This window comes from Granulibacter bethesdensis (assembly GCF_001889545.1).
Taxonomy (GTDB): Bacteria; Pseudomonadota; Alphaproteobacteria; order Acetobacterales; family Acetobacteraceae; genus Granulibacter; species Granulibacter bethesdensis_B.
In genome coordinates this window covers 1937884-1995554 of sequence record NZ_CP018194.1, presented here as the reverse complement: position 1 = coordinate 1995554, position 57671 = coordinate 1937884, and the positions used below count along the sequence as shown (strand labels likewise).

Sequence of the window (57671 nt, the reverse complement as noted above, 5' to 3'; positions counted from 1 at the left end):
AAATGCTGGCTCATCTTCTTCCTCGATACCCGGGATTGGTAGCGGCCCGAGTACGTCCCAGATTATTGCCTCTGTTGCTGGTGGGAATGCTCTGTTCATTCCCAATCCGGCTCCGCAAGCGCATTATCTGATAGAGACGAACCCGAATTACACGACGTTCAAGGGTTTCTACGGGTCTCAGTATCTTCTTGATCGCCTGGGAGCGAATTCGCAGACGACACCACCCTTTCTTGGGGATGCGTATTTCGACACGCGTTATGTGGCGCAGCAGATTTCGGATGCCACAGGCCATGCGACGCTCAGCGCAGCGTATAGCACGGAGCAGGCGCAGATGGTGGCTCTGCTGAACAATGCAGCGAGCCAGTCCCAGGCGCTTGGTCTGCAAATCGGTGTGGATCTGACATCGGAGCAGGTGGCTGGTCTGGACAAAGATATCGTCTGGTATGTGCCGAGGATCGTGAACGGTCAAACGGTTCTGGTACCACAGCTCTATCTGGCGGCCGGTAGCCGGGATAAGGTGCTGAGCGATGGTGCGGTTCTGTCTGGCAAGGATGTCACGCTGAAAGCGGCGGGGCTTTACAATTCCGGGACGGTCTCTGCATCGAATGATCTGTCGATCTCGGTTACCGGCGACATCGTGAATAATGGCGGGACGCTGAAAGCAGGCAATGATCTTCTGCTTCAGGCTGGAGGCTCGATCATTAGCAGTAGTACGAAGCAAGGCTGGCAGACGATGGGGGGTTCGGTAGAGTCCGTCAGCCGAGTTGCTTCTATTGTCGCGGGTGATGACCTGACGATGAAGGCCAGTCAGGATATCGTGTCGGCAGGAAGCGTGTTTGGAGCAGGGAACTCTCTCGAAATTGAGGCTGGACGAAATGTTTCTCTGGGCAGTCTCGCGCTTTCGACGAAGGATGACTCTTCCTTTGGTGGTGTCAGCCGTTATTTTAATCTGACACAAAATCTTGGTACCACACTTACCGCAGGCAAGAACGCAATTGTGTCTGCGAAAGATAAGCTGAGCTTGCAGGGCATCACGCTGTCTTCTGGTGGAGATACCACGCTTGTCGGCGGCCAATCGCTTTCCCTTGATTCCTCGACGAACAGCTTGTCGAGCACGATCTCTGGCAGCAAAAGCGGTTTTGGTAACAGCAGCAGCTTCAGCGGGTTGCATGATGTCACGCTTCAGATTGGTTCATCGGTCAATGCCGGCGGTAATGTGACCCTGGCGGCTGGTAATGGCGGGATCACGCTGAACGGCAGTAGCGTAAAAGCGGGCGGGACTCTGGATGCTTTCACGACAGGCAGCATCACGCTGAACACTGTGACCAGCAGCGAAACGCGGGAGGCATCGAGTAGCCATACGGGCTTGATGGATGGTCGTTCGCAAACGATCGGCACGTATGACGAGCACGTTCAGGGCAGCACTCTCTCCGGGAGTAACGGTCTGTCACTGTTTGCGAGTGGCTCGATCACCGGAACAGCTGCGAACCTTCTGAGCGATCATGGCGCCGTCAGCCTTGAGACGAAGAACGGTGATATTTCCTTGCTTTCGGCGTCGGAGCGCCATGACAGCTGGGCCTCGTATGGTGAAAGCGGTGTTTCGTTTGGTGGGTCCGGGACAGATTTCCACCACAACACGGTATCGACGCAGACGGAAGCTGTTCTGTCGATTGGCAGCACAGTATCGGGCGATACTGTTTCGATTGTGTCAGGCAAGGACATCAATATTGTCGGGTCTGGCGTTGTCGGCACGGGGAACGTGGTGCTGGACGCTGCCGGTGACATCTCGATCCGGAGCGCGCAGCAGACGCTGAGCCTCACGGATTATCAGAATGACAAGAAAGCCGGTGTTTTCAGCATGGGGAGCAGTGCGATCCCTGTCGCTGTTGGCGCGGGATTGCAGCAGAACAGCAGCACGACGACGACAACGCAGGTGACGAATGTCGCCAGCGCGGTGGGCTCTCTGTCGGGTGATCTGACCGTGCATGCCGGTGGTGCGGTGACGTTGAAGGATGCTCATCTGTCTTCTGGCGGTGATATGGCGATCATCGGCAAAAGCGTTACTTTCGATGTGTCTCACGACACGACGACGCAGACACAGTCACAGAAGACGAATTTCTCTGGCGTGACGGCGTCGCTGAGCGGTGTTGTGGGGAATGCCTACACCTCTGCGGCGGTTGCGGCGTCGGATCGCCAAACTGATCCGCGTCTGCAGGCTCTGGACGGGGGGCAGGCGGCCTATGCCGGGTATCAGGCCTACAAGGCGGTTGATGCGGCGACGTCTTCTGGCAAGAACGGGCAGTTGTTGCAGGTTGATGTGATGGCTGGAACCTCCAGCAGCGAGAACCGTGCGGGTTATTTCAGCAGCACGGCGCAGGGGAGCAGCGCGGTTGCTGGCGGTAACCTGTCTGTCGTGGCGACGTCTGGTGACATCACGGCCCGTGGGGCGACGCTGAGCGGTGGCCGGAATGTTGCGCTGGTCTCGACGGGAAACATCGTTCTGCAGTCAGCGGAGAACAGCACGCAGTTCAGCAACGACAATGTTTCGAAGTCTGCTGCTGTGGGCGTGTATGCCGGTATTGGCACGCAAAGCACAGGCTATGGTGTTGAGGGGAGCGCCAGCTGGGCTCAGGGTGGCACGGTTGCCAGCAGCAGCACGCCTGTGAACACGGTGGTGGCGGCCGGGAACACGCTGACGCTGATCAGCGGCAAGGACACGCGTCTTGAAGGCGCAGATGTGGCCGGGAACCGCGTTGTTGCGAGTATAGGCGGCGATCTGATCCTGAAGAGCACACAGGCGACAGCGAGCGGCAGCAGCAGCCAGAGCGGTGGTTCGGTGAATGTGCAGATCGGCATCACGGGAACCAGTGGCGGCTCTGTCTCTGCTGCGACGGACCATATCGGGAATGGCTATGCCTCTGTGGTGTCGCAGACCGGAATTTTTGCCGGGAATGGTGGTCTGAACATCACTGTCGGTGGCAATACCTCGCTGACCGGCGCTGTGATCTCGAGCACCGCGCCTGCGAATGACAATGTGCTGAACACCGGTTCTCTGACGGTCAGCAATGTGGAGAATCATTCGAACTCCTCTGCGGTTTCTGTGATTGCCAGCGCGTCGAGCAGCGGTGTCGGCAGCGGCGGCGGTGTATCTCAGACGAACGACAATGCCCACAGCACGACGCTGTCTGCGATCACGAACAATGTTGGTGTGACGGTGCGTGACGGCACTGTTCCGTCGACCCTGCTGCGTCCTGAGCAACTGACGGCGAATACGGCGCTCGGGACGGTGACGGGCGGCGTTGCTGGCAGCGGCGGGACTGCGCTGCAGACGACGAACGGTGTGCAGAACAGGTTCGATCCGCAGCAGACGCGGAATGATCTGGCTTTCAGTCAGGGCGCTGCAAATCTGTTTGGACAGGTTGCGAATGAATTTGCAGGCAATCTGATTACATCACGCGGCTGGAGCGAGAATGATCCACGCTCCCTTTTGCTGCATAGTATGATTGGTGCTCTGCAGGGATATATAGCAGGGAATACGGCCTGGAGTGCTGCGAGCGGTGGATTGGGAGCCGCCGGTGGTACGGCATTAACTCAATGGATGGGTAACTATCTGATTGAGCATGGGGTGCAGCCAGACAGTGCGGAAGGCCGTATTATATTACAGCTTGCCAGTGGAGCAGTTGGAGCTGGAATCGGGGCACTTGTTAATGGTCAACAGGGGGCACTGGTTGGAGCATCTGCTGCGCAGAGCGCGACATTATTTAACTATTTAACTCATTATCAGGCTGTTCAGAAAATCAATGCTGAAAAAGCGCTTGCTGCATGTAAAAGCAATGGTAGTTGCAGCGAGGATGAGATCAAGACCTATACAGACACCATTAAAACACTTGAGGATATTGATAATCAGACAAATCTGGCGGTCGTGCAGGCGTGCCTGACGGGTGGATCGCTCGCTTGTTTGAGTCAGAGCCAACGCTTGAGCAATGCTGCAGCGACATGGAGAGCAGCAGATACCGCAGGAGTAGACCTTAATAACGCTGATGTAGCGGCTTTAAAGGAAGAGTATCAAAAACTTTGGGCGGTAGACCATCTGACCCAGAAAATCATTGATTCTCGTGATGCTCAATACCTTGGCTCTATTCTTAAAGGGTTTGATCTTGGTGCTGCAGGTGGTGTCGTTACAGCGGTCTCTGCCATTGCGGCGTATGAAGGTATTGAAGCAGCAGCAACAATCCATGCGATGTGCGGAGCAAGTGCTGCCTGCTATGCAAACTATTTTGGCCTTATTGTTCACGACATTATTGCGACTGCACCTGAACTGGGCGGCTCCCCTACTGCTCCCACTTTGCTGGCGTCAGCTATTGCCGCCGCGAAAACGTCATTGGTTGCCAGCCGTGTTGGAAGCGCCCTGCCTGAAATTTATACAAGTGCAGAACCGATGGAGTCAGAATTTCCGCAACTGATTGGCGTCAATCCACATTATAGTGTTGGTGGCAGGAATAATAACTGCACATCCTGTGCCAATGCGGTTTATGAGCGCCTGACTGGCAAAAATTCTGCAGCAGTCGCTGATAATCTTGGTCGGGGTAGTGAATTGGATCTTGACGCCGCAAATTTTAGTAAGCCTGCTACTGTGAGTGAAGTTTCTCATTATATGAGAGGGTTGAAGTCTGGGCAGAGCCGTTTGATTATTATTCTTCAGCCTGGAGACACTCATCATGCAATTGTTGCAACAAACCTTAATGGAAAAGTGTATTTCATTGATGGACAAAGTGGGTTAGTTGTTAATCTTAATTCTGAAGTAAAGCTTAGGGTTGGTTATCCTAATTTTGAAACCCCCCTAGTGCCATGGGATGTTAAGAAATGAAAAAATTAAACTTTGAAGAAGCAAAAGAAAAAGCAATAAAAGATCTCAGATTGCATTTTGAAAATGTTTATATTCCTGATGGAATTGATTTATTAGATGATAATTTTATACGTGGTAAATATTTTTGGATATTTTTCCCTAATAAAAATATAATTTTTTCTGAGAAAAATTGGTTTGAAAAACAATTTTGTTGTTGTGTAATAGGTGAATATGGAGGCACGCGGTACATGCGAGATTTAAGGAATAAGCCAACAGAGTTGCAAAAGGCTTTGGATGGTTTAGCTATTTCCCATCACCCTGACAATTTCAAATAATTTTATCCAAATAATTTGAAAATAAAGCTGATTCCTTTGTTGGTCTTGGTAAAGCATTAGGTTGTTCGTCCAGATTATGCCCCCAAAAATGCCATGGGATATTGAGAAATGAAAAAGAGAAATTTTGAGGAGGCAAAAACTAGAGCAGAATTAATGCTAAGAGATAGAGTGAAATTTATCGAAATTCCGGATGATATAAATATATTGGATGATCAATTTATTCAAGGAGATGGCTTTTGGATATTTTTTATGAATAAAAATATTACTCTCCATCCAGAGGATTGGTTTTTAAAACAATTTTCTGCTTATATTGTAGGAGAAACAGGGGGAGGGGGCTACATGAGAGACTTAAGGAAGAACCCGATCGAGTTGCAAAAAGCTTTGGACGGATTAGCTATTGCTTATCGTTCCAATACCGATAAATAGTTTTAAATAGAAAACATTTAAAAATAAAATGCCCTTTCCTTCGTCCAGTCGGGGATAGATTACCACCACAACACGGTATCGACGCGGACGGAGGCTGTGTTTTCGGTTGGCAGCACAGTATCGGGTGATACTGTTTCGATTGTGTCAGGCAAGGACATCAATATTGTCGGGTCTGGCGTTGTCGGCACGGGGAACGTGGTGCTGGACGCTGCCGGTGACATCTCGATCCGGAGCGCGCAGCAGACGCTGAGCCTCACGGATTATCAGAATGACAAGAAAGCCGGTGTTTTCAGCATGGGGAGCAGTGCGATCCCTGTCGCTGTTGGCGCGGGATTGCAGCAGAACAGCAGCACGACGACGACAACGCAGGTGACGAATGTCGCCAGCGCGGTGGGCTCTCTGTCGGGTGATCTGACCGTGCATGCCGGTGGTGCGGTGACGTTGAAGGATGCTCATCTGTCTTCTGGCGGTGATATGGCGATCATCGGCAAAAGCGTTACTTTCGATGTGTCTCACGACACGACGACGCAGACACAGTCACAGAAGACGAATTTCTCTGGCGTGACGGCGTCGCTGAGCGGTGTTGTGGGGAATGCCTACACCTCTGCGGCGGTTGCGGCGTCGGATCGCCAAACTGATCCGCGTCTGCAGGCTCTGGACGGGGGGCAGGCGGCCTATGCCGGGTATCAGGCCTACAAGGCGGTTGATGCGGCGACGTCTTCTGGCAAGAACGGGCAGTTGTTGCAGGTTGATGTGATGGCTGGAACCTCCAGCAGCGAGAACCGTGCGGGTTATTTCAGCAGCACGGCGCAGGGGAGCAGCGCGGTTGCTGGCGGTAACCTGTCTGTCGTGGCGACGTCTGGTGACATCACGGCCCGTGGGGCGACGCTGAGCGGTGGCCGGAATGTTGCGCTGGTCTCGACGGGAAACATCGTTCTGCAGTCAGCGGAGAACAGCACGCAGTTCAGCAACGACAATGTTTCGAAGTCTGCTGCTGTGGGCGTGTATGCCGGTATTGGCACGCAAAGCACAGGCTATGGTGTTGAGGGGAGCGCCAGCTGGGCTCAGGGTGGCACGGTTGCCAGCAGCAGCACGCCTGTGAACACGGTGGTGGCGGCCGGGAACACGCTGACGCTGATCAGCGGCAAGGACACGCGTCTTGAAGGCGCAGATGTGGCCGGGAACCGCGTTGTTGCGAGTATAGGCGGCGATCTGATCCTGAAGAGCACACAGGCGACAGCGAGCGGCAGCAGCAGCCAGAGCGGTGGTTCGGTGAATGTGCAGATCGGCATCACGGGAACCAGTGGCGGCTCTGTCTCTGCTGCGACGGACCATATCGGGAATGGCTATGCCTCTGTGGTGTCGCAGACCGGAATTTTTGCCGGGAATGGTGGTCTGAACATCACTGTCGGTGGCAATACCTCGCTGACCGGCGCTGTGATCTCGAGCACCGCGCCTGCGAATGACAATGTGCTGAACACCGGTTCTCTGACGGTCAGCAATGTGGAGAATCATTCGAACTCCTCTGCGGTTTCTGTGATTGCCAGCGCGTCGAGCAGCGGTGTCGGCAGCGGCGGCGGTGTATCTCAGACGAACGACAATGCCCACAGCACGACGCTGTCTGCGATCACGAACAATGTTGGTGTGACGGTGCGTGACGGCACTGTTCCGTCGACCCTGCTGCGTCCTGAGCAACTGACGGCGAATACGGCGCTCGGGACGGTGACGGGCGGCGTTGCTGGCAGCGGCGGGACTGCGCTGCAGACGACGAACGGTGTGCAGAACAAGTTCGATCCGCAGCAGACGCGGAATGATCTGGCGTTCAGTCAGGGCGCTGTACAGCTGTTCGGTCAGGTTGCGAATGAGGTTGCCGGCGCACAGATCCGCAAGGCAGGCTGGAAGGAAGACAGTGCGGCGGCTCTGGCACTGCATGCGGTTATCGGTGCAGCGCAAGGTGCGATCGCAGGGAATGGCAGCGCCGGCAGCATGCTGGCTGGAGGACTTGGCGCTGCTGCTGGCACGTATTCAGCGGCGCAATTGCAGCAATATCTGTGGCAGGACTATCTGCATGGCGGCTCGATCCGTCCTGACAGCGCCATTGGCCGTGTTGTTATTCTCATGGCGAGTGCGGCTGTAGGTTCTGGCGTGGGCGCGCTGACAGGGGTTGGGAGTGGAAGTGCTGGTATCAGCGCCATTCTGGGTGGCTCTGCCGCCGCCAGTTCCACACTCTACAATCAGGAAGAGCCTCTTGATGAAGAGGTTGCACGCCCTGTTGGCCCGGATGGGAGGCCACTGACAGATGAGGAAATTTTCAACGCGCATAACTACGGTGTAGCCTACCGCGAGCTTGCGGAAATTGATCCGGAGAATCTGGCGCTTCAGACGATCGCGCCGAAAAATTATGTGCCGACGCGTGAAGATGTGGGGAGGCTGGAGCAGGCGCTGGCAGAGGCGCGGGCGATGCAGGCAGAAGCGCGGGAGATCAAGAATCTCAATACCACACCTGAAGGGTGGCAGACACTTATCAAGAATGCCCCGGTGGGTACAGAAACTGTTGCTGAGGCCGATCAGGCAACATTGAATGCCCAGAAGACACTGTTGAATGTTCTCTCTAATCGGAGCAACAATTTATCAAATTTATACAAGCTGAACGGAGATTTTGTTGGTACGCCTATCGGTGGTCCTGGCACCCCGCGTGAAATGCCTGCGAGTGCTAACCCTGATGAAACCGCTGAACAGTTCGCTTTCAAGGCATTCAATGGTAGAAAAGCAGAAAGTATAGGTTCAATTGCCGATAAACCTGGAGCATGGATTGCGGAATTCAGTGATGGTAGTTGGATAACCTTCCGTCCAGCTGGACAGGCTGGTAGGGAGACGTTGCCGACGACCGCAACGGTTGAGATCAATGATCCTATAGTAAAAAAAATAAATAGAAATAATATCCTAAAGCTAAAATTTCCCCGGGAATAGAACGATGTATAATCAATTAATTATTCAATCCTATCAGAATAGTATTTATCTCCTGAGTATCACAGAGATGTGTCCTAGTGCTATTCTTCCTGAAATAGAAGACTACGAGAAAATTTCAGGTGGATCGACATGGAAGAACAGAGTGATTGGTTTTATTGAAGCTTGCTGCAACACGGGGATCGCAGAAATTGATACTGGAAGAGAAATATCTGCACAGGAAGCCATCGACAATCTAAAAAATACTGTTCGAAAGATCGAAAATGGCGCGCCTTGGTATGGCTATCAATTATATTCTACTGCATATGGTAAAGAATTAATAAAAACATTTAATATAGATGAAGTTAATGCTCCTCTTTCTTGGTCATTTTTAGAATGGGCGAAGTTACATCTGTTAAAGTAAACTGGCGATATCACGACTTATAGTGCGACACTGATCGGCGTTGCTGGCAGCGGCGGGACTGCGCTGCAGACGACGAACGGTGTGCAGAACAAGTTCGATCCGCAGCAGACGCGGAATGATCTGGCGTTCAGTCAGGGCGCTGCACAGCTGTTCGGTCAGGTTGCGAATGAGGTTGCCGGCGCACAGATCCGCAAGGCAGGCTGGAAGGAAGACAGTGCGGCGGCTCTGGCACTGCATGCGGTTATCGGTGCAGCGCAAGGTGCGATCGCAGGGAATGGCAGCGCCGGCAGCATGCTGGCTGGAGGACTTGGCGCTGCGGCTGGCACGTATTCAGCGGCGCAATTGCAGCAATATCTGTGGCAGGACTATCTGCATGGCGGCTCGATCCGTCCTGACAGCGCCATTGGCCGTGTTGTTATTCTCATGGCGAGTGCGGCTGTAGGTTCTGGCGTGGGCGCGCTGACAGGGGTTGGGAGTGGAAGTGCTGGTATCAGCGCCATTCTGGGTGGCTCTGCCGCCGCCAGTTCCACACTCTACAATCAGGAAGAGCCTCTTGATGAAGAGGTTGCACGCCCTGTTGGCCCGGATGGGAGGCCACTGACAGATGAGGAAATTTTCAACGCGCATAACTACGGTGTAGCCTACCGCGAGCTTGCGGAAATTGATCCGGAGAATCTGGCGCTTCAGACGATCGCGCCGAAAAATTATGTGCCGACGCGTGAAGATGTGGGGAGGCTGGAGCAGGCGCTGGCAGAGGCGCGGGCGATGCTGGCAGAAGCGCGGGAGATCAAGAATCTCAATACCACACCTGAAGGGTGGCAGACACTTATCAAGAATGCTCCTGTAGGCACGGAAACTGTTGCTGAGGCCGATCAGGCAACGTTGAATGCCCAGAAGACACTGTTGAATGTTCTCTCTAATCGGAGCAACAATTTATCAAATTTATACAAGCTGAACGGAGATTTTGTTGGCACGCCTATCGGTGGTCCTGGCACACCGCGTGAAATGCCTGCCAGTGCCAACCCTGATGAAACCGCTGAACAGTTCGCTTTCAAGGCATTCAATGGTAGAAAAGCAGAAAGTATAGGTTCAATTGCCGATAAACCTGGAGCATGGGTTGCGAAATTCAGTGATGGTAGTAGCATAACCTTCCGTCCAGCTGGGCAGGCAAGTGAGAGAACGTTGCCGACGACCGCAACGGTTGAGATCAATGATCCGCTTACAAAATCAATAAACAATGGTAATATCCTAAAGCTAAAATTTCCTCACGAGTAGAATGATGTGTAACGAATTAATTCTTCAATCTTATCAAAGTAGTATTTATCTTCTGAGTATTACAGAGATGAGTCCTTATGCTATTCTTCCTGAAATAGAATCCTATGAAAAAATTTCAGGTGAATCGACATGGAAGCACAGAGTGATTGGTTTTGTTGAAGCTTGCTGCGACACGGGAATCGCAGAAATTGATACTGGAAGAGAAATATCTGCACAGGAAGCCATCGACAATCTAAAAAATACTGATCCAGAAAGCGATGATTTGCTTTGGTATGGCTATCAATTATATTCTACTATATATGGGAAAGAATTAATAAAAACATTTAATATAGCCGGTGTTAAAGCTCCTCTTTCTCCATCTTTTTTAGAATGGGCGAAGTTACATCTGTTAAAGTAAACTGGCGATATCACGACTTATAGTGCGACACTGATCGGCGTTGCTGGCAGCGGCAGCACGTCGCTGCAGACGACGAACGGTGTGCAGAACAGGTTCGATCCGCAGCAGACGCGGAATGATCTGGCGTTCAGTCAGGGCGCTGCACAGCTGTTCGGTCAGGTTGCGAATGAGGTTGCCGGCGCACAGATCCGCAAGGCAGGCTGGAAGGAAGACAGTGCGGCGGCTCTGGCACTGCATGCGGTTATCGGTGCAGCCGCAGGATACGACGACGCAGACGCAGTCGCAGAAGACGAATTTCTCTGGCGTGACGGCGTCGCTGAGCGGTGTTGTGTGTGGGGGGGGGCACCTGCACGTCTGTGGTGATTGGGACCATTTCAGTCCGGCCTCCACCAAGTCCAGAGCGGAGCCTGTGGCACAAAAAGAAGGCATCTGTGCGCTTATAAAACAAGCAGCAAGATGCCTACTGTGAGCCGTAATCGTATTGATGTCTTAAAATTCTGCTGATCACGTGATTGGCATGCATCGTGCTAGGTAATGTGTGCGACTAGGGTTCCGGCTGTCTGTGCAGTGACTGGTCCGAGAGTCGCAATCCGGTACCTCCTTTTGGGAAAGGGCTGGACACACGGCGGGATAAAAGCCCGGGAGGTTCAAGCCGAGGGGAACGGTTTCCGTTCCTGTCGGGCAGGCCTCTTTCTCGCCTTCCCGCAGAGCCATCGCTCCCCCCGGAGACACGAAACGTAGATCCGGAGTTCCGAAGATGGCCTTTTCCTTCAAGAACATGACGATTGCCGCCACGGCTCTGGCTTGTGCCGTGACCTTTACCGCCCCCGCACAGGCGGCCGAAAAGACTGATTTCAGGATTGCATGGACCATTTATGCCGGCTGGATGCCGTGGCCCTATGCGCAAGAGGTTGGGATCGTCAAGAAATGGGCCGATAAATACGGTATCAAGATCACGTTGGTGCAGGTCAATGACTATGTTGAGTCGGTCAATCAGTACACGGCCGGCAAGTTCGATGGCGTGACTGTCGCCAATATGGATGCCCTGACCATTCCTGCGGCTGGCGGTGTCGATACAACCGCCCTGCTGATAGGGGACTATTCCAACGGCAATGACGGGGTGGTTCTGAAAAAGGCCAAATCACTGAAGGACATCAAAGGCCAGAAAATCAATCTGGTGGAGTTGTCCGTTTCTCATTACCTGCTGGCCCGCGCACTGGATTCAGTCAATCTGTCGGAAAAGGACGTTAAAACCGTCAACACATCCGATGCTGATATTGTTGGTGCAGCGGCCAGCCCGAATGTCACCGCCGTGGTCACCTGGAACCCGCAACTTTCGGAAGTGCTGAAGAACCCCGAGATGACCGAGGTCTTCGATTCCAGCAAGATCCCTGGCGAGATCATGGATCTGACCGTGGTTAACAGCCAGACTCTGAAAGACAATCCGAAGCTGGGCAAGGCTTTGGCGGGTGCCTGGTATGAAACCATGGCCCTGATGACCCGGAATGATGAGGCCGGCAAGGCCGCCCGCGCCGAGATGGCCAAATTGTCGGGGACCGATCTGCGTGGTTTCGAATCCCAGTTGAAGACCACTTTCCTCTATGCCGATCCCAAAGCCGCCGCGGCCTTCACGCGCAGCCCGGAGGCTTTCAAGGCCATGGATCTGGTGCGGAGCTTCTCGTTCGAACACCACCTGCTGGGCGATGGCGCCAAAAGCAAGGATGTGGTCGGCATCAGCTTCCCCGGCGGGAAGGTTCTGGGCGACACAAAAAACGTCAAGCTGCGCTTTGACGATACCTATGAGCAACTGGCGGCTGACGGCAAGCTGTAAGCATCGCCCGCCCCTGACGGAGAATGCTCATGGCGCGACGATTGATCAACCGGGATCCCGGAAAAATAGAACGGCTCTATCTGGGATTACTGCCCTTTATTGTCCTGATTGTGTTGTATGCCACCGCGTCAGCGATGCGGCTGGCCGATAATCCTGCCGACAAGCTTCTGCCCAGCTTTACCGCGCTGGGGGAAGGAATTGCGCGAGTGGCCTTCCAGGCTGATCCCCGCACCGGTTCCGTGCTTCTGTGGACCGATACGGCCGCCAGCCTGATGCGTATCGGCATCGGTCTGACGGTTGCGACAATTCTGGCATTGCTGGTGGGTATCGCCAATGGCATCCTTCCCTATGTCAGGTCCGGGTTGTCGCCGTTGGTGGCGGTTATTTCCATGATCCCGCCGATGGCGGTGCTCCCCATCCTGTTCATCATCTTCGGTCTGGATGAATTGTCGAAGGTGGTGCTGATCGTCATCGGTGTTGCTCCATGTCTGATGCGCAACCTTCAGGCCCGCGTGCAGGAAATGCCGGGGGAGCAACTGGTCAAGGCCCAGACCCTCGGGGCATCAAGCTGGCAGATCATTGTACGGGTGGTGTTACCACAGATGCTGCCACGCCTGATCGAGTCCGTGCGGCTGTCGCTGGGACCGGCCTGGCTGTTCCTGATCTCGGCCGAGGCGATCGCGGCGGATGTGGGGTTGGGCTATCGCATCTTTCTGGTCCGGCGTTACCTCGCCATGGACGTGATCCTGCCTTATGTCGCCTGGATCACCTTTCTGGCTCTGCTGTGTGACCTTGGCCTGCGTCTGCTGAACCGCACTTTGTTTCCGTGGCTGGATGCCGGGCGGAGGAGCGCATGACCCAGGTTTCCGTCTCCAATGTCTGGAAAGAGTATGATGGCCAGGTGATCCTGGAAAAGGTCAATCTGGAAGTCGCCCCTCACTCCTTCGTGTCCATTGTCGGGCCGTCCGGCTGCGGCAAATCGACCTTTCTGCGCATGCTGTTGAGTCAGGAAATCCCCAGCCGGGGTGAAATCCGCATTGATGGCGCCCCTCTGCCCCCTGAGCCGACCGAGGAACGTGGCGTGGTGTTCCAGCGCTATTCGGTGTTCCCGCATCTGACGGTATTGCAGAACGTCGCCTTCGGGCTGGAGATGAAGGCTGCCCCCATTCTGGGCCGCCTGTTCGGCGCCAGACGTCGTGCTCTGTTTGACCAGTGCCGCGAGATCATCACAGCGGTAGGGCTGGATCATGCGCGGGACAAATACCCCGCCCAGTTATCCGGTGGCATGCAGCAGCGTCTGGCGATTGCCCAGGCCTTGATCAAAAAACCTAAGGTGCTGCTTCTCGACGAACCCTTCGGAGCGCTGGACCCAGGCATTCGTGCCGACATGCACGAATTGATGCTGACCCTGTTCGAGGAAACCGGTCTCACTGTTTTCATGGTCACCCATGATCTGAAGGAAGCCTTTCATCTGGGTACCCGGTTGATCGCTTTTGATCACTACCGTACCCGCCCCGAAGAAAGAGGAGTCTACGGGGCGACGATCACTTTCGATCTGCCGCTGGAGCGAACCAGTTCGAAGCAGAAGACCGAAGCCATGAGCGTGTTGAAGGACAGGCTCGGCACCAGCGGTGAAAGCGACTTTCACTAACTGATTTCACTCTGGCCTGCCGGGACGACCCGGCCAGAAGCAAAAGGCCCTGTTCGGCGGGACGACCTGCCGGGGAGACAGAGGATTATGAGTCAGGACGTTCTCTATCGGGATGTAATTCCCGGCGGCAAACACTGGTCTTTCACGCTCAAGCGCGGCACCTTGCTGCGCCTGACCGATCTGGAGGGTGGGGCCAATGTCGGCATGCTGTTTTACAACCCCACCAACCTGCTGGAGCGCTATAATGCGCCCGACAGCCTGAAGTGCCAGCACAGTTTCAAGCTGACCCGTGGCAATTGTCTTTATTCCGATATGGGGCGGATTTTCTGTTCGATCATCGAGGATAGTCTGGGTTGGCACGACACTGTCTGCGGCAACAGCACCAAAACCAGCATTGCCCATAAATGGCAGCATGTGGATTACCAGACCGGTTACAATGACTGGACACAGAACGGCCATGACAGCTTTCTGGTGGAAGGCGCGAAATATGGTCTGGGGCGGCGCGATCTGGCCTCCAACGTGAACTGGTTCAGCAAGGTGGCCGTTGCCGCCGATGGAACTCTTCTTTTCGACGCCACGCATTCCCGACCGGGTGCGCATGTGACGCTGCGCTTCGAGATGGATACGCTGGTCCTGCTGCATACCTGTCCGCATCCCCTCAATTCGTCCGCCAGCTATCCGCGCCGCCCGGTTGCCTATGAGCTTCTGAAAGCGGAGCCGGTCGCCGAGGATGATGTCTGCAAACATTTCCGGCCTGAAAATGAACGCGGTTTTGAAAACAACCGTATCTATCACCTGTGTTCTTGCGGATCGGAGGGCTGAGCCATGATCAGGGAAAGCAATCTCGCGCCTGAAAACGCCAGCTATCGCAGCACGGTCAAGGCCGGTGATTACTGGATGCATGTGGTCAAGGCCGGTCAGACGCTCCGTATCGTCGATCTGGAGGGCAACCAGTCTGCCGACACCCTGTTCTTTTCGGCCAAAGATTCGTCAGAGCGCTATTCGGCTGAGGATACCATCCGTGAGCAGGGAAATGTCTATCTGACCACCGGCAGCAAGCTCTATTCCCAGGACGGCAATGTGATGCTGGAAATCACCGCCGATACAGTGGGCCGCCACGATACTCTGGGCGGGGCCTGTGCCGCTGAATCCAACACGGTCCGCTATGCTCTGGAAAAAAAGACCATGCATGCATGCCGTGATTCCTGGCTGCTGGCCGTGGCCGAAAACGATCATCTGGGCCTGACCAAACGGGACATCGCCCACAACATCAATTTCTTCATGAATGTGCCCGTAACGCCCGAAGGCGGCCTGACCTTCGAGGATGGGCTGTCGGCACCCGGCAAATATGTCGAGATGATCGCGGCGATGGATGTGATCGTGCTGATCTCGAACTGTCCGCAGCTCAACAACCCCTGCAATGCCTACAACCCCACGCCCATCGAAGTGGTGGTGTGGGACGCGGCCTGACGAAAAGGGGTTCTGCCATGTTCGATCATGTTCTGGTGGCCAACCGGGGTGCCATCGCCTGCCGTATTTTCCGCACGCTGAAAAAAATGGGCGTGGGCACAGTGGCCGTCTATTCCGAGGCCGATCGCCATTCCCGTCATCGCCTGATGGCTGATCAGTCGGTCTGCGTCGGTCCTGCACAGGTTTCCGGAAGCTATCTGGATATCGAGGCCATCATCGCCGCCTGCAAACAGACCGGCGCGCAGGCGGTGCATCCCGGCTACGGTTTCCTGTCGGAGAATGCCACTTTTGCCCGTCGTCTGGCCGAGGAAGGTATTCGCTTCATCGGCCCTTCTCCTGAGCATATGCGCATCTTCGGGCTGAAGCATACTGCCCGAGAGGCCGCTCAGGCCTGCGGCGTGCCGCTGTTGCCCGGTACCGGTCTGCTGCCCGATTTGCAGGCCGCCCATGAAGCCGCCGGGCAGATCGGCTATCCGGTCATGATCAAGAGCACCGCAGGCGGCGGCGGTATCGGTTTGCAACTCTGCCGCAGCGCTGATGAACTGGGGCCTTTGTTTGAAACGGTGCGCCGTCTGTCGGAAAGCAATTTCAAAGATGGCGGCATCTATCTTGAAAAATATGTCGCCCGGGCCCGACATATCGAGGTGCAGATTTTCGGTGACGGTCAGGGCCATGTTGTGGCGCTGGGCGAACGTGACTGCTCATTGCAACGGCGCAATCAGAAAGTTGTCGAGGAAACACCGGCCCCCAATCTGCCCACTGCTACCCGTGCCGCCATGATGGATGCAGCAATCAGGCTGGGCCGTCATGTCGCTTATGAATCCGCCGGAACGGTGGAATTCATTTATGATGATGAAGCCGACCAGTTTTATTTTCTGGAAGTGAATACCCGCCTTCAGGTCGAGCATGGCGTGACCGAGCAGGTCACCGGCGTGGATCTGGTGGAATGGATGGTGCGTCAGGCTGCGGGCGAACTGTCCGGTCTGGAAGCCCCCACGTCCCGGGGGGCCTCGATTCAGGTCAGGCTGTACGCTGAAGATCCTGGCAAGGGGTTTCTGCCCAGTTCGGGCCGTCTGACCCATGTCGCCTTTCCCGACGGCGATGTCCGCGTGGATAGCTGGATCGAAAGCGACACCGAGGTGACGCCTTATTACGATCCCATGCTGGCCAAGATCATCGTGACCGGTCAGGACCGTGCCGAAGCCCTGAGCAAATTACAGGACGCTCTGGCCCATACCAGTGTTTACGGTATCGAGACCAATCTCGATTATCTGGCGACCATCGCCGGGTCCGAAATGCTGTCCTCCGGCAAAGTCAGCACGCGGGCGCTGGGGGATTTTCCCTATCAGCCCTCGACTATCGATGTGCTGACCCCCGGCGCGCAAAGCAGCCTTCAGGATTGGCCGGGACGTCTTGGTTACTGGGATGTCGGCGTGCCACCCAGCGGCCCGATGGATGCATTGTCCCACCGGCTGGCCAATCGCCTGCTGGGGAACCCGTCAGAGGCCGCAACTCTGGAAATCACCCTGACTGGCCCCACCCTGCGCTTCAACGCCCCCACGGAGATTGCTCTGGGCGGGGCCGAGATGGACGCGACGCTGGACGGGCAGCCCGTGCCCTTCTGGCAGGCGATCAGGATCGAGGCCGGTCAGGTGTTGACCATCGGGGCCGCCAGACAGGCGGGCAACCGTGCCTATCTGGCAGTCCGTCATGGTTTCGATGCTCCGGTCTATATGGGAAGCCGCGCGACTTTTGCTCTGGGTCGTTTCGGCGGTCACGGCGTTGGCTGTCTTCGCACCGGCGATGTGCTGCGTCTGAACAGAAGCGGTGCCGGTCCCGTCCATGAAGCACCGCTCGACCCGACCCTGCGGCCAGCACTGACCCGCGACTGGCGGATCGGTGTGTTGATCGGTCCGCACGGTGCCCCTGATTTCTTCACAGAAACCGACATCGCCACCCTGTTCGAGGCCGAGTACGAGGTGCATTTCAACAGTGCGCGCACCGGCGTCCGACTGATCGGCCCCAAACCAGACTGGGCCCGCACCGATGGCGGTGAGGCCGGGCTGCATCCCTCGAACATCCACGACAATGCCTATGCGGTTGGGGCGCTGGACTTCACCGGGGATATGCCGATCATTCTGGGGCCAGACGGTCCGTCACTGGGTGGCTTCGTTTGCCCGGTCACCGTGGCCTGCGCCGAGTTATGGAAAATCGGCCAGTTGAAACCGGGCGACAAGCTGCGCTTCGTCCGGCTCGATATCGACCAGGCCGATGCCCTGCGCCACGCGCAGGATGCGGCCCTGAAGACCCTGCATGCTGTGACTGCGCCCGCCTTGGGCCCGCCCGCACCGGAAAGCCCGGTGCTGGCGCGTTTCCGCGAAGGCAACGAGGCCGTGCTGCTGCGTCAGTCGGGCGATGACAATCTGCTGGTGGAGTTCGGGCCGCTTGAACTGGATCTGAGTCTGCGTTTTCAGGCCCATGCCCTGATGGAGCGGCTGAAAGCGGAAAATCTGCCGGGATTGCTGGACCTGACACCGGGAATCCGTTCGCTTCAGGTTCATCTCGATCCCGACCGCCTGTCCATCGGCAGAATGCGTGGATTGCTGGCCGCGGCGATTGCCGATCTGCCTCCGGTCGATCAGATCAGCGTGCCGACCCGTACCATCCATATGCCGCTCTCCTGGGATGATGAATCGACCCGACTGGCGATCCGTAAATATCAGGAACTGGTACGCCCCGACGCGCCCTGGTGCCCGTCCAATATTGAGTTCATCCGCCGCATCAACGGGCTGGCCGATGAGCAGGCGGTCAAGGATGTGGTCTATAATGCCCGCTATCTGGTGCTGGGGCTGGGCGATGTCTATCTGGGAGCGCCGGTGGCGACGCCGCTGGACCCGCGTCACCGTCTGGTCACCACCAAATATAATCCGGCCCGCACCTGGACCCCCGAAAACGCTGTCGGGATCGGTGGGGCCTATATGTGCATCTATGGGATGGAAGGCCCCGGCGGCTATCAGTTCGTCGGACGCACGGTGCAGGTCTGGAACACCCATCGCCAGACCACCAATTTCAGGGATGGCAAACCCTGGCTGCTGCGTTTCTTCGACCAGATACGGTTCTTCCCCGTCTCGGCGCAGGAACTGGCCGAAGCCCGCGACGCCTTCCCCTATGGCGGTTATGAGCTGAAGACGGAAGAATCAGTGTTCAGACTGGCGGATTATCACCGCTTTCTGGCTCAGAACGCCGACAGCATTGCCGCCTTCAAATCCCGCCAGCAAGCCGCCTTCGAGGCCGAGCGTCAGCGTTGGAGGGAACTGGGACTGGCAGCCTATGTCTCCGAGGATGACGCGGCTGCTCCGCCTGAGGACGTTTCTGCCTTGCCGCCCGGTGTGATGGCAGTGGACTCCCCCATTCCCGGCAATGTCTGGAAAGTGCTGGTTGAAACTGGCCACAAGGTTCAGCCCGGACAGCCTGTGGCCATTCTGGAATCCATGAAAATGGAAATGGAGGTCAAAGCCTCCGTCTCCGGCGTGGTGCGGGAGGTGCTGTGCCAGACGGGTAAAACCGTACAGGCCGGGCAGCGTCTGCTGCTGATCGAGGAGGAAGCCTGACATGACACTGAGCATGACCCTCGCAGGAATTCAGGCATTTCTGGCTCAAGGCGGCACCGTCGAGCAGGTGGTCACCGAGGCTTATGACCGCATCACGCGCTATGGCGACAAGGCGGTATGGATTGCTCTGCGTCCTCGCGAGGAGGTATTGGCGGAAGCCCGGGCACTGGATGCTTCCCCCGCAGCCAAGCAACCACTTTACGGTGTTCCTTTCGCCGTCAAAGACAATATCGATGTGGCCGGTTTGCCATGCTCGGCTGCCTGTCCGGCTTTTACCTATTCTCCGGACCGCGATGCGACGGTCGTGGCGCGGCTGCGGGCAGCCGGAGCCATCGTTCTGGGCAAGACCAATCTGGATCAATTCGCTACCGGCCTCGTCGGCACACGGTCTCCGTTCGGGGCACCGCGCTGCGTGTTCGATCAGGAATATATCTCGGGCGGATCAAGCTCAGGCTCTGCTGTCGCTGTGGCGGCAGGGTTGGTGGCTTTCTCTCTGGGGACCGACACGGCTGGTTCCGGCCGGGTACCGGCAGCCTTCAACAATCTGGTCGGGGTGAAACCCACCAAAGGATTGCTCAGCACCAGCGGGGTCGTGCCGGCCTGCCGCTCCCTTGATTGCGTCACGGTCTTTGCTGCTTCGGTGGCAGAGGGAACGCAGATCCGCCGGGTCGCCGAGGGCTATGATGCAGCAGATCCGTATTCCCGCCCGTCGCAAAAGCGCAGGCTGCCACATGTTGGCATCAGATTAGGCGTTCCAGGACAGGATCAGAGGGAATTCTACGGCAATACCGCTTATGCCGCTCTTTATCAGCGGGCGCTGGATGAGATGATCTCTCTCGGTGCTGAGCTGGTGGAGATCGACTTCGCACCTTTCCGCGATGCAGCCAAACTGCTGTACGGTGGCCCATGGGTTGCGGAAAGGCTGGCAGCGGTCGGTGATCATCTGTCCCGCGCACCGGATTCTTTTGATCCGGTGGTACGGAGCATTGTCGAAAGTGCGAATACCCTCTCGGCAGTGGATGCCTTCCGTGGCCAATACGAACTGGCAGCGCTGACTCACCAGGCCAATACCCAATGGGCCAGGATGGATATGCTGCTGCTGCCCACGGCCCCGACCATTCACAAGGTCGAGGCGGTGATGGCTGATCCTGTGCGCCTGAACAGCCAGTTGGGGCATTATACCAATTTCGTGAACCTGCTGGATTGTGCCGCCATCGCAGTGCCGGCGGGTTTCACCGAAACGGGGTTGCCTTTCGGCGTTACTCTGGTGGGACCGGCTTTCAGCGATGATTCATTAGCCTTGATCGCCGATCGCCTTCATCGCCAACTGGAATCCAGCTATGGACAGCATCGTGCTTCGTTGCCCAATCCTGCGCTTCAGGAGGCTGACCCGGGACAGATCGCGCTGGCTGTGGTCGGGGCCCATCTGTCCGGGCAGCCCCTGCATTGGCAATTGACGGAACGCAATGCCACTTTGCTGGCACGGACCAGAACAGCGCCCGATTACCGGCTTTATGCTCTGGCTGATACCACCCCTCCCAAACCGGGCCTGGTCGCTGATCCGGAATTCACCGGGGATGGCATCGAAATCGAAGTATGGAGCATGGACGCGGAAGCGTTCGGCACGTTTACGGCTCTGGTTCCTGCGCCACTGGCCATCGGCACTTTGCGTCTGGCTGATGGAACCTCTGTCAAAGGCTTCGTCTGTGAACCGGCCGGTCTGGCCGGAGCACAGGACATTACCAAATTTGGAGGATGGCGCGCCTATTTAGCGCAGTGACCTGTTACCCGATACGGGCCACCAGACAGATCGGCCATCGCTCGAAGGCTGCTCATCAGGTGTGGTGGTATTTCTGTTGTCGAAACCCGCTATGGGAGAGAAAAACGCACGCCATATCGATGTGTGTTTTTCGTGCCATCCGGATCGCTTACTGAGGGGTGTCCGAGCGGTCTTCCAATGCTGCACGCCCTTCATCAAGGGCGGCTTTCTGTTCCTCATTCAGAGCAGGCAGTTGGGGATTGATCTCCTCCAGTGTTTCGATGATCGCTTCTTTTACCAGCAGCCGGGCCATTGGTTTATTATTGGCTGGAATGACGAACCATGGTGCGGCTGTTCTGGCCGTGCCGATAATCGCCTTTTCATAAGCGCGCTGGTAGGCGTTCCAGTATTGCCGTTCCTTTATGTCATCCACACTGAATTTCCAGTGTTTCGTCGGATCGTCCAACCGTGCGAGCAGTCGCTTGCGCTGCTCTTCTTTTGAGATATGCAGGAAAAACTTGCGTATCACGATGCCCTGACGGCCGAGATAGGATTCGAAATGGCGAATATCGCGCAGACGGTTTTTCCAGAATGGCTTGCCGCGCAGTTCCTCCGGAATACCGCTTTTGTCCAGCAGGTGAGGGTGTACGCGGGTGATCAGTACTTCTTCATAATGGCTGCGGTTGAAAATTCCGATCTCCCCGCGCTGGGGCAGGGAAAGGGAAACGCGCCAGAGGAAATCATGATGAATCGCTTCCGGGCCGGGTTGCTTGAATGCTCGGACCTGCACACCCTGCGGGTTCACGCCGGACATGACGTGGCGGATCGTGCCGTCCTTGCCGCCGGTATCCATCGCCTGAAACACACACAGCAACCCGTATGACTGGGATGAATACAGCCTTTGCTGAAGGTCTGACAGGCATGCTGTGCGCTCTGTCAGGTAATCAGTGATTTCCTGACGGGACAGATCGATCTCCGGCTTACGATCCGGATCGTGATCGGCAAGCCTGAATTCCCTGCCGTTATCAATCCGGCAGGTCATGAGGAACTGCCGGACTGTTTCACTGATCGCTTCGTTCATGCTGTGCGCCGGTGCATGGCAAGGGGGCCGGAAGCCTGATCCACAGACATGATCTCCATGCGATTGATGCTCACATGGGGCGGTAATGTCAGCAGCCAGGCTACCGTTTCCGCAATGTCTTCGGACATCAGAGGCCGCATGCCATCGTACACGGCCGCCGCCTTGTCAGCGTCCCCGTTGAAGCGGACCTGACTGAATTCTGAACCAGCTGCGGCCCCCGGTTCCAGATTGGTGACACGAATACCGGTTCCGATCAGGTCGGCACGAAGATTGAGGCTGAACTGTTTTACAAAGGCTTTGGTTGCGCCATAGACGTTGCCGCCGGGATAGGGATAGGTGCCGGCGATACTGCCGATATTGATTACCAGCCCGTCGTTCCGTGCCACCATCGCCGGCAGGATCGCGCGGGTAATGTGTATCAACCCGCTGACATTGGTGGCGACCATCGTATCCCATTGTGCCAGATCGGTCTGATGGGCAGGCTCCAGCCCCAGCGCCAGCCCGGCATTATTGACCAGCACGTCAATCTGCCGCCATTCCTCGGGCAGGGCATCAGGCAGGGAGGCGGTGGCAATGGGATCGGTCACATCCAACCGGTAGGGTAGAACGGCTTCTCCCAGGTCAGCTTCCAGTGTCTCCAACCGGTCAACGCGACGGCCTGCGGCAATGACGCGGTGACCGTCCCGGACGGCACGGCGGGTGATGGCCTCACCGAAGCCGGATGTGGCACCTGTCACGAGAAGCGTTTTGCTCATGGTCTTTTCTCTCCGTAGTCCGGTCGCTGTCTGTTTAGTGAGGCAGGGGAGGAGTCAGCCGGATTGATACCGGGCAGTGATCGGATAATCCATCACGGCTGTCCGGTTGAATCAATTTCCCCGGCGGCATGCGTGTCCAGGGAAGCTGATAACGCATCGCCTGCCCCTCAGGTTTGGACGTAGTGCCCGCACCATATGTCATGACACGCAGGCTTTCCGGGTTGATCCAGCTGCGTGCGGCGCCACCTGCCAGAATATGGTCGATAAAGGAGGCGCCATGGTGGCAGGGGTCGCGTCGGCCATCCGTCAGCAGCTTGAGCGGTGTCACCTGTTCCATCCGTTGCAGGACGTCATCGCCGGGACGAAGCCAGCGGTTGAAATCCCCCAGAATCAGAAAGGGAACCCCCTCCCGTTTTCGTTCTGCGATCCATCCGGTCAGCGGAATGGTCTGGGCCTGTAAGGTTGCACAGGCTGGCCGCAGACTTTTCGCAAAAGCGTCCCGCCTGCATCCGGCTTTCAGATGCACGGTCAGCAGCCGCAGCCTGCCGCCACCGGCGGATATTGGCAGGTCCACTGTAATATCTGCTCCGCTGCGCAGATGATGGGCAGCATGGGGGCCATAGACATCCAGCCCTGACAGATCGGGATTTGCCGTCACCGTCAATCCACGCCGGACCACAAAGCCGACGCGCTGTGCCACCTTGTCGCCGCTGAGATGAATCACATAGCGGTCGGACGGGAACAGGCGGCGCAGAATATCCGGCCCGGCTACTTCCTGCACGGCGATAATATCGGCATCCAGCAGGGCCGCATAATGGCTCAGGCGGCTGATGTCCTCCGTTGTGCGATGTGGCGCATCAGGAGGCAGCTTCGCCTCGCTGCCTGGCTCTGTCAGCCAGTCCAGATTCCATGTCGCGATCTTCAGTCCACCGGCAAAGGGCGTTGTTACTGGAGAAGTCAGCTCTGCCGCTTCTGCCCTTGAGATAAGGGAAACGGTCGTCCGATCGGAAGGTGCCTTAAAAACAGGCATTCCTTTGTAGAAAAGCCACGGGATCAGGAACAACGTTGCTATCAGAAGCGTTCGGAAACGGAATGAACTATTTTTCATCATTTTCTTATCAAAATGCTCAAGTCATGATCGTATTGAGCAAGGATGGCGCAGGCAGCCCGTTTTGTAACTTGAGGGTAATCTTATCCTGATCTTCTGGCTCTGGCATGGATGACGCTTGTTCTGCTTATTGAATGATACGGAGGCAGAGTAAGTTGTATTTTTGCAACATGCTCTGGCACGACATCTGCAATGGGAGGGATGCGACACGATTTCTCAAGGAGACTTCCTTCATGCGTCATGCTCTTGCATCCATTTTGCTGGCGTCGGCGAGCGTTCTGGCTTCTGGTGCGGCTCAGGCTGTCCAGGCGGCTCAGGCGGCAAAGTGGACCGACAGCATCAAACTGGATGCGCAGCTTGATGGCGGCTTTGTCATCAACGGGAACACGCCAGATAATGGCGTCAATTTCGGCCAGTTGTTCACCGATCGCTCCGATCAGGCCACGCTGAATCAGGCGGCCCTGACGCTGCATCGTGATATCGACAGCAACAGCAAAGGGTATGATTTCGGCTTCAACCTGCAACTTATCTATGGTTCGGACGTGCGTTACCTGCCGTTCCTGGGTGAGTTCAACAAGATGACCAGCGACCGTTACAAGCTGGTGCCCTTGCAGGCCAACGTTGCCGTGCATACGCCATGGCTGTTTGAAGGTGGTATCGATTGGAAAATCGGCCAGTACATCTCTCCAGTCGGTTTTGAAACGATCGACCCGGCGACCACACCTTTTTATACACACTCCTACACATTTAACTTTGCCGTGCCCTTCCAACACACCGGCTTCCTCAGCGTGTCGCATGTCTCGCCGATGATGGATGTGTATTTTGGCGTCAATACCGGTAACTTCACCACCTTTGCCGGTGGTGATAATAACAGCCGCCCCTCCGGCGTGTTCGGGTTCCAGTTCAATAACTTGATGAATGGCAAACTCAGCGTGCTGGCGTTGACCAATATCGGTCCGGAAACAGGGTCTCTGGCCGTTGGTCCTCAAATTGCCAATAGTGCGCTGCGTTTTTTCGATGATATCGTGATTGGCTACAAAGCTTCCGAGAAGACGACCCTGACGCTGGAACTCAACTATCTGCGTGATGAAGTGATCAATGCTGAATCCTTCAGCACCGTTGGTTATTATTCCCACGTCTTCAATGATCACTGGACCTTCAATGCACGGGTCGAAGTGTTCCGTGACATGGATAATTATTTCATCGCCGGTTTCAAGGAAGCCAATGGTGGTTGGAAATCCATCAAAGGTCTTTCCACACCTATTATCACCGCTCCCGGTCCGGGCACGTATGGCGACCTGACGCTGGGCGTGACCTGGAAGCCGAACCTGCCCAAGCCAATTGCCGGTTTGATGCTCCGTCCGGAAGTCCGCTATGATCGGTCCCTGAACGGTGCTCGCTCCTTTGTTTACAGCGATACCAACCCCATGGGTCACAATGGTCAGTTCCTGTTTGCTGCGGATGCTATCCTGCAGTTCTGATCATTCCGGTTGTTTCAGAAAAGGCGGGCACTCCGGTGCTTGCCTTTTTTATAAAACAGACTGATCAGTCCTGTGTTTTTCGAAAGGGAGACAGTATAGCAAGGGCCGCCATTTCTGCCTGCATGGCGGGTTTTTCAGCAGCCAGATAGGAAGCGACGGCCTCTGACAGGCCACGATGGGCAATCCAGTGTGCGGAGTAAGTGGGAACGGGCAGATAACCGCGCTGGATTTTATGTTCACCCTGCGCTCCGGCTTCGACACGGCCCAGCCCGTTGGCAATGGCGAAATCAAGTGCACGATAATAGCATAATTCAAAATGCAGAAACGGGTATGATCCCCGACAACCCCAGTTCCGCCCGTACAGCGCATCATCGCCCATCAGATTGAGCGCGGCTCCCGCCAGATCATGCTCGGACGACGCCGTCATCAGCACAACGGCGTCTCCCATACGTTCAGAGAGGGCGGTAAAGAAGTCCCGTGTCAGGTAGGCCCGTCCCCATTTACGATCCACCGTATCCAGATAAAATTCGTAAAATGCATCCCAGTGCCTTGGTTTGATGTCGTCACCGCGCAGCGTTTCGAACACCAGGCCGGCTTCATTGGCATCGCGCCTCTCCCGGCGGAGTTGTTTGCGTTTGCGGGATGACAGAGCTTCCAGAAAATCGTCGAAGCTGTGATAGCCGTTATTCTGCCAATGAAACTGGGTGCCGATCCGGGACATAAAGCCAAGCTGTTCCAGAGCCTGCGCTTCTTCCTGCTGGCAGAAGGTGACATGCACGGAAGACAGGTCCAGTGCCTGACATGTCCGGATCAGTGCTTCACCAAGCATGCCGGGTGATACACCGGGACGATGCAGCAGACGCGGGCCGGGGACGGGGCTGAAGGGAACGCAGCTTTGCAGTTTGGGATAATACTGGCCGCCCGCCTGCTGGAAGGCTTCGGCCCAGCCCTGATCGAAAACGTATTCGCCGCGGCTATGTGATTTGGCGTAAAGTGGCACGATCCCCACAATATCACCCGCAGGATCGGTCAGGCTCAGATGTTGGGGCAGCCAGCCATTGCGGGGCGTGACCGAACCGCTTTCCTCCAAAGCCATGAAAAAACCATGGCTGATGAAAGGATTCCGGCTCCCGGCGCAGGCATTCCATGCAGCGGCAGGGATAGAGGATGCGCTGCGATGCAGGTGGGCAGTCATATCCCGCGACGTTTCCGGCTCCATATGCTCATCCACTTGCGGAGCAGTTCATATGGTGTATCCACGCGCCGTGGAAAGTCTCTTTACCGGCGCGCGATACGAAAGAAAGCTGAACGCAGATCAGGCGATTTCGAACAGACCCTCGACCTCGACAATGGCATTCCCTGGCAGGGAGGGAACCCCGATCGTCGCACGTGCATGGCGGCCCAGATCGCCGAATACCTCGACCGCCATGTCAGAGGCACCGTTCATAACCAGCGCATGCTGGGTGAATTCGGGTGCGGCAGCGATAAAGCCACCCAGACGCACAACGCGGCGGACGCGGTCCAGATCGCCACCGGTGGCGGCTTTCAGATGTACCAGTACGTTGATAAAGCAGGTGCGGGCCGCTTCAATGGCGTATTCGACGCTCTGTTCAGGCAGGCGCCCGGTATAGGCGATCTTGCCGTCTTTCGCCGGTACCTGCCCCGAAATCACCGCCAGAGAGCCGGTGACGACCCATGGCACATAATTCGCGATGGGCGCCATCGGCTCGGGCAGTACGATGCCGAGATCGGCGAGACGGCGTTCGATGGAATGTGCCATTGGGGTCTCCTCTGACGATGCACTGTTTTCAGGTAGCCTAGCACACGACTTGTCTGCGTCTCTATGGCCCCCTTATGCCACTCGTCCAGTGGCGGGCTTGAACGCGGCCCTTCACCCATTGACCAGCCGAAGCCCACGCCTGCGGGATCGGGCAGAGATTTTGCTCATGTCATGTGGCAGATCCAGCGGCAGCAGGGGGGCGATGGTATCTTCATCCTCATTCCGCCCTTCGACCACCCGCCCTTCGACCACAGGGGCCGGGGTGACGGCCTGATGCGTATAGCTGGCGGCGAGATGACGTACGACATAATCCGGGATGGAGGTCGCGCGATCCACCGAGGGATCGCCCTCGACCGTACCAGCCGGTCCGAAATCGGTCAGGGCCAGTGCCTCCACGAAGCGATCCAGTCTGACACCATGTTGCAGACCGATGCTGATTGCCTGTGCCAGACATTCGGTCAGACCCCGTGCCGTGGGACTATCCTTGGGCAGAGAGATGGAAATCTCGCCCAGTCGTCCATCTGCATATTCTCCCGTGCGGAGAAACACGGTGTGGCCGCCGACCGTTGCCCGCTGTGTATAACCCCGTCGCCGTGCGGGCAGATCCTCGGCCTGAACGGACAGGACCGGAGTGGTGGAAGCATCCTTGTCCGGCTCTGCTGCCGGACGGGCTTCCATCATATGGATGAAGGGTGCAACCGCATCATGCATCGCGATGCGGGCGGCCGTGTCGGCGGAGGGGAACACGCTCTCGCCCCGGATCAGCGCTGCAATGGCATCCTCTGCACGCAGGCCGCGGGCCAGCAGCCAGTCCTGCGCAGATTCGGATAACGCGCCTTCGCTGGTCAGGGGGGAGAAGCCGGGGGCAATACCGCTGATGCGTACGCCCAGCAGGGACTCTACAATCTGCGGTGGCAAAATGGCGGTTGTGGCTCGGTGCCTCAGCCCGCCCAGTGGGGCGGACTCGCAGGCCTGTCTTGCGGCTTCCGCCAGACCCTGCAATGGGCAGGAGAGAGGCAGATTGCGGGAGACGACGCTGCTTGCGGCTTCTCCGCCACCCAGACTCCGCGCCGTGATGGCGGAGGCGTGATCGGCGCAGGCGCGGATGAAGGCGACCAGACAGCGGGCGGTATCGCGGGCTTCCTGACTGGCATAGGCCAGCCCGGCTTTGTCGAGCAGCGCCGCCAGCCCGGTCGGAGACACAGCAAGGCGGCGGGCGGAAGGAACCGCCAGCGTCAGCGCCAGGACGGCATCGGAGACTGCCTGCCCCAGTGCCGCGACATCCAGACCATCGGTCCGAGTGTAGAAAGCAGGCAGGTTGATCAGGAAGCTCGGTGGGGTCAGCGCATCTTCCTGCCCGGTCCAGAGCGAGACGCCAGCCGTGCCGCGCCGGTCGCGCAGCATGGTGTGCAGGGAGGCCCCCAGCGTTTCATGCAGTCCCGCCCGGCAGGCAGCTTCGTCCAACGGTGTGATCCAGCGATCAGCGGCCAGTACGGCGTCGATACGGTGTCCAAACGGGGTCGGGCGGGCAGCACGGCCACGTTTCGGTCGAGGCGGGGTCGCCATTTCCGTGCACAGCGCCGCCAGGGCCGCTGCGGCATCGTCAGACCATGACACCGGTATGCGGATGGCACGTGGATCATCATCCGGGCTTGGCGCGGCCAGTACATCGCGCATGCGGATGCCATGCCAGATGGACTGACCATGATCGGCGTGATCGGCAGCCGGGACAGGGGGAGAAGGACGCTTGTTCATAGCCGTTATAGTAGGTCCGGCTCCGCTCGATCGGGAGTCTATTTTGCGTTGGATAACGGGGATGAACACAAAATCCTGTGGGTAAGGGTGGGGACATCTTCGGGAATGTCGTGGGCAATCACCTATGCGGCAACAGGGCAGGAAAGCCCGGTAAAGTCAGTGGACCAGCGTCAAGGAGCAGATTATAAAGGCGGCATGAACTTCGACACATGGCTGTTCACAAAGCTCCGTGGCCGTCTGGTCGGCGAAGATTCCGCCGGGAATCGCTATTACGAGGATCGTAAGAAGCGCCCTGACCAGCCGCGCCGTCGTCGTTGGGTCGCCTACAAAGGTGCCCCTGAAGCAACCAAGGTGCCGCCGGAATGGCATGCCTGGCTGCATTTCATCACCGATGAGCCGTTGCCGATGACCCATAAACCGTGGGTCCGTCCGCATCGCCCCAATCTGACAGGCACGCCATTGAGCTACCGGCCGCCGGGCCATGACTATAGCGGCGGGCAAAGAGCACGCAGCAGCGGCGATTATGAGGCCTGGACGCCAGGTTCCTGATCCCTGTTGCCCGAATGAGGGCTGCAAGATGGGGCTGCCCAGGGCTGGCCGCCATGGTTGACGCGGCCTTCCTTCACGGCCATCACCACCTTAATCAGTACAGCAAAGCCGCACCATGGCCGTCGTGATGCGTTGTGATTGCAAAATGTCTGTCTGGCGTCGGGGAATGACTGCATGGCATCGCGTAACTCAGCCGAAATCATTGTCGGAGCTGCCATTCTGGCAGTGGCCGGAGGATTTTTGACTTATGCCATGGCCAACTCGGGACGCACTTCCGTCAGCGGTTATCCACTGACGGCACAGTTCGAGAATATCACCGGGCTGACAGCCGGATCGGATGTGCGTATGGCCGGAGTCAAGATCGGGACGGTGGAAAAGACCTCGCTTAATCCCAAAACCTTCCAGGCTGTCGTGACCTTGCGGATTCGTGACGACATCCATTTACCGAAAGACAGTGCAGCGCAGATTCTAAGCGATGGATTGCTGGGGTCTCAATATCTTGGCCTGTCTCCCGGCGGGGATGAGCAGGTGATTGCGCCCGGCGGACAGATCAGCATCACCACGCCCTCGGTCAGTCTGGAGCAGGAGCTCGGCAAATTCGTGTTCAGCGTGAGTGATCTGGTGGCCGAGATCAAAAAAAATCCGGCCATGCAGGGTCAGGGTAATCCGCCGCCTGCAAAACAGCCTCCGGCCCGAAAAGGCGGAGGCGTGATCAAGCCGCTGGAGTAACCATGGTACTGGTGATGCCAGATATGGCCCCGGAAGGGAGAGTGCCGGTGACTGTTGATTCTGTGTCTGATTCAGCCTCGCATGTGCTTCCTGACTGGACTGCGCCGGATGGAATGCCGATCGCCTGTAAGGAAAAGCGGCGTGTTCTGGCAGAAAATCATCGTGAACTGGCGCAGGTGATGCAGGATGCGTATGAGGATGCCATCCTGATGGGGGTCGACGCCGATATGTTCAGGCGCAGCCTGCTGGATATGGTCCAAGCGTTGAAAAGCCCTCTTCATGAGTCGTGAAAAACGGATGAGTGCAGGCCGGATTGCCGGCTGCATGGTGCTGGTATTCTGTATGGTGGCAGGGGCGCATGCCTATGCCCAGCCAACCTCGTTGCAGGATAGTCGACCCCTGCCAAAATCCCGCTCCGGCAGCGCGCCGGTCGATTCCATGCCGCGTTACGATGATCCGAATGATACGGGTTTCAACGCAGGCACAACCGCCAGACCGGTCTCGCCGCCGGTAACCTCCCCCCCCATTGCACCTTTGCCGGCGGATCCGGAGACGAGGCCTGACAGCCCCTCTTCCTCCGGTGAGGGAGATTTGCCCGATACGCCGGGTTCCCAGCCCGGCACCAAACCGGATAATCCCACTGATAAAACGCCTGATGGCAATGCGGCTGGGGATGCCCAGCCTCCGGCCGCGGCGGCAAATCCACTTTCGGCCTATCCCTGGCAGCCGGGCCATAGCGCACAGCTGCAGATTCTGGAAAAACTCAGTGATCGCGTATCGCGTGTCACCCTCAGGGATGGAGATCGTCATACGATCGGTCATCTGACAGTCGTGATGCGCAACTGCCTGAAACATGCGGCTGATGCGCCGCAGGATTTTGCCGCATGGCTCGACATCACCGCTGATACGGAGGGTGCGCCACGTTTTTCCGGCTGGATGCTGGCAAAGGAGCCATGGGTGGCAGTGTATGAAAGCCCCCTGTACGATGTGCGTGTCACGCACTGCGACTGACGGGAAGATGACCCGGGCCGGTGTTAATCGGGCTTTCTTCAGATGCTGATTTTCATTCGGTATCAGAGGAGACAGACGCAACCCGTGGCTTTTTAAAGGGTTTGTTCAAGTATGATGTCCTTTCCACCTCTGGACCGTTTTGCACCGTCCCTTCCTGTTTCTGACTTTGATCCACTTCCTCTTCTGTCGCGGGCTGCCTTGTTTCTGGATATGGATGGCACCCTGCTGGACATTGCCCCGACACCGGACTCCGTGCAGGTAGCGTCCGGCTTACCTGAGGTACTGAGCCGTCTGCATGATGATCTGGATGGTGCCATCGCCATCGTAACCGGTCGGCCGGTGGAGCAGGTGGAGGCCCTGTTTCCCGGCATTTTCACCGCCATTGCGGGGGAGCATGGAGGGGCACTGTATCACCGCACAATGCAGACCACAGAGCGTGTGGCACTGGCAGACCTGCCGGCTGAATGGTTGTGGCAGGGTGAAGCGCTGGCGGTTTCTTTGCCGGGGGTGCTGCTGGAACGTAAACAGCGCGGCTTTGTGCTGCATTTCCGTGCGGTACCGGAGGCTGGTCCACAGGTCGAGGCTGGCCTGCGCGCCATGATGGCTGGTCATGAGGACCGTTTCACCCTGATGGCCGCGCATATGGCGTGGGAAGTGAAGCCCAAAGGTGCTGATAAGGGCACCGCGGTTCAGCATTTGATGCAACACGCACCTTTTCGGGGCCGTGTGCCGGTTTTTATCGGTGATGACGTGACAGATGAGGATGGAATGGCAGTCTGTCGCGCCATGGGAGGAGCCGGCCTGCGGGTGCAGGAGGCCTTCGGCGATGCAGCAGGCGTACGCGCCTGGTTGACGGAGGCGGCGCGGTGAGTCGGCTGATTCTGGTTTCCAATCGTGTTCCTCAGCCGAAAGAGCGTGGACAACTGGCCGGTGGTCTGGCCGTCGCATTGAAAGAAGCCATTGCCGGGCATGAAACCCTCTGGTTCGGCTGGTCCGGCAAGACCGTGGATCAACCCGGTACTGACGTGCATCTGGAAGAAACCAAGGGGGTCACTTACGCCACACTTGATCTGCAGACTGATGCGTATGAGGGATATTATCGCGGTTTTTCCAATGGGATGCTCTGGCCGCTGTTACATAGCCGGATTGGGCTGGGGGTGTTCAGCCGCTCCGACCTCTCTGCCTATATGGCTGTGAATGATGCTTTTGCGGCAGCCCTGAAACCATTGTTACGCCAGGATGATATTATTTGGATTCATGATTATCATCTCATTCCCCTTGGTGCGGCGCTGCGTAGGCTGGGTGTGAAAGCCCGGATCGGTTTTTTCCTGCATGTACCATTTCCGCCGATGGCGGTGTATGCGGCTCTGCCGCAAGGGGATCTGCTGTTACAGGCTTTCGGCGCCTATGATGTGATCGGCCTGCAAACCATCGAGGATGCAGGTCATCTGAACGAATGTCTGGCCATGGCGGGGGTGGCGCGCCGGGCTGATTCTTATCCGATCGGTATTGATCCTGCTGCGTTTGCCGCCACCGCACGTCGCGCCCAGAAAAGTCCGGAAGCCAGACGATTGAGGGAATCCATGGGCGATCGTGCCCTGATTCTGGGGGTGGACCGGTTGGATTATTCCAAGGGCATCCCGCATCGCTTCCATGGCTATGCCCAGTTGCTGAAGCGGTTTCCCGAGCATCGCAACAATGTCACTTTTCTGCAGATCACGCCGGTTTCCCGCGGGGATGTGGCGGAGTACCGCTCCCTGCGGAAGGAAATGGATGAGCTGGTCGGCCGTATCAATGGCGAGCATGCGGAGTTCGACTGGGTGCCGGTGCGTTATCTGACCAGGGCGGTGGCGCGCAATGTGCTGGCCGGGTTTCACCGGGAAGCCAGGATCGGTCTGGTGACGCCGCTGCGCGATGGTATGAATCTGGTAGCGAAGGAATATGTTGCTGCGCAGGACGGTGACAATCCCGGTGCGCTGATCCTGTCGCGTTTTGCCGGCGCAGCATCGGAGATGGCCGGGGCCATTATCATCAATCCATATGATCCCGATGAGATTGCAGAGGCGTTGCATATGGCGCTTGGGCTGGACCGGGAATCACGGCAGGCACGCTGGAAAACGATGATGTCGGCGGTGCAGGCTTCCACCGCCGCGGCATGGGCACGCAGCTTTCTGCAGGATCTGGAAAACGTGCAGTCGTAAGGACGCACTTCTTTCGCTCTGGTCACGGGACAAGCCGCATTGCATATAAGGCGGCATGCAGAAGCCGAGCCTGTCCATTCTGGTCATTGACGAGGACCGTATCCGCGCCTCCATCATTGAGACAGGGCTGCGGGAAGGTGGCCATGATCGCGTAACCGTGCTGCATGACGTCGCTGCAGCGGCAGAAACGATTGCGGTTGCTGCGCCGGATGTCATCGTCATTGATCTCGGTAATCCCCAGCGTGACATGCTGGAGGAGATGTTTCGCCTGTCGCGCTCGGTGCGCAGGCCGGTGGCGATGTTCGTGGATAGCTCCGATCAGGCAGGGATTGAGGCCGCAGTGGAGGCCGGTGTTTCGGCTTATGTGGTGGATGGCTTGCGGCAGGAGCGCGTCAAGCCAATTCTGGATATGGCGATCAGTCGTTTCAACGCTTATTCCCGCTTGCAGCGGGAGCTGGATGAGGCGCGGGGGGCGCTTGAAAGCCGTCGTCTGGTGGATAGGGCCAAGGCATTGCTGATGAAAAACCGCGGATTGAGCGAAGATGCCGCTTATGCCCTGCTACGTCGGACTGCGATGAACCAGAATCGCAAGATCGCTGATATTGCACAAAGTCTGCTGACTGCGGTCGATCTGCTCGATCCACAGGCTGATGAACCGTCTGCCGTTTCGAAGAAAAGGGGGGCGGAGCAATGAGCGGCTTACCAGAAATGGATGTATGTTCCGGGCAGGATCCTAAACAGGGTCCATACCGGATTACCGCCGGCTTCATGCCATTGTTGGACAGCGCTATTCTGATCGCGGCGCTGGAATGTGGATTTGCAGATCAGGAAGGCGTCAACCTGACTCTGGTAAGGGAGAATTCCTGGGCGAATATCCGCGACAGGATGGCGGTCGGGCATTTTCAGGTGGCGCATATGCTCGCGCCCATGCCGATTGCCTGCAATCTGGGTCTGACACCATGGAGCCAGCAGATCATCGCCCCGATGGCGCTGGGACTGGGTGGGAATGCAGTGACTGTCAGCCTGGCACTGTGGCAGGCAATGCGGGATTGCGGCGCTCCATCCGATGGATGCCATGTGTTTGACCCTGCCATGCAGGGGCGGGCGCTGGCCGCTGTGGTTGCGGATCGGGCGAAGCGGGGACAGAAGAAGCTGCGTTTCGCGGTGGTGCATGCCTATTCCGGGCATAATATCGAGCTGCGTTACTGGCTGGCAGCCTGCGGGATTATGCCGGATCGCGATATTGAAATCGTGGTTCTGTCGCCTCCTTTGATGGCGGATGCGCTGATGGGCGGCGGGATCGACGGATATTGCGTCGGCGAGCCATGGAACACTGCTTCCGTGACCGGGGGGCATGGTCGTATCGTCACCGTCAAGGCAGCCATCTGGCGTTCAAGTCCTGAAAAGGTGCTTGGGGTCCATGCCGGCTGGGCGGAGAAAAACCCGGAGGCGCTGGCGGCCCTGTTACGTGCCATGACTCGTGCGGCACTGTGGTGTGCGAACAGTGATCATCATGCCGATCTGGCCCGGATCCTCTCGCGGGAAAGCTATGTTGGCCAGCCTGCCGGGTGGATGATGGCGGCGCTGGATGGCTCCATTGTGCCCGGCGGTCCGGGCAGTCGGGTTGGGGTGATGGTGCCGGATTTTCTCGTCCCCTTTGCCCGTGCCGCCACTTTCCCGTGGAAAAGCCATGCGATGTGGTTTTATGCACAACTGGCCCGCTGGAACTATCTGGAGCACAGCGCGGAGAATGCCTGTATCGCTGCCAACACCTATCGCCCGGATCTGTATCGCGCAGCCATCAGCGGGCTGGGCTATCCCTTGCCGGGGGCCAATGCGAAGGTGGAAGGGGCTTTGACCAGTCCAACCCCGGTTGGGGCCAATCTGGCCGGGCTGACGCTGGGGCCTGACGGATTCTTCACCGGAGAGTTGTTTGATCCGGATGATATGGACAATTACATCCTTCGGCAGAAGGCTGTAATTTAATCAATTGCTTATTATTTGAACATAAAAGATCAAAATAAAGGCAAATTTTGTCTCAAAACGCAAATTGACACGGCTTTTAGGCCAAAAAATGCACGACATCGCGGCATTTCATTTGTATATTAACCCTACGACCTGCGGTGGCCAATGAAGGCTTGAAACACGGTTAGCGTCTAAAGGCGGGCGCATCCAGGCAAAGACGCCGGAGAACGGAGAGGCTGTTCATCTGCTTGCAGGTGTTCCTACTCCTCCCTTGAGCGATTTTTTGTTTCATGGCGCAGCCGCCTGATGATTCCGGCACCCTCCTTGCCGGGCCAGCGGCTCCGTGATTGGAGAGCCCTATGACCGACGGAACTGCCTCCCCACTTCCGGTCGAGCCGCGTGACGGTGCTTCGCGCGCACTCTGGATGTCCACATTTGCCTTTACCATCTGTTTCGCCGTCTGGACCATTTTCGCCATTATTGGCGTCAGGATCAGGCAGGAACTGCATCTGAACGAAACGCAGTTCGGGCTGCTGCTTGGCACACCGATCCTGACCGGCTCGCTGTCCCGCCTGCTGCTGGGTATCTGGGCCAGCCGCTGGGGTGGACGGGCGGTTTATGTTGCCGTCATGCTGACTGCCGCTGTGGCGACGCTGCTGCTGTCTTTCGCGCATAGCTATGAAACCATGCTGCTGGCAGGGCTTGGCATTGGCATTGCCGGTGGTTCTTTCGCGGTAGGCGTGTCCTATGTTTCGCCATTCTTTTCGCAGATAAAGCAGGGCACAGCACTGGGCATTTTCGGAGCTGGCAATGTGGGTGCTGCCGTCACGAAACTGCTGGCGCCGCTGGTGGTGGCGGGTTGGGGCTGGCGCGCTGTGCCGCCGGTCTGGGCTGCTGCGCTGGTGCTGACGGCTGCGGCATTCTGGTTCCTCACCCCCGATGAGCCGCAAAGCGTGCAGCGCCGCGGCAGCTTCTGGAATGAATTCGCTCCGCTGCGCCATATGCAGGTCTGGCGGTTCAGCCTCTATTATTTCTTTGCTTTTGGCGGATTTGTTGCTCTGGCACTGTGGCTGCCGCGCTATCTGGTGGGCGTGTATGGGATGGATCTCGAAACAGCAGGTCTGGTGGCGGCATGCTATTCCATCCCCGGCAGTGTATTCCGTGCGTATGGTGGCATTCTGTCTGACCGGATCGGTGCACGTCGCGTGTTGTATGCGATGTTCGGTGTTGCAGCTCTGGCGACCCTGATCCTGTCTTTTCCCGCACATGCCGGGGGAGGTGTCGCTGGAATCGGTCCCGTTATCTTCGTGATCGTTGCTTTCGTGCTTGGTTTCGTCATGAGCCTGGGTAAGGCCGCTGTCTACAAGCATGTTCCGAGCTATTATCCGGATTCCGTCGGTGCTGTTGGAGGTATCGTCGGCCTGATCGGTGGTCTGGGTGGATTTGTCTTTCCGATCATCTTCGGTTTTCTGAAGGATCAGACAGGATTGTGGCAGAGCTGCTTCATGCTTCTGTTCGTGGTTATTCTTGCCTCGATGATATGGATGCATGTTGCGATCCGGGCCATGCGCCGTCAGTCGATGATTCTGCAAGCTGCACAATAAGAATTTTGACTGGATCAGAATCATGACTGAGAAACTTGTCATCATCGGCAATGGCATGGCGCCAGGCCGTATGCTGGAACATCTGTTCGAGCAGGCTCCGGATCGGTACGACGTTACGATCTTCAATGCCGAGCCGCGGGTGAACTATGATCGCATCATGCTTTCGCCTGTTTTGTCCGGCGAAAAAACCTATGAGCAGATCATCATCCATGGCGATGGATGGTATATTGATCACGGCATCACCCTCTATAAAGGCCATAAGATCGTTGAGATCGATCGGGCTGCGAAAACCGTTACCTCTGATCATGGTGTTGTGGAATCCTATGATCGTCTGGTGATTGCGACCGGCTCCGTGCCGTTCATTCCGCCGATCCCCGGTCGTGATCTTGCGGGTGTGCTGACCTATCGCGATCTGGACGATGTGCAGGCGATGATGCTGGCGGCACAGTCGAAAGCCGGTGTGCTGCCACGGGCGGTGGTGCTCGGCGGCGGTCTGCTGGGGCTGGAGGCCGCGGCCGGTCTGAATGCGCAGGGTATGGATGTCACGGTACTGCATCTTGCACCGACGCTGATGGAGCGGCAACTGGACAGTGCTTCCGCCTATCTGCTGCAAAAGGCGATTGAATCAAAGGGTATTCACGTCATCACCGGCGCGAATACGAAAATCTTCAATGGTGATGACAAGGGGCATGTCAGCTCTGTCACACTGGCAGATGGGACGGAGCTTCCGGCTGATCTGGTCGTTGTTGCGGCTGGTATCATCCCCAATACATGGCTGGCGAAGCAGGCTGGTCTGGAAGTCGGGCGCGGGATCAAGGTCGATGCCACAATGCTGACCTCTGATCCTGACATTCTTGCTCTGGGCGAATGTGTGGAGGTCGATGGCCGTACCTACGGTCTGGTGGCGCCGCTTTACGATATGGCGCGTGTCGCGGCTGCCGTTCTGGCCGGACAGACCACCAGCGGTTTTGTACACAGCGAAACGGCAACGAAGCTGAAAGTCACCGGCGTTGATCTATTCTCGGTCGGTGATTTCGCCGATGGAGACGACCGTGAGGAAATCGTCCTGCGTGATGCGGCGGCCGGTGTTTACAAGCGTGTCATTCTCCAGAACGAGCGTATCATCGGCACCGTGCTGTTCGGGGATACCTCCGATGGTGCATGGTTCAACGACCTGCGCAAGAAAGCTGCCAATATCAGCGAGATGCGTGACACGCTGATTTTTGGTCAGGCCTATCAGGGAGGCACCCCGCTGGACCCTACGGCGGCCGTTGCAGCCTTACCGGATGACGCAGAGATCTGCGGCTGCAACGGCGTATGCAAGGGCGCGATCGTCAGCGCCATCCAGACGAAAGGACTGACCACGCTCGACGATGTGCGGGCGCATACGAAAGCATCGGCATCCTGCGGTTCCTGCACCGGTCTGGTGGAGCAGGTGATGACGTTGACGCTGGGCGATGGGTATCAGCCGGCGGCGGTGCAGCCTGTCTGTAGCTGCACCACGCTGGGGCATGATGATGTGCGCCGCCTGATCCGCGCGAAGGGTCTGAAAACCATCCCGGCAGTCATGCAGGAGCTGGAGTGGAAAACCTCCTGTGGTTGCTCCAAATGTCGTCCGGCGCTGAATTATTATCTGGTCTGCGAATGGCCGGATGAATATGCCGATGATTACCAGTCACGCTTCGTCAATGAGCGTGTGCATGCCAATATCCAGAAAGACGGTACCTATTCCGTGGTGCCGCGCATGTGGGGTGGCATGACCAGCGCGGCGGAGCTGCGGGCAATTGCCGATGTGGTCGATAAATTTGCCATTCCGGCGGTGAAGGTCACGGGTGGTCAGCGCATCGACATGCTGGGCATCCGTAAGGAAGATCTGCCTGCCGTCTGGTCTGATCTCGGCAAGGCGGGGTTTGTCTCTGGCCATGCTTATGCAAAAGGTCTGCGCACGGTCAAAACCTGTGTCGGCTCTGATTGGTGCCGGTTCGGAACGCAGGATTCAACCGGTTTCGGCATCCGCATCGAAAAGTTCATGTGGGGATCATGGACACCTGCCAAAGTGAAGATGGCAGTCTCCGGTTGCCCGCGTAACTGTGCCGAGGCAACCTGCAAGGATGTCGGTGTGATCTGTGTGGATTCCGGATATGAAATCCATTTTGCCGGAGCCGCTGGCCTCGATATCCGTGGTACGGAAGTGCTCGGTCTGGTGCCGGATGAAGATGAGGCGCTGGAAGTCATTGTCGCACTGGTGCAGATGTACCGGGAGCAGGCGCGTTATCTGGAGCGTATCTATAAATGGACCAAGCGCGTCGGGATTCCTGAAATCCGCAAGCAGGTTCTGGAAGACAGGGAACGGCGTCGTCATTATTTCGACCGCTTCGTGTTCTCGCAGAAATTTGCCCAGGTCGATCCATGGTCGGAGCGTGTGTCCGGTAAGGACAAGCATGAATTTAAACCGATGGCCTCCATCGGCATGATGAACGCGGCGGAGTAAGCGGTCATGACATCACCTGAATGGATTGAAATCGGCGGTATCGAGGACATCCCGCTGCGGGGCGCACGCTGTGTGCAGACGCCAGTCGGAAAAATTGCCATTGTCCGCACCATGGATAATCGGGTGTTCGCTATTGGCGACACCTGTCCGCATCGCAACGGTCCGCTGAGTGAAGGGATCGTGCATGATCATTCCATCACCTGTCCTTTGCACAACTGGGTTTTTTCTCTGGAGACCGGGCAGGCGCAGGGCGCGGATGAAGGCAGCGTGCCGGTTTATAAGCTGCGTGAACAGGAAGGCCGCCTGTTTCTGTCGGCAGATGCGCTGTCCATGCAGGCGAGCAAAGCCGCATGACAATTGCGCAGCAGGGGAAGGTATCCTTGTCACAGGATTCTGTCAGCACGACCTGCCCTTATTGCGGGGTCGGGTGTGGCGTGATCGTGGAGCAGGCGGCGGATGGCGCACGCAGCGTGCAGGGCGATCCGAAGCATCCGGCTAATTTCGGCCGTCTCTGCTCCAAGGGGTCCGCCCTGATGGAGACGGTGGATCTGGAGGGACGTCTGCTGCATCCCATGATCAATGGGCAGCAGGTGGGCTGGAATGAGGCGCTGGACCATGTGGCGCAAGGTTTTTCCCGTGCCATTGCCGAGCATGGTCCGGACAGCGTGGCGTTTTATGTCTCCGGCCAGTTTCTGACGGAAGATTACTATGTCGCCAACAAGCTGATGAAAGGTTTCATCGGTTCGGCGAATATCGACACCAATTCGCGTCTGTGCATGGCGTCTTCCGTGGCCGGGCATCGCCGTGCCTTCGGGACGGATACCGTGCCTGGATTGTATGAGGATCTGGAATGCGCTGATCTGGTGGTGCTGACCGGCTCCAACCTCGCCTGGTGTCACCCGGTGCTTTACCAGCGTCTGGCGGCGGCAAAGGCGGCGCGGCCAGAGATGCGCGTGGTGCTGATTGATCCGCGCCGCACCATGACGGCGGATATTGCCGATCTGCATCTGCCAATCCGCCCTGATGGTGATACCGCGCTTTTCGCCGGTCTGCTGGCCTGGCTGGCGGCGGCAGGGCAGGTGAATGAGGGCTATGTCACGCGCCACACCACCGGCTTTGCCGAGGCGCTGGCAGCGGCCTCCGCACTGGATCGCGATATGCTTGATCAGATGACGGGGCTGGATGCTGCAGAGAGGGAGGCATTCTACACCCTGTTCACCACGACTGTGAAAACGGTGACGGTTTACAGTCAGGGCGTCAACCAGTCCTCCTGCGGTACTGACAAGGTGAGTGCCATCATCAATTGTCACTTGGCGACAGGGCGCATTGGCCATCCCGGGATGGGGCCGTTCTCCGTCACTGGCCAGCCCAATGCGATGGGCGGGCGGGAGGTCGGCGGCCTTGCCAACATGCTGGCCGCGCATATGGAGATCGAGAATCCCGAGCATCGCGCTCTGGTCGGGCTGTTCTGGAATGCCCCTCGCATGCCGGAGAAAGCCGGGCTGAAAGCGGTCGATCTGTTCCGCGCCGTGGCGGATGGCCGCATCAAGGCGCTGTGGATCATGGCCACGAATCCGGTGGATTCCATGCCGGATGCGGATGCCGTGCAGAAAGCGATTGCGGCCTGCCCCTTCGTCGTGGTCTCCGACGTGCTGACGAACACAGATACGATGCGTCATGCGCATGTCGCGCTGCCTGCGCTGGCATGGGGGGAGAAGGACGGCACCGTCACCAATTCCGAGCGCCGCATCTCCCGCCAGCGCGCTTTTCTGTCCGCACCGGGGGAGGCGCGGGCGGATTGGCGTATCCTGTGTGACGTGGCGGCGCGGATGGGGTTTGCGGAGGCGTTCTCCTACCGCAATGCCGCCGAAATTTTCGCCGAACATGCCGCCCTGTCGGCGCTGGGCAATGAGGGGCGTCGGGATTTCGATATCGGTGCGCTGGCCACAATCAGCGATGCGGGCTTTGAGGCGCTGAAACCGGTTTTATGGCCTGCTCTGAAGGAAAAATCTTCCTCCAGAACGGTGGGACAGGATGGTCGCTTCTTCGCCGATGGCCGTTTCTTTACCGAGGATCGCAAGGCCCGTTTCATTGCCGTCATGCCCTCTCTTCCGGTGAAAACTGATACAGAGTGGCCACTGGTACTGAATACCGGTCGTATCCGCGATCACTGGCACACCATGACACGTACCGGCAAAAGCCCGCGCCTGTCCCAGCATCTGGCTGAGCCATTCGTCGAAATCCACCCTGATGATGCGGCTCCGCTCGGTATTGCGGCGGCTGATCTGGTCTCTGTCCGGACGGCGCTGGGCTGTATCGTGGTGAGGGCCTTGCTGTCACCACGGCAAAGAAAGGGGATGCTGTTCGTGCCGATGCACTGGACGGACCAGTTCGCTTCCTGCGCCCGTGTGGATGCTCTGGTGCCGGGCCTGACTGATCCGGTCTCCGGCCAGCCTGCCTCCAAGAATGTTGCGGCGCGGATCGCCCGCTATAAACCAGCCTGCTATGGTTTCGCGGTGCTTCAGCAGCCTCCGGACTGGCAACAGATCGGCCACACGCCCGATTATTGGGCTATCAGCCGCTGCATGGGCGGATGGAGGCTGGAATGTGCCTTTACTGAGGCTCCGACCGATATGGCAGGCTTTGCGGCTTCTCTTATCGGAAGAGGGTACGAAGACGGAGAAAACCTGTCCTATGTCGATGCCAGAACAGGTCAGGCCCGATATGCCGCGTTTGACGGGGCACGTCTCACCGGCGCGCTCTATGTGGATCAGCAGCCGGTGGGGGTGGCACGAGGCTGGGCGGCGGAGCAACTGAAGGCAGATTTTACCGATCCTCTGCGCCGCTTCATCGTCATTGCGGGCAGGCCCGGCAAAGGCAGTGTGGATCGTGGTGCCATTGTTTGCTCCTGCTTTGGTGTGGGTGCCACACAGATCAAGACGGCGATCGCCGGCGGATGCCACACGGTGGACTCTGTTGGTCAAGCGCTTCAGGCGGGCACCAATTGCGGTTCCTGCCGTGCGGAGATCCGCATCCTGATCGAGCGTCACGAAGCGGGTACGCCCGCAACTGCCGCCGCATAATCGCATTGCAGTCGTGCGAAGGGCCTGGATCAGTCTTCCGGCTTCATCGCTTGCTGACCGAACCGTTCAGTTCTATGTCTGACGAAGTTTTGTTCGATCAAGTGCGTAAGGATGGCAATCCATGCCCGATGACGTGAACACGGCGTCAGACAGCCCGGCCCGGCAGGGTGGTTCCAATGCGCAACCGCGGGGCCGCGCAACGAAAAAGCGGTCCCCCCTGGTGCGGGTGATTCTGATTCTGGCGTTGCTGGGGATTGTCGCCGGCAGTGTGTATTACTGGTACACGCATCGCAATCTGGAAAGCACGGACGATGCCTATACGTCAGGCCGGGCGGTGATGATCTCGCCGCAGGTGGCTGGTTATGTGGTCGATCTGAATGTCCGCGATAACCAGTTCGTTCATAAGGGCGACGTGCTCGTCAGGCTCGATCCCCGACCGTATCAGGCGGCGGTTGAGGTGGCGGAAGGCCAGTTGGCCATGGTTCGCGCCCAGCATGCAGCCGCTCAGTATCAGCTGGAGGTTGCGAAGAAGAATTTCCCGGCCCAGCTGGATGCCGCGAAGGCGCAGAAGCAGCAGGCCGAGGCGCAGCTTTTTCGGGCGCAGACCGATTACCGGCGTCAGCACAGCGTGGCCCGTGCTGCAACCACACAGGAGGCGATCGATGCCTCCACCGCGTCGCTGCGTGCGGCGCAGGCTCAGCTTGCCTCGGCTCAGGCGGCGATTGAGCAGGCTATGCCGGTTGAGGCCAATATCAATGAAACCGGCCAGCGGGTAGACCAGTTGGCGGGACAGATCAGGCAAGCCGAGGGGCAGTTGCGGCAGGCAAAGCTGAACCTTGAATACGCCGCCATCGTTGCACCGCAGGATGGCTGGGTGACGAAGCGGAATGTCGAGAAAGGCAACTTCCTCCAGACTGGCACGCAGATCATGTCGCTGGTCTCGCCGGAAATCTGGATTGTGGCCAATTTCAAGGAAACGCAGCTCACCCGTATGCGGCCTGGCCAGAAAGTCCATATCAGCATTGATGCCTATCCGTGGCTGAATCTGAAAGGCCATGTTGACAGCATCCAGCAGGGATCTGGCTCCCGCTTCACTGCTTTCCCGGCGGAGAACGCGACCGGCAATTTCGTGAAAATCGTGCAGCGTGTGCCGGTCAAGATCCGTATTGACCGCGGGCTTGACCCATCCTTGCCAATTCCGCTGGGTCTGTCGGTAGAGCCGGTGGTGGATCTGTCCACTACGCCGGAGAACACCGAGCCTTTGCCCGAAAAAGCGCGTCCGGTCGGTCATATCCCGCCGGGCAATGCCGCTCCGGTGACGGCGCCTGTCAAGGTGCCGGAAGCACCATGAGCGGGGCGGCTGTAGCGGATCAGGGGCCGGGCGAGGCCGCAGCCTGGAAACCGCGTGCCAATCCATGGCTGATTGCGATCGTCGTGACTCTGGCAGCGTTTATGGAGGTTCTGGATACTACCATCGTGAATGTCGCCTTGCCGCATATTGCCGGGGCGATGTCATCCTCCAATGATGAAAGCACATGGACGCTGACCTCCTATCTCGTGGCGAACAGCATCGTGTTGCCGATTTCAGGGTGGTTCGCGCGCATCATTGGGCGCAAACGATATTTCCTGATCTGCATTGCCATGTTCACGTTGGCCAGTTTTTTATGCGGTATTGCCGGGTCTCTGTGGCAGTTGATCCTGTTCCGGCTGATCCAGGGCTTTTTTGGCGGTGGTCTTCAGCCAAATCAGCAATCCATTGTGCTCGACACGTTTGAGCCTGCCAAACGCGGGGCGGCATTCGGGGTGGTGGCCATTGCGACAGTCATTGCCCCTGTTATGGGGCCGACCGTTGGTGGATGGCTGACGGATAATTTCTCCTGGCAATGGATTTTTCTGATCAACGTGCCCGTCGGCATTTTCACCTTCTTTGCTGTTGCAGCACTGGTTGAGGATCCTCCCTGGCTGGCACGTGAACAGAAAGGAGAACGCAATGTTGATTATATTGGTCTGTCGCTGATCACGATCGGCTTCGGCTGCCTTCAGGTGGTGATGGATCGCGGGGAGGATCTCGATTGGTTCGGATCCGGGTTTATCCGGCTTTTCTCGCTGCTGGCTTTTATCGGGCTGGTGGGAGCGGTGTTCTGGCTGCTGCATGCCAGGAACCCGGTGGTGAATATCCGGGTGATGGCTGACCGGAATTTCTCGATTGGCTGCCTGACCATCTTTCTGATGGCGATGGTGCTGTATTCCAGCGCTGTGCTGCTGCCGCAGCTGGTGCAGACCAGGCTTGGTTATACCGCCACATGGGCCGGGCTGATGCTGATGCCCGGTTCGCTGGTGGTGCCTGTCCTGATCCCGCTTGTCGGGCGCCTCATGAAATATGTGCAGACCCGTTTTGTCATCATGCTGGGCTTTGCCCTGCTGGGTCTGGCGCTGGTTTATTCGCACCATATTACGCCGGACATTGATTTCCGGACGCTGATGATGATGCGGGCGGCCCAGACAGTCGGTCTGGCTTTCCTGTTCGTGCCGATCAGCACCGTGACCTATATCACCCTGCCGAAAGAGCAGAATGCAGATGGCGCGGCCTTGTTCACCATGTTCCGCAATCTGGCAGGCTCGATCGGTATTTCCGCTGCAACGGCGCTGGTGACGGAGCGTAGCCAGGTGCGGATGGCGCATCTTCAGCCACATATGACGCCGCTGGAGCAGCCTTATGTCGATTATCTCCAGCATGTGCAGCAGGGGCTGGTGAATCTCGGCACCAATGCGGGGGAGGCAATGCAGCAGGCTGCCGGTATTGCCTATCAGACTCTTCAGCAGCAGGCGGCCATTCTGGCGTATATGGACATTTTTGGAATGACCGCGATCCTGTCCTTTGCGACCATTCCGGTATGTTTCCTGTTCTCCTCCACCAAGGGGGGTGGCGGTATGCCGGGGCATTGAAGCAGGAAAGAAAAAAGGCGGGGGATCATCCTCCGCCTTTTCTCATTTGATCAGGGCCAGCGGACTTCCGGCGGCATGCTCATCAGGATTGCCTCGGTATTTCCACCCGTGCGCAGGCCGAACAGCGTGCCACGATCATGCAGCAGGTTGAATTCCACATAGCGGCCGCGTCTGACCAACTGGTGGTGGCGCTCGGCCTCGGTCCACGGGCGTTCCATCCGGCGACGCACGATGGCGGGATAGGCATTCAGGAACGCCTCGCCGACATCGCGGGTGAAGTGGAAGTCTTCCTCGGCATTGCCGGTGTTGTGGTGGTCGAAGAAAATACCGCCTACGCCGCGTGGCTCGCCACGGTGGGGCAGGAAGAAATATTCGTCGCACCATTGCTTGAATTTCGGATACAGCGCCGGATCATGCGCATCGCAGGCAGCGCGATAGGAAGCATGGAAGCTTTCCCGATCTTCCGCCGTTTCTGGCGTGTCCAGAAACATCGGCGTCAGATCGCCGCCGCCACCGAACCAGCCTTTGGTCGTCACCAGCATGCGGGTATTCATGTGCACTGCCGGGACATGGGGGCTCCGCATATGTGCCACCAGACTGATCCCGCTGGCCCAGAAACGCGGATCGTTCTCCGCGCCCGGAATCTGGCGTCGGAAATCCTCACTGAACTCTCCCCAGACGGTGGAGACGTTCACACCGACTTTCTCGAACACGCGGCCGCGCATGACGCTCATCACCCCACCACCACCGGGGCTGCCATCAGCGGTGGGGCGGTCCCAGGGCTGCCGCTCGAATCGGCCAGGCGTCAGATCGCCGAACGGGGCAGAAGCGGGCAGATCATCCTCGATCGCTTCAAACGCGGCGCAGATCCGGTCGCGCAGGGATTCGAACCAGAGCCTTGCCGCCGATTTCAGATGTTCGTGGGGGGGGGCTGTAACGGTATCGGTCATGCTGGCAGCGTCCTCAATATGCTCTCGATAATCGGCATCCGGCCTTTTGGGCGCCCAAGGGGTCGCATGCCGGGGGGCGGGCGGCAAGACGGTAGAATCACCTATGCAGAAGGAACTCTGCCTCGATCCTGAGCCACCACCTTCTGTCAGGAGGAGAGAATTTTTGCCATGTGCGGTTGATTCCGGCGGCCTTTGGCCCCTAACACGAGGCGCGCCGTGGCAGATACGCCCGGTATTACATCCTGCGGGACGGGAGTCATTATCATGGCAGAGCGTATTCAGCCGGTTATCGGCATCATCGGTGGCTCCGGGCTGTATGACATTGACGGTCTGGAGAACAAGGAATGGCGCCGGGTGGAGACCCCCTGGGGGCTGCCTTCGGATGATCTGCTGTTTGGCACTCTGGATGGTGTACAATGCGTGTTCCTGCCACGTCATGGCCGCGGGCATCGCCTTTCGCCGAGCCATCTGAACTACCGCGCCAATATTGATGCGATGAAGCGTGCCGGCTGCACCGATATTCTGTCTTTGTCCGCCGTCGGCAGCCTGAAGAAGAAGCTGCCGCCCGGACATTTCGTGATCGTTGATCAGTTTATTGACCGCAGCTTTGCCCGTGAAAAAAGCTTTTTCGGTGATGGCTGCGTGGCTCATGTCTCGGTGGCTGATCCGGTCTGCCCGCGTATCGGCGATGTGGTGGAGCAGGCGGCTCAGCGCCTGTCGCTGCCTTATGCACGTGGTGGCACCTATCTGGTGATGGAGGGTCCGCAATTCTCCACGCGGGCAGAGAGCGAGCTGTACCGGTCCTGGGGGTGCAGTGTGATCGGCATGACCAACATGCCGGAAGCGAAACTCGCCCGTGAGGCCGAGATGTGCTACGCCACTGTCGCGATGGTGACTGATTATGATTGCTGGCATGAGGATCATGATCATGTCACGGTCGATGCGGTGATCCGTGTTCTGCGTGGCAATGCCGAAAAGGCGCGCGCGCTGGTGCAGGCGGTGGTGCCGGTGCTGGGGCAGGAGCGTGGCCCATGTGAAGCCGGATGTGACCGTGCGCTGGATTTCGCGATCACCACACCGGAAGATCATCGCGATCCTGCCCTGATGTCAAAGCTGGATGCCGTTGCAGGTCGTGTTCTCCGCGCTGCCTGAGCGGAAGGCTGATCAGAAAACTGGAAAAGGCCGGGAACCATGCCCGGCCTTTTTTCGTGCTTCACTTACTTGCTGACTGGAGGCGTTCTGGGTGTACTTCCTGTTTCGTCATTGGCACCCTGCTTCAGGGAGGACAGAGCAGCACGAAGCAGAGCCGGATTATCAGTCAAAGCCTTTTTGACCATCTTGTTGATGGTGGCCTGATCGGGAATGGCTGCGTTCCGTCGCGAATTTTGCTCGTTCACGCTCTTCAGGATGTCTTCTTTTATTTGAGCCGCGAAATGCGAGACTTCTGAATTGATGCCCAATTGAGGATCGACCAGACCCTGATTCAGATTGCGGTTCTCATTGCTCAATGTTTCCACCTGATGAGAAAGGCTGGAAATTTCATTATGCAGACTGTCGTAATTGGAAGACATTTCTCTGTTCAGACTCGAAATGGACTCTGAAGTCTGACGGGACAGATCGTCAACGCTCTGCTGGACGGAGGCCAGATCACTATGGCTGACGGTGTCCTCTGCCCGCGCTGTGTCCGGCAGGATGGAGAGCAAGGAAAATGTTACTGCAGCAAACGCCGTGAGACTGCATGACAATATATGCATGGGCCATCCTGTTGAAAACGAAACGATGTGTTGTGCATTCGTTTCATTCCACCAGTATGCTTCCTCTTGCGGCAAAAACATGTCGGAGACAGGGCGTGCTCATGGCAGCCCGTCTATGATGCCGATGGCACCGCGCTGTTCAGAAGATGAACGGGCGCAGTGCCAGGGGATAACCAGGGGTGGTCATCAGTCAGGCCGTCAGATCCGGCCCATCAGCAGCAGGATAATAACAATCAGCAACACCAGACCCAGCCCGCCAGAGGGGAAATAACCCCAGCCGGAGCTGTAGCCCCATGTCGGCAGCGCACCGACGAGAAGCAGGATGAGGATGATGAGGAGAATGGTGCTCATGGCGCGTATGTTCTTCCGTTTGCAGCTTGTTGGATCGTAATGACGACCGGATGTTGTTACGAGGATCCGTCATGCCTCAACGTAATGCCGCCATTTTCGTTGCGTGGACGAAGTACCATCGGCAATGAAATCGATCAGAAATTTGGGGCATATGAAAAAAATGAGGCTGGCCATGGCTGAGATCATCAATTTACGGACTGTCCGCAAACGTATGATAAAGGACCGGAAAGCCGGGGAGGCCGCTCGCCGCCGTATCCTGTTCGGACGTACGGCAACGGAAAAGGCCAGAGATGCGCAGCAGAAGGAGCGCCGTCAGACCCTGCTGGATGGGGCAAGGCTGGAGTGTGATCTGTATGAGAAGGATGAGGGCGGAGAGTAACCCGCTTTGTCCTGATCAATCGACGGCAGGTATTTCAGCGCAGACATCGACCCATTCTGCATTGGTCAGCAGGGCCAGCCGTTCCGGCGCGATCCGTACCGCGCTGTTGGGGGAACCTGCTGCAGGCAGAACTTCTGCAAAGCCAAGAAGAGAGCGGTCACAATAGACCGGCAGAGGCTGACTCAGTCCAAAGGGGCAGACACCACCGACCGGATGACCAGTCACAGGCTCTACTTCCTCCAACGGCAGCATACGCGGCTTACCGCCAAAGCGGGTGCGTATCTTGCGGTTATCCAGCCGCATATCACCGCGCGCAACCAGAATAACGGTCTGTTCTTCCACCCGGAATGCCAGTGTTTTGGCGATCTGGCCAGGCTCCACACCGAAGGCTGCGGCCGCTTGTGCGACAGTCGCGGTGCTGTCCGGCATTTCCAGGATTTGAATGTCAGGAGCGTAAGTGGCCAGAAAAGCCCGGACGCTGGCAAGGCTCATGATCACCCGTTTCCTGGAATGCGGTTCCGGTAATCATCCAGCAGATCGCCCAGCGTCTGTTCCAGCGGAATACGAGGCAGCCAACCCAGCATGGAGCGTGCCAGTGCGGCATTGCCCTCCGCACGGGGAATATCGGCCGGGCGGAGTCTGGACGGGTCTGTTTCGGTGCGGATGGAAACCCGGCTCCGGCTCAGCAGTCGGTCCAGCAGATCACCGATCCGGTGGGAGGTGCCGGAGGCGATATTGAAAATCGGCGCGTGTTTGCTGCCGGTGGGAACCAGCCGGTCGGCATGGGTCAGCATATGGACATAGGCCGCACAGACATCACGCACATCCAGAAAATCGCGCCAGCTGTCCAGATTGCCGACGGACAGGACCGGAGGATGCCGTCCGGCCTCAATGGCTGCAATCTGGGCAGCAAAGGCCGGCAGGACGAAATCCTCGCTCTGACCGGGGCCAGTATGGTTGAAAGGGCGGGCACGGATCACCCGCAACCCTTCACCGGCCAGCGCGCCCAATGCCAGATCGGCGGCGGCCTTGGTTGCGCCATACAGGTTCATCGGCGCAGGAGGGGCGTTTTCATCGAGCGGGATACCGCTTCGGAACGAGCCGCCATACAGATCCGCGGTCGAGACATACAGCAGCACGCAGCCCGGCGCATGTTTCAGGATGGCGTTGGCCAGCCCCAGTGAGCCATGGAGATTGACCTTCCAGGCGGCATCAGGGTTCTGCCGGACGATCATTGGCGCGGCAATGGCAGCGAGATGGATGCAGGCATCCGGCTGAAAAGCGGCGATGCGTGCTTCCAGTGCGGAGGTATCGGTGATGTCGAACCCATCTGACAGACGCGGAGCATCGAACACAGCGTGCGGGAAAGACTGCCGCACTATCGGCAGCAGATGCGACCCGACAAACCCGCCGGAGCCAGTAACCAGAATCCGGGCAAAGCTGTCAGCATGCATACCCGTCACGGAGGTCAGACCCATCCCTGCCCAAACCGTGCAAAGGATGCTGCCAGCATGGCATAAACCGGACGTTTGAATTCGGGCGCAAGGGCAGGAAGCTCTTCCAGCCTTGCCCAGCGCCAGGCGTCGAATTCGATATGCGGATCTGCATCCAGACGAATATCAGCCTCTGTGCCGAGGAAACGCAGCGCGTACCAGCGTTGCCTCTGCCCACGAAACCGCCCGCCCAGCGCACGACCGAGCAGGTGATCAGGCAGATCATAGGCGATCCAGTCCGGATGCTCGCCGACGATTTCAGCGTGATCGGTGCCGATTTCTTCCTTTAATTCCCGCAAGACGGCTGCCTGTGGATCTTCACCGGGATCAATGCCGCCCTGCGGCATCTGCCACACTGTTTCCGAGACATGGGCCAGATCGGCACGTCGTGCGACCAGCACGCGCCCATCCGGCGCGAACAGGGCCGCGCCGACATTGGGGCGATAGGGAAGGCTCTCCCGCAAGGCGGAGAGTGCTTCCGGCGAGGTTTTCGTCATGACCGGAGCAGGCTCCTTCAGTTCGCCTTGCCGGATTTGGCGTCGCCTGCTTTGGCATCGCTGCTCTGGCCAGCTTTCTGTTGGGCCATCGCCTTCACCACCTCGATGGCTTCATGCAGCTGGAAGTCAGTCTCCGGCTTGGCGGGATCGAATTTCGGCCAGTTTTCCGGTGGCAGGGTCGGCACATTACGCACCATCGCGGGCATGTCGGTGCGTGGCGCGGCCTTTTCGGTGGTGCCCCCACTATTCGTGATGGCGTGGTTCAGATCGGCCTCCCGGTCGGGCAGGAAATGCGGCTCCTCTGTCCGGGTGAAAGCGACCGGCACGTCGGGCTGGATACCCAGACCCTGAATGGAGCGTCCGGAAGGCGTATAGTAACGCGCCGTGGTCAGGCGCATCGCCCCGTTGCCCGGCAGCGGAATCACAGTCTGCACGGATCCTTTGCCGAAGGTACGAGTACCGAGGATGATGGCGCGGTGATGGTCCTGCAACGCGCCGCTGACGATCTCACTGGCGGAGGCAGAGCCGCCATTGGTCAGCACCACTACCGGAAGACCGCCTGTAATATCGCCTTCCTTGGCATTCCAGCGATTGCTGTCTTCCGCATGACGGGCGCGGGTGGAGACGATCTCACCATGGTTCAGGAAATCGTCAGAGACCGCGACCGCCTGATCCAGCAGGCCGCCCGGATTGTTGCGCAGATCAAGGATGACGCCGCGCAGCTTGCCGCCCGCCTGCTTCTGGAGCTTGGTGAAGGCGGCACGCAGGGCCGGGTCGCTCTGCTCATTGAACTGGGTCAGCCGGATATAGGCGATATTGCCTGCCTCCAGATGGTCTTTCACCACCTGAATATGGATGACTTCCCGTGTCAGGGTCACATTGATGGGCTTGTCGACATTGGCGCGCTTGATGGTGAGCTTGATGGTGCTGCCCGGTGCGCCACGCATCTTGTCGACTGCTTCGTTCAGGGTCAGGCCCTGTACTGAATGGCCGTCAATGGTCAGGATCAGATCGCCCGCCTTGATTCCGGCGCGGCTGGCGGGGGTATCGTCGATCGGGCTGATGACTTTGACGAAGCCGTTATCCTGGGTCACTTCCAGCCCAAGGCCGCCGAACTCGCCATGGGTCTGGACCTGCATGTCACGGAATGCCTTGGCATTCATGTAGGAGCTGTGCGGATCCAGCCCGGTCAGCATGCCGTTAATGGCATTCTCGATCAGATCCTTGTCCTTGACCGGCTCCACATACTCGGCCCGGATACGTTCGAACACATCGCCAAAAAGGGTCAGCAGCCGATAGGTGTCACTGCTGTCGTTTCCTTCCGCGAAGGCGGATGCGATGCCGGCATGCCGGGCAATGAGTGTTGATGCGGGCCCTGCACCGACGCCAGCAAGGAAGGCAGCGCCGATCATCAGGCCGGTGCGGAATTTCATGTCCGTGTTTCCTCTGGGCCGCCCCTGTTCCGGGTCAGCCGTGATTCAGTCAGTCTCTATGTGACAGCTTGCCGCGTCATCAGCGCCCTCGCAACCATGGGCGAGGGTCTATTGCCGAACCTTCATGTCTCAACTCCACATAAAGTTGGGGCCGGGCAGCTGCGGAGGCGGCTGGATCCCATCCTGCCATCTGCCCGATCGGCTCCCCCGGCGCCACATGCCGCCCCACGCTGGCATCCAGTTTTTCCATGCCTGCCAACACGAAATGATAGCGCCGCCCGCAATCCAGAATGACCAGTTGGCCGTAGCTGCGGAACGGACCAGCAAAGACGACCCGCCCCTCACAGGGGGCCAGAACCCGGGCTTGTGGTGCGGTACTGAATGTCATGCCGGAAGCGCTGCCGCCAGCCTCTGACGGCGCACCGAAGGCACGCACCAGCGTACCCGCCACCGGCATGCCGCCGGTTCCTGATCTGCCAGAGGGAGGAGGGGAGGCAGGCTGTGCACTCAGGCCGGGCCCTGCCTGTGCGGCGATTTCGGCCTCTTTCTGACGGGCCTGATCGGCGGCCTCCTGTTGCCTTGCCTTTTCGGCGCGTCTTGCTTCGGCGGCTGCTTTTGCTTCCTCCTGCCGGCGGGCTTCCTCCAGCCGGGTAATGACATCCCGCAGCGAATCGGCTTTCTGTGCCGAGGCCGCCGCCTGTTGCGCGGCCTCGGCGGCGGCATTGCGGGCGGAGCGGATTTCGGAGCGGATAGCCGCCAGTTTTTCATCCAGAGTGCGTGCTTCGGCTTTCTGCCGTGCCTGAGCTTCCGCCAGGGTGGAAGCCTCTTTCCGGATAGACGCGGCGAGTGCATCCACTTTGGCCCGTTCGGCACGCAGGGCCTGTGCGCTTTGTTCCAGCTGGCGGCTCAGTCCCTGTAATACCAACAGACCGCGCAGGGCGCGTTCCGGGGGTTCCGGCACTGCCAGCAAGGTTTCCGCCGGATACAGCGACAATCGTTCGATCAGCGGCAGCATCGGGGAGAGATCGGCGGCTCGGGCAGCGAGGGTTTTTTCTGCCTCCTGTCGCTGCCGGGCCAGATCGGCCATGCGATCCGCGATGGTGGCGACGGCTTCGTCGGCCTCACGGAGGTGTATGGCGGCGGCGGCGCGGGCCTCCGCGATTTTCGCTTCCTGCTGAGCGGCGATGGCGGCTTCCTGTTCAGCGCGTTTGCGGGCGGCTTCCTGTCTGGCACGCTCATGCTCGGTGCGGTTGAGCGCTGCCTGAGCTTGCTCCGGACTGGCCGGGGGCGTGGCCGTATGGGCAGGTGGCCGCCGTTTTGCCGCCGAAGCCTGCCCGGATGGCATCATGGCGATTGCGCCGACCACTGCCAGCGCGGGCAGGATATCATACCATCCCCTGTACCTTCCCGCCCGGCAGGAAGCGATGGCAGTGGCTGACTGTTTCCGGGCCTGCGTCAAGCCAGCAGGGACTGGCCCGTCATCTCGGGCGGCTGCGGCAGTTGCATCAGGTCCAGCAGGGTGGGCGCAATATCGGCCAGCCTGCCGCTGGTCAGGCGTCGCGTACCGATGGGTGCGGAGGAATCATACAGCAAAGCAGGCACAAGATTGGTGGTGTGCGCCGTGTGCGGGCCGCCTGTATCAGGGTCACGCATCAATTCGCAATTGCCATGATCAGCCGTCACGAACAATGCGCCTCCGGCCGCCGTGATGGCGTCAACGATTCGGCCAAGCCCGGTATCCACCGCTTCCACAGCGCAGATCGCGGCTTCCAGACTGCCGGTATGGCCGACCATGTCCGGATTGGCGAAATTCAGCACGATCAGGTCGTACTGCCCGCTGCCGATGGCGGTGACGGCTTTTTCGGTCAGTTCGGGAGCCGACATTTCCGGCTTCAGATCATAGGTCGCAACCTTGGGGGAGGGGACCATGATCCGATCCTCGTTCTCCAGCACCTCCTCCTCCCCGCCATTGAGGAAGTAGGTGACGTGAGGGTATTTCTCGGTCTCCGCCATGCGCAGCTGCCGCCTGCCCGCCGCCGAGACGACATGGCCCAGCAGATTGGTCATTTCCTGAAACGGAAACAGCGTCTGCATCAGGGATTCAAGCTCGGCGCTGTAGCGTGTCATGCCCAGCGCGCCGGAGAAATGCAGGAAGCGGGGGCGTTCAAAACCCTGAAAGGCCGGGTCGAGCAGCGCGGTCAGCAATTCCCGCACCCGGTCAGAGCGGAAATTAAAGCAGAGCAACCCGTCGCCGTCCCGCATTCCGGCATAGTCACCGAAGACTGCAGGGCGGATGAACTCGTCGGAGAATTCGCGGGCATAGGCGTCGGTAATGGCGTCGCACGGATCGCTGTAGCGTTCGCCTTCAGCCTCGACCATCATCCGATAGGCTTTTTCGACCCGGTCCCAGCGATTGTCGCGATCCATGGCGTAAAAGCGCCCGCACAGGGTGGCCAGCGTGGCGCCTTCCGGCAGGGCGGGCAGAAATTTGGTCAGGAAGCGCCGGGCCGAGGCGGGTGGCGTGTCGCGCCCGTCGGTAAAGGCATGTACCGCCACGCGAATGCCAGCCCGTGTCAGAATCTGCGCCAGAGCGGCCCCGTGATCCTGATGCGCGTGTACGCCGCCATCGGAGACGAGGCCGAACAGATGGCAGGTGCCCCCTGATTGACGCAGTGCCGTGATGAAATCGCGCAGGGCGGGCAGATCTTTGACGCTGCCATCCTGCAACGCGGCATCGATCCTCGGCAGTTCCTGCATCACCACCCGGCCTGCGCCGATATTCATGTGCCCGACTTCGGAATTGCCCATCTGCCCATCCGGCAGACCGACATCAAGGCCGGATGTACGCAGGAACGTGGTCGGTGCGCTGTTCCACAGCCGATCGAAGGCGGGGGTACGGGCCAGCCGGACCGCATTGTCATTCCGCTCTTCACGCCAGCCCCACCCGTCGAGAATGACGAGCATGACAGGTCTGGGCGGCGGCGATGCTGACATCAGTTCGGTCTCCGGCTCTGCAGGAGGGGTAGCGGAGGCAGGCTGCCGCTTCAAGGGCCGCCAGTATCAATCCAGTATCAATATCGGATGTGTTGATCAGTCCGGCACCGTCATTATCCGGATGGCCGCCCTGTGCGATGGTAGGGGTGATTGGTGGCGATGGCCTGCGCCCGGTAGAGCTGTTCTGCCAGCAGAGGCCGGACCAGCAGATGAGGCCAGGTCATCGGCCCGAGTGACAGCACATGATCGGACCGATCCAGCACCGGCTGTTCCAGACCTTCCGCCCCGCCGATCATGAAGCAGACCGGCAGTGGTTGTTCCCGCCAGCGCCGGGCGAGCGCGGCCAAAGCCTCACTGTCATGAGCGCGTCCGCCCAGATCCATGGCGACCACAATGCAGGCGGGTGGCAGCGCCGCCAGCAGGGCGGATGTTTCCCGCCGGCGGATTTCAGCGGTGCTGCCACGCGCTTCCGCAATTTCCGTTACCGTCAGGGCCGGGCGCAATCGCGCAGCGTAACGCTGGAACAGCGCTTCTTCCTCACTGCCGCGCATGCGTCCGACCGCAATGATCCGCCAGGGCGCTGTCATGCTACCATGACCGGACGGTCAGGCATGGGAGGATGCCGGATCAGGCATCGCTCTCTGCATCATCCAGCTCCGCGCTCCACATTTTTTCCAGCCGGTACAGCGCACGCGCCTCCGGCTTGAACAGATGCACCACGATGTCGCCGGCGTCGATCAGCACCCAGTCGGAGCCGCCCGCACCTTCGACCGGCACGCGCCCGACTCCGGCATCACGCAGCTTCTGTTGCAGGTGCATGGCCATGGCGGAAATCTGACGATCCGCCAGCCCGGTGGCAATGATCATGCGATCCGTGAAGGCGGCGCGTCCGGCGAGGTCGAGGGTAATAATGTCCTCGGCCTTGTCGTCCTCCAGACTTTCGATGATCACAGCCTGGATGCCGTCCAGTCTTTCCGTTGCCGCAACGGCCTGATCCTTTGCTGCCGGCGCTTTCGTGGCCGCGGCACGGGGACCGGCGGCAGCGGCTTTTTTCCGCGGGGAACCGGGGCTGACCGCCATGTTCGGGGCCGTCACCGTCCGGGGGCTGGTGCGGCGGGTCTTGGATGATTCGGTACCATCCGTGATTGGCTTGCGGGCGATGGTCTTGGACTCCAGGCTGGTGACGCTGTTGATCGGATGCTCTCTACCAGAACTGCACGGCCTCGGCCATTGATGCACTCGAATGGGGCCTATCTGCTTTCCGCCGGGCCGCTTTCTGCTTCCTCTGTTGATTGCATGCCGGTGCGGTTATGCGCGAAGGCCACCCGGATCTGGGTGGCGGAGAGCGGACTTTCCGGCAGACGCAGCATCATCCAGGCCGGGGGCGGCAGATCGGCCAGCAGCGGTGCCTCCCGCTCCGGACGCCGATAGCGGCGCAGGACGCTGGCTGCTTGTCCTGACAGGGCGCGTGCGGTGTAGCCGGGGCGGGGATGAACGGCGAAAGGCCATTCGGCGGCAATCCCGCGCCAGTTGCGCCAGCGTGGGAACCCGGCCAGATTATCTGCGCCCATCAGCCAGACAAAGCGGGCGCATGGAAACAGGGTGCGCAATCTGGCAAGTGTATCGGCAGTATAGCGTGTGCCGAGACGGCTTTCGATGGTCGTGGCAATGATATGGCGTCCATCGGCAATGGCCCGGGCAGAAGCAAGCCGGGCTGCCAGCGGTGCCATATCATCCCCGGATTTGAGCGGATTGCCAGGGGAGACCATCAGCCATACCTGATGCAGCCGTAGCCTTTGCCGGAAATGCCGGGCAATCAGCGCATGTCCTGCATGAGCCGGATTGAACGAGCCGCCGAGTAACCCGATCCGTATGCGCCGCCGATCCCCGAATTTTGGCAAGGGGTCGGTCATCGGACCGGGCACGCGATCAATGAAGGGCGAAGAAGAAAAATGCGGCAAGGATCAGGGTCTGATCTGGCCGTTACCAAGCACCAGATATCGGTAGGTGGTCAGTTGTTCCGGCCCGACCGGGCCGCGTGCGTGGATACGGCCGGTGGCGATGCCGATTTCGGCTCCGAACCCGAATTCTCCGCCATCGCAGAACTGGGTGGAGGCATTCCACATGGCAACCGCTGATTGCACACGGGACAGGAAATACTCTGCGGATGCCTCATCTTCAGTGATAATGGCTTCAGTATGTTCGCTGCCATGGCGGGCGATGTGAGCCAGTGCGGCATCAATTCCATCCACGACCTTGATGGACAGAATGGCATCCAGCCATTCCGTATCAAAATCCGCGTCACTGGCA

Annotated in this window: 51 protein-coding genes and 1 riboswitch (2 of these 52 only partly in view); of the genes, 32 read left to right on the top strand and 19 right to left on the bottom strand. The window is 58.3% G+C overall.

The features are described from left to right. From GbCGDNIH8_RS09125 to atzF, 15 genes are all read left to right on the top strand, one after another. Window positions 1-4867, top strand: the final stretch of a protein-coding gene (locus tag GbCGDNIH8_RS09125) for a two-partner secretion domain-containing protein (RefSeq protein ID WP_172822937.1). Its footprint begins 8237 nt before the window's first position; the window shows 4867 of its 13104 coding nt (coding positions 8238-13104); its start codon lies off the left edge, out of view; it ends in the stop codon at window positions 4865-4867. Then, the gene (locus tag GbCGDNIH8_RS12940) at window positions 4864-5181 is read left to right on the top strand and encodes a hypothetical protein (RefSeq protein ID WP_157692611.1); all 318 of its coding nucleotides are present in this window, start codon (window positions 4864-4866) and stop codon (window positions 5179-5181) included. The genes GbCGDNIH8_RS09125 and GbCGDNIH8_RS12940 overlap by 4 nt, the downstream gene beginning before the upstream one ends. 108 nt (window positions 5182-5289) lie before the next feature. Continuing rightward, a complete protein-coding gene (locus GbCGDNIH8_RS09120) occupies window positions 5290-5607 on the top strand; it encodes a hypothetical protein (protein ID WP_072572936.1) in 318 nt (105 codons plus the stop codon). Between the two features lie 54 nt (window positions 5608-5661). After that, window positions 5662-8577 (top strand): hemagglutinin repeat-containing protein, encoded by a 2916-nt coding sequence (locus GbCGDNIH8_RS09115; RefSeq protein ID WP_301335576.1) that lies wholly within the window; start codon window positions 5662-5664, stop codon window positions 8575-8577. A gap of 4 nt (window positions 8578-8581) precedes the next feature. Beyond that, window positions 8582-8977: a hypothetical protein gene (locus GbCGDNIH8_RS12935; protein WP_157692610.1), complete on the top strand. Its 396-nt coding sequence runs from the start codon at window positions 8582-8584 to the stop codon at window positions 8975-8977. A gap of 81 nt (window positions 8978-9058) precedes the next feature. Further along, window positions 9059-10252, top strand: coding sequence for a hypothetical protein (locus GbCGDNIH8_RS09110; RefSeq protein ID WP_072572934.1), 1194 nt, complete (start codon window positions 9059-9061; stop codon window positions 10250-10252). A gap of 67 nt (window positions 10253-10319) precedes the next feature. After that, window positions 10320-10649: a hypothetical protein gene (locus GbCGDNIH8_RS12930; protein ID WP_157692609.1), complete on the top strand. Its 330-nt coding sequence runs from the start codon at window positions 10320-10322 to the stop codon at window positions 10647-10649. An 81-nt stretch (window positions 10650-10730) separates the two neighbouring features. Then, on the top strand, window positions 10731-11012 hold the full coding sequence (locus tag GbCGDNIH8_RS09105) for a hypothetical protein (RefSeq protein WP_072572933.1): 282 nt from the start codon (window positions 10731-10733) through the stop codon (window positions 11010-11012). 170 nt (window positions 11013-11182) lie between these two features. Continuing rightward, window positions 11183-11296, top strand: a riboswitch (guanidine-I (ykkC/yxkD leader). Between the two features lie 110 nt (window positions 11297-11406). Further along, entirely contained in the window at window positions 11407-12480 is a 1074-nt protein-coding gene (locus GbCGDNIH8_RS09100) for a putative urea ABC transporter substrate-binding protein (RefSeq protein WP_072572932.1), read from the top strand. A 29-nt stretch (window positions 12481-12509) separates the two neighbouring features. Continuing rightward, window positions 12510-13337: an ABC transporter permease gene (locus GbCGDNIH8_RS09095; protein WP_253736001.1), complete on the top strand. Its 828-nt coding sequence runs from the start codon at window positions 12510-12512 to the stop codon at window positions 13335-13337. Further along, window positions 13334-14131, top strand: coding sequence for an ABC transporter ATP-binding protein (locus GbCGDNIH8_RS09090; RefSeq protein ID WP_072572930.1), 798 nt, complete (start codon window positions 13334-13336; stop codon window positions 14129-14131). Before GbCGDNIH8_RS09095 ends, GbCGDNIH8_RS09090 begins: the two co-directional genes overlap by 4 nt. 87 nt (window positions 14132-14218) lie before the next feature. Continuing rightward, a complete protein-coding gene (locus GbCGDNIH8_RS09085) occupies window positions 14219-14953 on the top strand; it encodes an urea amidolyase associated protein UAAP1 (protein WP_072572929.1) in 735 nt (244 codons plus the stop codon). 3 nt (window positions 14954-14956) lie between these two features. Then, complete coding sequence (locus GbCGDNIH8_RS09080; RefSeq protein WP_072572928.1) at window positions 14957-15601, top strand: urea amidolyase associated protein UAAP2; 645 nt, start codon at window positions 14957-14959, stop codon at window positions 15599-15601. Between the two features lie 17 nt (window positions 15602-15618). Beyond that, a complete protein-coding gene (uca, locus tag GbCGDNIH8_RS09075; RefSeq protein ID WP_072572927.1) occupies window positions 15619-19212 on the top strand; it encodes an urea carboxylase in 3594 nt (1197 codons plus the stop codon). A 1-nt stretch (window position 19213) separates the two neighbouring features. After that, the gene (atzF, locus tag GbCGDNIH8_RS09070) at window positions 19214-20992 is read left to right on the top strand and encodes an allophanate hydrolase (RefSeq protein WP_072572926.1); all 1779 of its coding nucleotides are present in this window, start codon (window positions 19214-19216) and stop codon (window positions 20990-20992) included. A 148-nt stretch (window positions 20993-21140) separates the two neighbouring features. Here the strand turns inward: atzF and GbCGDNIH8_RS09065 are convergent, their stop codons facing one another. The 3 genes from GbCGDNIH8_RS09065 to GbCGDNIH8_RS09055 are packed head-to-tail and all read right to left on the bottom strand — an operon-like array spanning window position 21141 to window position 23837. Continuing rightward, window positions 21141-22052, bottom strand: coding sequence for a polyphosphate kinase 2 family protein (locus GbCGDNIH8_RS09065; protein WP_072572925.1), 912 nt, complete (start codon window positions 22050-22052; stop codon window positions 21141-21143). Continuing rightward, window positions 22049-22807, bottom strand: a complete 759-nt coding sequence (locus GbCGDNIH8_RS09060) for an SDR family NAD(P)-dependent oxidoreductase (RefSeq protein WP_072572924.1) — start codon at window positions 22805-22807, stop codon at window positions 22049-22051. The genes GbCGDNIH8_RS09065 and GbCGDNIH8_RS09060 overlap by 4 nt, the downstream gene beginning before the upstream one ends. A 34-nt stretch (window positions 22808-22841) precedes the next feature. Continuing rightward, complete coding sequence (locus GbCGDNIH8_RS09055) at window positions 22842-23837, bottom strand: endonuclease/exonuclease/phosphatase family protein (RefSeq protein WP_157692608.1); 996 nt, start codon at window positions 23835-23837, stop codon at window positions 22842-22844. A gap of 311 nt (window positions 23838-24148) precedes the next feature. Between GbCGDNIH8_RS09055 and GbCGDNIH8_RS09050 the strand changes: the two genes are divergently transcribed. Then, window positions 24149-25396 (top strand): porin, encoded by a 1248-nt coding sequence (locus GbCGDNIH8_RS09050; protein WP_072573769.1) that lies wholly within the window; start codon window positions 24149-24151, stop codon window positions 25394-25396. A 64-nt stretch (window positions 25397-25460) separates the two neighbouring features. Here GbCGDNIH8_RS09050 and GbCGDNIH8_RS09045 read toward each other — a convergent pair whose 3' ends face one another. The 3 genes from GbCGDNIH8_RS09045 to GbCGDNIH8_RS09035 all read right to left on the bottom strand — a co-directional run bounded on the left by GbCGDNIH8_RS09045 (window position 25461) and on the right by GbCGDNIH8_RS09035 (window position 28931). Next, window positions 25461-26591 carry a GNAT family N-acetyltransferase gene (locus tag GbCGDNIH8_RS09045; RefSeq protein ID WP_095206448.1) on the bottom strand — a complete coding sequence of 377 codons (1131 nt, stop codon included), beginning with the start codon at window positions 26589-26591 and terminating at the stop codon, window positions 25461-25463. Between the two features lie 120 nt (window positions 26592-26711). Then, the gene (locus GbCGDNIH8_RS09040; protein WP_072572922.1) at window positions 26712-27176 is read right to left on the bottom strand and encodes a RidA family protein; all 465 of its coding nucleotides are present in this window, start codon (window positions 27174-27176) and stop codon (window positions 26712-26714) included. Between the two features lie 111 nt (window positions 27177-27287). After that, on the bottom strand, window positions 27288-28931 hold the full coding sequence (locus tag GbCGDNIH8_RS09035; protein ID WP_072572921.1) for a TSCPD domain-containing protein: 1644 nt from the start codon (window positions 28929-28931) through the stop codon (window positions 27288-27290). A gap of 105 nt (window positions 28932-29036) precedes the next feature. On the opposite strand from GbCGDNIH8_RS09035, the gene GbCGDNIH8_RS09030 reads away from it, so the two are divergent. The 14 genes from GbCGDNIH8_RS09030 to GbCGDNIH8_RS08965 all read left to right on the top strand — a co-directional run bounded on the left by GbCGDNIH8_RS09030 (window position 29037) and on the right by GbCGDNIH8_RS08965 (window position 45510). Beyond that, window positions 29037-29480 carry an NADH:ubiquinone oxidoreductase subunit NDUFA12 gene (locus GbCGDNIH8_RS09030; protein ID WP_095206447.1) on the top strand — a complete coding sequence of 148 codons (444 nt, stop codon included), beginning with the start codon at window positions 29037-29039 and terminating at the stop codon, window positions 29478-29480. Between the two features lie 174 nt (window positions 29481-29654). Next, window positions 29655-30209 carry an outer membrane lipid asymmetry maintenance protein MlaD gene (gene mlaD, locus GbCGDNIH8_RS09025; protein WP_072572920.1) on the top strand — a complete coding sequence of 185 codons (555 nt, stop codon included), beginning with the start codon at window positions 29655-29657 and terminating at the stop codon, window positions 30207-30209. 47 nt (window positions 30210-30256) lie between these two features. After that, window positions 30257-30499 carry a hypothetical protein gene (locus GbCGDNIH8_RS09020; protein ID WP_081369054.1) on the top strand — a complete coding sequence of 81 codons (243 nt, stop codon included), beginning with the start codon at window positions 30257-30259 and terminating at the stop codon, window positions 30497-30499. Then, window positions 30489-31220, top strand: a complete 732-nt coding sequence (locus GbCGDNIH8_RS09015) for a DUF2155 domain-containing protein (RefSeq protein ID WP_157692607.1) — start codon at window positions 30489-30491, stop codon at window positions 31218-31220. The genes GbCGDNIH8_RS09020 and GbCGDNIH8_RS09015 overlap by 11 nt, the downstream gene beginning before the upstream one ends. Window positions 31221-31331: 111 nt before the next feature. Continuing rightward, window positions 31332-32090 carry a trehalose-phosphatase gene (gene otsB / locus GbCGDNIH8_RS09010; RefSeq protein WP_253736000.1) on the top strand — a complete coding sequence of 253 codons (759 nt, stop codon included), beginning with the start codon at window positions 31332-31334 and terminating at the stop codon, window positions 32088-32090. Continuing rightward, a complete protein-coding gene (locus GbCGDNIH8_RS09005; protein ID WP_072572918.1) occupies window positions 32087-33421 on the top strand; it encodes an alpha,alpha-trehalose-phosphate synthase (UDP-forming) in 1335 nt (444 codons plus the stop codon). The genes otsB and GbCGDNIH8_RS09005 overlap by 4 nt, the downstream gene beginning before the upstream one ends. Before the next feature lie 55 nt (window positions 33422-33476). Next, window positions 33477-34115 carry an ANTAR domain-containing response regulator gene (locus tag GbCGDNIH8_RS09000; RefSeq protein ID WP_072572917.1) on the top strand — a complete coding sequence of 213 codons (639 nt, stop codon included), beginning with the start codon at window positions 33477-33479 and terminating at the stop codon, window positions 34113-34115. Further along, on the top strand, window positions 34112-35407 hold the full coding sequence (locus GbCGDNIH8_RS08995) for a CmpA/NrtA family ABC transporter substrate-binding protein (protein ID WP_072572916.1): 1296 nt from the start codon (window positions 34112-34114) through the stop codon (window positions 35405-35407). The genes GbCGDNIH8_RS09000 and GbCGDNIH8_RS08995 overlap by 4 nt, the downstream gene beginning before the upstream one ends. 338 nt (window positions 35408-35745) lie before the next feature. After that, a complete protein-coding gene (locus GbCGDNIH8_RS08990) occupies window positions 35746-36990 on the top strand; it encodes an MFS transporter (RefSeq protein ID WP_072572915.1) in 1245 nt (414 codons plus the stop codon). 22 nt (window positions 36991-37012) lie between these two features. Further along, window positions 37013-39481, top strand: coding sequence for a nitrite reductase large subunit NirB (nirB, locus tag GbCGDNIH8_RS08985; protein ID WP_072572914.1), 2469 nt, complete (start codon window positions 37013-37015; stop codon window positions 39479-39481). Window positions 39482-39487: 6 nt separating this feature from the next. Next, on the top strand, window positions 39488-39835 hold the full coding sequence (gene nirD, locus GbCGDNIH8_RS08980; protein ID WP_072572913.1) for a nitrite reductase small subunit NirD: 348 nt from the start codon (window positions 39488-39490) through the stop codon (window positions 39833-39835). 26 nt (window positions 39836-39861) lie between these two features. Continuing rightward, complete coding sequence (locus tag GbCGDNIH8_RS08975) at window positions 39862-42564, top strand: nitrate reductase (protein ID WP_367593383.1); 2703 nt, start codon at window positions 39862-39864, stop codon at window positions 42562-42564. Between the two features lie 121 nt (window positions 42565-42685). Beyond that, on the top strand, window positions 42686-43915 hold the full coding sequence (locus GbCGDNIH8_RS08970; RefSeq protein WP_072572911.1) for an HlyD family secretion protein: 1230 nt from the start codon (window positions 42686-42688) through the stop codon (window positions 43913-43915). Then, entirely contained in the window at window positions 43912-45510 is a 1599-nt protein-coding gene (locus GbCGDNIH8_RS08965) for a DHA2 family efflux MFS transporter permease subunit (RefSeq protein WP_072572910.1), read from the top strand. The genes GbCGDNIH8_RS08970 and GbCGDNIH8_RS08965 overlap by 4 nt, the downstream gene beginning before the upstream one ends. A gap of 50 nt (window positions 45511-45560) precedes the next feature. Here the strand turns inward: GbCGDNIH8_RS08965 and hemF are convergent, their stop codons facing one another. Beyond that, entirely contained in the window at window positions 45561-46460 is a 900-nt protein-coding gene (gene hemF / locus GbCGDNIH8_RS08960; RefSeq protein ID WP_072572909.1) for an oxygen-dependent coproporphyrinogen oxidase, read from the bottom strand. A 264-nt stretch (window positions 46461-46724) separates the two neighbouring features. Between hemF and GbCGDNIH8_RS08955 the strand changes: the two genes are divergently transcribed. Then, complete coding sequence (locus tag GbCGDNIH8_RS08955; protein ID WP_072572908.1) at window positions 46725-47612, top strand: S-methyl-5'-thioadenosine phosphorylase; 888 nt, start codon at window positions 46725-46727, stop codon at window positions 47610-47612. Between the two features lie 65 nt (window positions 47613-47677). Here the strand turns inward: GbCGDNIH8_RS08955 and GbCGDNIH8_RS08950 are convergent, their stop codons facing one another. Further along, a complete protein-coding gene (locus GbCGDNIH8_RS08950; protein WP_172822936.1) occupies window positions 47678-48163 on the bottom strand; it encodes a hypothetical protein in 486 nt (161 codons plus the stop codon). 249 nt (window positions 48164-48412) lie between these two features. Continuing rightward, a complete protein-coding gene (locus tag GbCGDNIH8_RS08945) occupies window positions 48413-48565 on the bottom strand; it encodes a DUF3309 family protein (protein WP_072490579.1) in 153 nt (50 codons plus the stop codon). A 172-nt stretch (window positions 48566-48737) separates the two neighbouring features. Here GbCGDNIH8_RS08945 and GbCGDNIH8_RS08940 point away from each other — a divergent pair, with 172 nt between their 5' ends. Beyond that, the gene (locus tag GbCGDNIH8_RS08940) at window positions 48738-48944 is read left to right on the top strand and encodes a DUF4169 family protein (RefSeq protein WP_072572906.1); all 207 of its coding nucleotides are present in this window, start codon (window positions 48738-48740) and stop codon (window positions 48942-48944) included. Between the two features lie 15 nt (window positions 48945-48959). On the opposite strand, the gene GbCGDNIH8_RS08935 is transcribed toward GbCGDNIH8_RS08940, so the two are convergent. The 10 genes from GbCGDNIH8_RS08935 to GbCGDNIH8_RS08890 all read right to left on the bottom strand — a co-directional run. Beyond that, window positions 48960-49436 (bottom strand): YbaK/EbsC family protein, encoded by a 477-nt coding sequence (locus GbCGDNIH8_RS08935; RefSeq protein WP_072572905.1) that lies wholly within the window; start codon window positions 49434-49436, stop codon window positions 48960-48962. Window positions 49437-49438: 2 nt separating this feature from the next. Beyond that, a complete protein-coding gene (locus GbCGDNIH8_RS08930) occupies window positions 49439-50422 on the bottom strand; it encodes a GDP-mannose 4,6-dehydratase (RefSeq protein WP_081368930.1) in 984 nt (327 codons plus the stop codon). Continuing rightward, window positions 50413-50934: an RNA pyrophosphohydrolase gene (locus GbCGDNIH8_RS08925; RefSeq protein WP_072572904.1), complete on the bottom strand. Its 522-nt coding sequence runs from the start codon at window positions 50932-50934 to the stop codon at window positions 50413-50415. Before GbCGDNIH8_RS08925 ends, GbCGDNIH8_RS08930 begins: the two co-directional genes overlap by 10 nt. A gap of 17 nt (window positions 50935-50951) precedes the next feature. Then, window positions 50952-52367, bottom strand: coding sequence for a S41 family peptidase (locus GbCGDNIH8_RS08920; RefSeq protein WP_072572903.1), 1416 nt, complete (start codon window positions 52365-52367; stop codon window positions 50952-50954). 79 nt (window positions 52368-52446) lie between these two features. After that, a complete protein-coding gene (locus GbCGDNIH8_RS08915) occupies window positions 52447-53826 on the bottom strand; it encodes a murein hydrolase activator EnvC family protein (protein WP_081368929.1) in 1380 nt (459 codons plus the stop codon). After that, window positions 53823-55361 (bottom strand): 2,3-bisphosphoglycerate-independent phosphoglycerate mutase, encoded by a 1539-nt coding sequence (gene gpmI / locus GbCGDNIH8_RS08910; protein WP_072572902.1) that lies wholly within the window; start codon window positions 55359-55361, stop codon window positions 53823-53825. Before gpmI ends, GbCGDNIH8_RS08915 begins: the two co-directional genes overlap by 4 nt. A gap of 113 nt (window positions 55362-55474) precedes the next feature. Continuing rightward, entirely contained in the window at window positions 55475-55948 is a 474-nt protein-coding gene (locus GbCGDNIH8_RS08905; protein WP_072572901.1) for a 23S rRNA (pseudouridine(1915)-N(3))-methyltransferase RlmH, read from the bottom strand. A gap of 40 nt (window positions 55949-55988) precedes the next feature. Beyond that, window positions 55989-56441 carry a ribosome silencing factor gene (gene rsfS / locus GbCGDNIH8_RS08900; protein ID WP_072573764.1) on the bottom strand — a complete coding sequence of 151 codons (453 nt, stop codon included), beginning with the start codon at window positions 56439-56441 and terminating at the stop codon, window positions 55989-55991. A 170-nt stretch (window positions 56442-56611) separates the two neighbouring features. Then, window positions 56612-57274: a nicotinate-nucleotide adenylyltransferase gene (locus GbCGDNIH8_RS08895; RefSeq protein ID WP_072573763.1), complete on the bottom strand. Its 663-nt coding sequence runs from the start codon at window positions 57272-57274 to the stop codon at window positions 56612-56614. A 51-nt stretch (window positions 57275-57325) separates the two neighbouring features. Beyond that, window positions 57326-57671, bottom strand: partial view of a glutamate-5-semialdehyde dehydrogenase gene (locus GbCGDNIH8_RS08890; protein ID WP_072572900.1) — the final stretch only. The gene runs 920 nt beyond the window's last position; 346 of the gene's 1266 nt are visible here — the last part of the coding sequence; the start codon falls outside the window, past its right edge; its stop codon occupies window positions 57326-57328.

What these genes read in the sequence shown, in the direction of transcription:
- GbCGDNIH8_RS08945 (WP_072490579.1), bottom strand. Translation starts at nt 48,565, where the DNA reads ATGAGCACCATTCTCCTCATCATCCTCATCCTGCTTCTCGTCGGTGCG.
- GbCGDNIH8_RS09090 (WP_072572930.1), top strand. Translation starts at nt 13,334, where the DNA reads ATGACCCAGGTTTCCGTCTCCAATGTCTGGAAAGAGTATGATGGCCAG.
- GbCGDNIH8_RS08965 (WP_072572910.1), top strand. Translation starts at nt 43,912, where the DNA reads ATGAGCGGGGCGGCTGTAGCGGATCAGGGGCCGGGCGAGGCCGCAGCC.
- GbCGDNIH8_RS09065 (WP_072572925.1), bottom strand. Translation starts at nt 22,052, where the DNA reads ATGAACGAAGCGATCAGTGAAACAGTCCGGCAGTTCCTCATGACCTGC.
- GbCGDNIH8_RS09095 (WP_253736001.1), top strand. Translation starts at nt 12,510, where the DNA reads ATGGCGCGACGATTGATCAACCGGGATCCCGGAAAAATAGAACGGCTC.
- mlaD (WP_072572920.1), top strand. Translation starts at nt 29,655, where the DNA reads ATGGCATCGCGTAACTCAGCCGAAATCATTGTCGGAGCTGCCATTCTG.
- GbCGDNIH8_RS08905 (WP_072572901.1), bottom strand. Translation starts at nt 55,948, where the DNA reads ATGACAGCGCCCTGGCGGATCATTGCGGTCGGACGCATGCGCGGCAGT.
- GbCGDNIH8_RS09015 (WP_157692607.1), top strand. Translation starts at nt 30,489, where the DNA reads ATGAGTCGTGAAAAACGGATGAGTGCAGGCCGGATTGCCGGCTGCATG.
- GbCGDNIH8_RS08995 (WP_072572916.1), top strand. Translation starts at nt 34,112, where the DNA reads ATGAGCGGCTTACCAGAAATGGATGTATGTTCCGGGCAGGATCCTAAA.
- GbCGDNIH8_RS09055 (WP_157692608.1), bottom strand. Translation starts at nt 23,837, where the DNA reads ATGCCTGTTTTTAAGGCACCTTCCGATCGGACGACCGTTTCCCTTATC.
- GbCGDNIH8_RS09040 (WP_072572922.1), bottom strand. Translation starts at nt 27,176, where the DNA reads ATGGCACATTCCATCGAACGCCGTCTCGCCGATCTCGGCATCGTACTG.
- nirB (WP_072572914.1), top strand. Translation starts at nt 37,013, where the DNA reads ATGACTGAGAAACTTGTCATCATCGGCAATGGCATGGCGCCAGGCCGT.
- GbCGDNIH8_RS09080 (WP_072572928.1), top strand. Translation starts at nt 14,957, where the DNA reads ATGATCAGGGAAAGCAATCTCGCGCCTGAAAACGCCAGCTATCGCAGC.
- GbCGDNIH8_RS09085 (WP_072572929.1), top strand. Translation starts at nt 14,219, where the DNA reads ATGAGTCAGGACGTTCTCTATCGGGATGTAATTCCCGGCGGCAAACAC.
- GbCGDNIH8_RS08955 (WP_072572908.1), top strand. Translation starts at nt 46,725, where the DNA reads ATGGCAGAGCGTATTCAGCCGGTTATCGGCATCATCGGTGGCTCCGGG.
- GbCGDNIH8_RS08970 (WP_072572911.1), top strand. Translation starts at nt 42,686, where the DNA reads ATGCCCGATGACGTGAACACGGCGTCAGACAGCCCGGCCCGGCAGGGT.
- GbCGDNIH8_RS08940 (WP_072572906.1), top strand. Translation starts at nt 48,738, where the DNA reads ATGGCTGAGATCATCAATTTACGGACTGTCCGCAAACGTATGATAAAG.
- GbCGDNIH8_RS09045 (WP_095206448.1), bottom strand. Translation starts at nt 26,591, where the DNA reads ATGACTGCCCACCTGCATCGCAGCGCATCCTCTATCCCTGCCGCTGCA.
- uca (WP_072572927.1), top strand. Translation starts at nt 15,619, where the DNA reads ATGTTCGATCATGTTCTGGTGGCCAACCGGGGTGCCATCGCCTGCCGT.
- GbCGDNIH8_RS08895 (WP_072573763.1), bottom strand. Translation starts at nt 57,274, where the DNA reads ATGACCGACCCCTTGCCAAAATTCGGGGATCGGCGGCGCATACGGATC.
- otsB (WP_253736000.1), top strand. Translation starts at nt 31,332, where the DNA reads ATGATGTCCTTTCCACCTCTGGACCGTTTTGCACCGTCCCTTCCTGTT.
- GbCGDNIH8_RS12930 (WP_157692609.1), top strand. Translation starts at nt 10,320, where the DNA reads ATGAGTCCTTATGCTATTCTTCCTGAAATAGAATCCTATGAAAAAATT.
- GbCGDNIH8_RS12935 (WP_157692610.1), top strand. Translation starts at nt 8,582, where the DNA reads ATGTATAATCAATTAATTATTCAATCCTATCAGAATAGTATTTATCTC.
- GbCGDNIH8_RS09120 (WP_072572936.1), top strand. Translation starts at nt 5,290, where the DNA reads ATGAAAAAGAGAAATTTTGAGGAGGCAAAAACTAGAGCAGAATTAATG.
- GbCGDNIH8_RS09035 (WP_072572921.1), bottom strand. Translation starts at nt 28,931, where the DNA reads ATGAACAAGCGTCCTTCTCCCCCTGTCCCGGCTGCCGATCACGCCGAT.
- GbCGDNIH8_RS09050 (WP_072573769.1), top strand. Translation starts at nt 24,149, where the DNA reads ATGCGTCATGCTCTTGCATCCATTTTGCTGGCGTCGGCGAGCGTTCTG.
- GbCGDNIH8_RS08925 (WP_072572904.1), bottom strand. Translation starts at nt 50,934, where the DNA reads ATGACGAAAACCTCGCCGGAAGCACTCTCCGCCTTGCGGGAGAGCCTT.
- GbCGDNIH8_RS09000 (WP_072572917.1), top strand. Translation starts at nt 33,477, where the DNA reads ATGCAGAAGCCGAGCCTGTCCATTCTGGTCATTGACGAGGACCGTATC.
- GbCGDNIH8_RS09060 (WP_072572924.1), bottom strand. Translation starts at nt 22,807, where the DNA reads ATGAGCAAAACGCTTCTCGTGACAGGTGCCACATCCGGCTTCGGTGAG.
- GbCGDNIH8_RS08930 (WP_081368930.1), bottom strand. Translation starts at nt 50,422, where the DNA reads ATGGGTCTGACCTCCGTGACGGGTATGCATGCTGACAGCTTTGCCCGG.
- GbCGDNIH8_RS12940 (WP_157692611.1), top strand. Translation starts at nt 4,864, where the DNA reads ATGAAAAAATTAAACTTTGAAGAAGCAAAAGAAAAAGCAATAAAAGAT.
- atzF (WP_072572926.1), top strand. Translation starts at nt 19,214, where the DNA reads ATGACACTGAGCATGACCCTCGCAGGAATTCAGGCATTTCTGGCTCAA.
- hemF (WP_072572909.1), bottom strand. Translation starts at nt 46,460, where the DNA reads ATGACCGATACCGTTACAGCCCCCCCCCACGAACATCTGAAATCGGCG.
- GbCGDNIH8_RS08920 (WP_072572903.1), bottom strand. Translation starts at nt 52,367, where the DNA reads ATGAAATTCCGCACCGGCCTGATGATCGGCGCTGCCTTCCTTGCTGGC.
- GbCGDNIH8_RS08935 (WP_072572905.1), bottom strand. Translation starts at nt 49,436, where the DNA reads ATGAGCCTTGCCAGCGTCCGGGCTTTTCTGGCCACTTACGCTCCTGAC.
- nirD (WP_072572913.1), top strand. Translation starts at nt 39,488, where the DNA reads ATGACATCACCTGAATGGATTGAAATCGGCGGTATCGAGGACATCCCG.
- GbCGDNIH8_RS09100 (WP_072572932.1), top strand. Translation starts at nt 11,407, where the DNA reads ATGGCCTTTTCCTTCAAGAACATGACGATTGCCGCCACGGCTCTGGCT.
- rsfS (WP_072573764.1), bottom strand. Translation starts at nt 56,441, where the DNA reads ATGGCGGTCAGCCCCGGTTCCCCGCGGAAAAAAGCCGCTGCCGCCGGT.
- GbCGDNIH8_RS08990 (WP_072572915.1), top strand. Translation starts at nt 35,746, where the DNA reads ATGACCGACGGAACTGCCTCCCCACTTCCGGTCGAGCCGCGTGACGGT.
- GbCGDNIH8_RS09030 (WP_095206447.1), top strand. Translation starts at nt 29,037, where the DNA reads ATGTCGTGGGCAATCACCTATGCGGCAACAGGGCAGGAAAGCCCGGTA.
- gpmI (WP_072572902.1), bottom strand. Translation starts at nt 55,361, where the DNA reads ATGTCAGCATCGCCGCCGCCCAGACCTGTCATGCTCGTCATTCTCGAC.